Origin of the sequence: Thermophagus sp. OGC60D27 (assembly GCF_052400625.1) — a bacterium.
Lineage (GTDB): Bacteria > Bacteroidota > Bacteroidia > Bacteroidales > Marinilabiliaceae > Thermophagus.
The window spans coordinates 173,014-230,684 of the sequence record NZ_JBQTGH010000009.1; the positions used below are offsets into that span (position 1 = coordinate 173,014).

Annotated in this window: 42 protein-coding genes (1 of these 42 running past the window's edge); 23 read left to right on the forward strand and 19 right to left on the reverse strand. The window is 41.6% G+C overall.

Annotation, left to right across the window (positions count from 1 at the left end):
* Positions 1-328: 328 nt before the first annotated feature.
* From dapB to ACT29H_RS12545, 5 genes are all read left to right on the forward strand, one after another.
* A complete protein-coding gene (gene dapB / locus ACT29H_RS12525; protein WP_444821976.1) occupies positions 329-1,048 on the forward strand; it encodes a 4-hydroxy-tetrahydrodipicolinate reductase in 720 nt (239 codons plus the stop codon).
* 222 nt (positions 1,049-1,270) lie between these two features.
* Complete coding sequence (locus ACT29H_RS12530; RefSeq protein ID WP_444821977.1) at positions 1,271-2,701, forward strand: S26 family signal peptidase; 1,431 nt, start codon at positions 1,271-1,273, stop codon at positions 2,699-2,701.
* The gene (lepB, locus tag ACT29H_RS12535) at positions 2,701-3,882 is read left to right on the forward strand and encodes a signal peptidase I (protein WP_444821978.1); all 1,182 of its coding nucleotides are present in this window, start codon (positions 2,701-2,703) and stop codon (positions 3,880-3,882) included. The genes ACT29H_RS12530 and lepB overlap by 1 nt, the downstream gene beginning before the upstream one ends.
* A 48-nt stretch (positions 3,883-3,930) precedes the next feature.
* Complete coding sequence (locus ACT29H_RS12540; protein ID WP_444821979.1) at positions 3,931-4,230, forward strand: LapA family protein; 300 nt, start codon at positions 3,931-3,933, stop codon at positions 4,228-4,230.
* Positions 4,231-4,267: 37 nt separating this feature from the next.
* Positions 4,268-4,912, forward strand: coding sequence for a WbqC family protein (locus ACT29H_RS12545; protein ID WP_444821980.1), 645 nt, complete (start codon positions 4,268-4,270; stop codon positions 4,910-4,912).
* A gap of 184 nt (positions 4,913-5,096) precedes the next feature.
* Here ACT29H_RS12545 and ACT29H_RS12550 read toward each other — a convergent pair whose 3' ends face one another.
* Positions 5,097-5,543 (reverse strand): NUDIX domain-containing protein, encoded by a 447-nt coding sequence (locus ACT29H_RS12550; protein WP_444821981.1) that lies wholly within the window; start codon positions 5,541-5,543, stop codon positions 5,097-5,099.
* A 206-nt stretch (positions 5,544-5,749) separates the two neighbouring features.
* On the reverse strand, positions 5,750-6,520 hold the full coding sequence (locus tag ACT29H_RS12555; RefSeq protein ID WP_444821982.1) for an NlpC/P60 family protein: 771 nt from the start codon (positions 6,518-6,520) through the stop codon (positions 5,750-5,752).
* A gap of 321 nt (positions 6,521-6,841) precedes the next feature.
* On the opposite strand from ACT29H_RS12555, the gene ACT29H_RS12560 reads away from it, so the two are divergent.
* Positions 6,842-9,031, forward strand: a complete 2,190-nt coding sequence (locus tag ACT29H_RS12560) for an HD family phosphohydrolase (RefSeq protein WP_444821983.1) — start codon at positions 6,842-6,844, stop codon at positions 9,029-9,031.
* A gap of 102 nt (positions 9,032-9,133) precedes the next feature.
* Here ACT29H_RS12560 and ACT29H_RS12565 read toward each other — a convergent pair whose 3' ends face one another.
* A complete protein-coding gene (locus ACT29H_RS12565) occupies positions 9,134-11,098 on the reverse strand; it encodes a methyl-accepting chemotaxis protein (protein WP_444821984.1) in 1,965 nt (654 codons plus the stop codon).
* Between the two features lie 404 nt (positions 11,099-11,502).
* Between ACT29H_RS12565 and ACT29H_RS12570 the strand changes: the two genes are divergently transcribed.
* The gene (locus ACT29H_RS12570) at positions 11,503-12,513 is read left to right on the forward strand and encodes a substrate-binding domain-containing protein (RefSeq protein ID WP_444821985.1); all 1,011 of its coding nucleotides are present in this window, start codon (positions 11,503-11,505) and stop codon (positions 12,511-12,513) included.
* Positions 12,514-12,543: 30 nt separating this feature from the next.
* Here the strand turns inward: ACT29H_RS12570 and ACT29H_RS12575 are convergent, their stop codons facing one another.
* Positions 12,544-12,699, reverse strand: coding sequence for a hypothetical protein (locus ACT29H_RS12575; RefSeq protein WP_444821986.1), 156 nt, complete (start codon positions 12,697-12,699; stop codon positions 12,544-12,546).
* Positions 12,700-12,882: 183 nt separating this feature from the next.
* Between ACT29H_RS12575 and ACT29H_RS12580 the strand changes: the two genes are divergently transcribed.
* The 5 genes from ACT29H_RS12580 (at position 12,883) to ACT29H_RS12600 (ending at position 20,795) form a co-directional block, all read left to right on the forward strand.
* Positions 12,883-13,959 carry an efflux RND transporter periplasmic adaptor subunit gene (locus ACT29H_RS12580; RefSeq protein WP_444821987.1) on the forward strand — a complete coding sequence of 359 codons (1,077 nt, stop codon included), beginning with the start codon at positions 12,883-12,885 and terminating at the stop codon, positions 13,957-13,959.
* A 170-nt stretch (positions 13,960-14,129) separates the two neighbouring features.
* Positions 14,130-17,279: an efflux RND transporter permease subunit gene (locus ACT29H_RS12585; RefSeq protein ID WP_444821988.1), complete on the forward strand. Its 3,150-nt coding sequence runs from the start codon at positions 14,130-14,132 to the stop codon at positions 17,277-17,279.
* A 4-nt stretch (positions 17,280-17,283) separates the two neighbouring features.
* Complete coding sequence (locus ACT29H_RS12590) at positions 17,284-18,708, forward strand: TolC family protein (RefSeq protein WP_444821989.1); 1,425 nt, start codon at positions 17,284-17,286, stop codon at positions 18,706-18,708.
* A 194-nt stretch (positions 18,709-18,902) separates the two neighbouring features.
* The gene (locus ACT29H_RS12595; protein ID WP_444821990.1) at positions 18,903-20,015 is read left to right on the forward strand and encodes a sensor histidine kinase; all 1,113 of its coding nucleotides are present in this window, start codon (positions 18,903-18,905) and stop codon (positions 20,013-20,015) included.
* 12 nt (positions 20,016-20,027) lie between these two features.
* A complete protein-coding gene (locus ACT29H_RS12600) occupies positions 20,028-20,795 on the forward strand; it encodes a LytR/AlgR family response regulator transcription factor (protein ID WP_444821991.1) in 768 nt (255 codons plus the stop codon).
* Positions 20,796-20,871: 76 nt separating this feature from the next.
* Here ACT29H_RS12600 and ACT29H_RS12605 read toward each other — a convergent pair whose 3' ends face one another.
* The 9 genes from ACT29H_RS12605 to ACT29H_RS12645 form a co-directional block, all read right to left on the reverse strand.
* On the reverse strand, positions 20,872-22,587 hold the full coding sequence (locus ACT29H_RS12605) for an acyl-CoA dehydrogenase family protein (RefSeq protein ID WP_444821992.1): 1,716 nt from the start codon (positions 22,585-22,587) through the stop codon (positions 20,872-20,874).
* Between the two features lie 76 nt (positions 22,588-22,663).
* Positions 22,664-23,683: an electron transfer flavoprotein subunit alpha/FixB family protein gene (locus ACT29H_RS12610; RefSeq protein WP_444821993.1), complete on the reverse strand. Its 1,020-nt coding sequence runs from the start codon at positions 23,681-23,683 to the stop codon at positions 22,664-22,666.
* A gap of 34 nt (positions 23,684-23,717) precedes the next feature.
* The gene (locus ACT29H_RS12615; RefSeq protein WP_444821994.1) at positions 23,718-24,590 is read right to left on the reverse strand and encodes an electron transfer flavoprotein subunit beta/FixA family protein; all 873 of its coding nucleotides are present in this window, start codon (positions 24,588-24,590) and stop codon (positions 23,718-23,720) included.
* A gap of 525 nt (positions 24,591-25,115) precedes the next feature.
* Entirely contained in the window at positions 25,116-25,871 is a 756-nt protein-coding gene (locus ACT29H_RS12620) for an NYN domain-containing protein (protein WP_444821995.1), read from the reverse strand.
* A gap of 598 nt (positions 25,872-26,469) precedes the next feature.
* The gene (locus ACT29H_RS12625) at positions 26,470-27,336 is read right to left on the reverse strand and encodes a glycoside hydrolase family 16 protein (RefSeq protein WP_444821996.1); all 867 of its coding nucleotides are present in this window, start codon (positions 27,334-27,336) and stop codon (positions 26,470-26,472) included.
* Positions 27,337-27,522: 186 nt separating this feature from the next.
* The gene (locus ACT29H_RS12630) at positions 27,523-29,682 is read right to left on the reverse strand and encodes a family 43 glycosylhydrolase (protein WP_444821997.1); all 2,160 of its coding nucleotides are present in this window, start codon (positions 29,680-29,682) and stop codon (positions 27,523-27,525) included.
* Positions 29,683-30,084: 402 nt separating this feature from the next.
* On the reverse strand, positions 30,085-31,242 hold the full coding sequence (locus tag ACT29H_RS12635; RefSeq protein WP_444821998.1) for a glycoside hydrolase family 88/105 protein: 1,158 nt from the start codon (positions 31,240-31,242) through the stop codon (positions 30,085-30,087).
* A 262-nt stretch (positions 31,243-31,504) separates the two neighbouring features.
* A complete protein-coding gene (locus ACT29H_RS12640) occupies positions 31,505-33,298 on the reverse strand; it encodes a glycoside hydrolase family 2 protein (RefSeq protein WP_444821999.1) in 1,794 nt (597 codons plus the stop codon).
* A gap of 1,262 nt (positions 33,299-34,560) precedes the next feature.
* On the reverse strand, positions 34,561-35,277 hold the full coding sequence (locus ACT29H_RS12645) for a GntR family transcriptional regulator (RefSeq protein WP_444822000.1): 717 nt from the start codon (positions 35,275-35,277) through the stop codon (positions 34,561-34,563).
* Between the two features lie 379 nt (positions 35,278-35,656).
* Here ACT29H_RS12645 and ACT29H_RS12650 point away from each other — a divergent pair, with 379 nt between their 5' ends.
* The 6 genes from ACT29H_RS12650 to ACT29H_RS12675 all read left to right on the forward strand — a co-directional run bounded on the left by ACT29H_RS12650 (position 35,657) and on the right by ACT29H_RS12675 (position 44,210).
* On the forward strand, positions 35,657-36,964 hold the full coding sequence (locus ACT29H_RS12650; RefSeq protein WP_444822001.1) for a dihydrolipoamide acetyltransferase family protein: 1,308 nt from the start codon (positions 35,657-35,659) through the stop codon (positions 36,962-36,964).
* Between the two features lie 71 nt (positions 36,965-37,035).
* Positions 37,036-39,504, forward strand: coding sequence for an alpha-ketoacid dehydrogenase subunit alpha/beta (locus ACT29H_RS12655; protein WP_444822002.1), 2,469 nt, complete (start codon positions 37,036-37,038; stop codon positions 39,502-39,504).
* A 167-nt stretch (positions 39,505-39,671) separates the two neighbouring features.
* Positions 39,672-40,895 (forward strand): PHP domain-containing protein, encoded by a 1,224-nt coding sequence (locus ACT29H_RS12660; protein ID WP_444822003.1) that lies wholly within the window; start codon positions 39,672-39,674, stop codon positions 40,893-40,895.
* 72 nt (positions 40,896-40,967) lie between these two features.
* On the forward strand, positions 40,968-42,107 hold the full coding sequence (locus ACT29H_RS12665; RefSeq protein WP_444822004.1) for an SDR family NAD(P)-dependent oxidoreductase: 1,140 nt from the start codon (positions 40,968-40,970) through the stop codon (positions 42,105-42,107).
* A gap of 85 nt (positions 42,108-42,192) precedes the next feature.
* The gene (locus ACT29H_RS12670) at positions 42,193-43,470 is read left to right on the forward strand and encodes a zinc-binding dehydrogenase (protein WP_444822005.1); all 1,278 of its coding nucleotides are present in this window, start codon (positions 42,193-42,195) and stop codon (positions 43,468-43,470) included.
* A gap of 74 nt (positions 43,471-43,544) precedes the next feature.
* Positions 43,545-44,210 carry a transaldolase family protein gene (locus ACT29H_RS12675; protein WP_444822006.1) on the forward strand — a complete coding sequence of 222 codons (666 nt, stop codon included), beginning with the start codon at positions 43,545-43,547 and terminating at the stop codon, positions 44,208-44,210.
* Between the two features lie 148 nt (positions 44,211-44,358).
* Here ACT29H_RS12675 and ACT29H_RS12680 read toward each other — a convergent pair whose 3' ends face one another.
* The 3 genes from ACT29H_RS12680 to ACT29H_RS12690 form a co-directional block, all read right to left on the reverse strand.
* Complete coding sequence (locus ACT29H_RS12680; protein ID WP_444822007.1) at positions 44,359-45,705, reverse strand: pectate lyase family protein; 1,347 nt, start codon at positions 45,703-45,705, stop codon at positions 44,359-44,361.
* 769 nt (positions 45,706-46,474) lie between these two features.
* Positions 46,475-46,858: a DUF3127 domain-containing protein gene (locus ACT29H_RS12685; RefSeq protein ID WP_444822008.1), complete on the reverse strand. Its 384-nt coding sequence runs from the start codon at positions 46,856-46,858 to the stop codon at positions 46,475-46,477.
* Between the two features lie 18 nt (positions 46,859-46,876).
* Positions 46,877-47,329: a peptidylprolyl isomerase gene (locus ACT29H_RS12690; protein ID WP_444822009.1), complete on the reverse strand. Its 453-nt coding sequence runs from the start codon at positions 47,327-47,329 to the stop codon at positions 46,877-46,879.
* 616 nt (positions 47,330-47,945) lie between these two features.
* Between ACT29H_RS12690 and ACT29H_RS12695 the strand changes: the two genes are divergently transcribed.
* Positions 47,946-49,520 (forward strand): endonuclease/exonuclease/phosphatase family protein, encoded by a 1,575-nt coding sequence (locus ACT29H_RS12695; protein ID WP_444822010.1) that lies wholly within the window; start codon positions 47,946-47,948, stop codon positions 49,518-49,520.
* 91 nt (positions 49,521-49,611) lie between these two features.
* Here ACT29H_RS12695 and ACT29H_RS12700 read toward each other — a convergent pair whose 3' ends face one another.
* From ACT29H_RS12700 to ACT29H_RS12710, 3 genes are all read right to left on the reverse strand, one after another.
* Entirely contained in the window at positions 49,612-50,220 is a 609-nt protein-coding gene (locus ACT29H_RS12700; RefSeq protein ID WP_444822011.1) for a plasmid pRiA4b ORF-3 family protein, read from the reverse strand.
* A gap of 200 nt (positions 50,221-50,420) precedes the next feature.
* On the reverse strand, positions 50,421-50,618 hold the full coding sequence (locus ACT29H_RS12705) for a hypothetical protein (RefSeq protein ID WP_444822012.1): 198 nt from the start codon (positions 50,616-50,618) through the stop codon (positions 50,421-50,423).
* Positions 50,619-50,809: 191 nt separating this feature from the next.
* On the reverse strand, positions 50,810-52,036 hold the full coding sequence (locus ACT29H_RS12710) for a transaldolase family protein (RefSeq protein WP_444822013.1): 1,227 nt from the start codon (positions 52,034-52,036) through the stop codon (positions 50,810-50,812).
* 940 nt (positions 52,037-52,976) lie between these two features.
* Between ACT29H_RS12710 and ACT29H_RS12715 the strand changes: the two genes are divergently transcribed.
* The 4 genes from ACT29H_RS12715 to ACT29H_RS12730 all read left to right on the forward strand — a co-directional run.
* Entirely contained in the window at positions 52,977-53,822 is an 846-nt protein-coding gene (locus tag ACT29H_RS12715) for a hypothetical protein (protein ID WP_444822014.1), read from the forward strand.
* A 136-nt stretch (positions 53,823-53,958) separates the two neighbouring features.
* Positions 53,959-54,465, forward strand: a complete 507-nt coding sequence (locus ACT29H_RS12720; protein WP_444822015.1) for a UpxY family transcription antiterminator — start codon at positions 53,959-53,961, stop codon at positions 54,463-54,465.
* 1,314 nt (positions 54,466-55,779) lie between these two features.
* On the forward strand, positions 55,780-56,625 hold the full coding sequence (locus ACT29H_RS12725) for an ABC transporter permease (protein WP_444822016.1): 846 nt from the start codon (positions 55,780-55,782) through the stop codon (positions 56,623-56,625).
* A gap of 337 nt (positions 56,626-56,962) precedes the next feature.
* Positions 56,963-57,671 carry the 5' portion of an ABC transporter ATP-binding protein gene (locus ACT29H_RS12730; protein ID WP_444822017.1) on the forward strand. The gene runs 587 nt beyond the window's last position, so 709 of the gene's 1,296 nt are visible here — the first part of the coding sequence; the start codon lies at positions 56,963-56,965; its stop codon lies beyond the right edge, outside the window.

Below are 57,671 nucleotides of genomic sequence, written 5' to 3' on the forward strand. Positions count from 1 at the left end.
CCAAACACCCTTTTATCGATCATCACCATCTTCAATAATCCCAGAGGCAACCAACCTTGAATATTTTCCTCTCTAAAAACCAATGTTTTTTTATCTTTGCTACGGCAAAGCAAATTTTTATACACCAATAAAAACAATGTGAATCAGACAAATTTTTAAGTAGCTCCATTCTTTAGCAAACTAATATTTGCAACGACCTATTGGGAAAACCGGTCAAATCAGGGGGTACGCCTAAAACAATTGAAACAGATTGATTTCCACAAGGTCGTCGAACTTTTACATTAAATTTGTCGAAAATATTTTCAATAAGAATTAAACCTGAAACAACATGAAAATTGCACTGATTGGATATGGCAAGATGGGAAAAGAGATAGAAAGAATAGCCCAATCCAGAGGACATAACATCGTAGCCCGCATCGACCCGATGGCAACCGGCGAAAACTTTGATGATGGCGGCTTTGAAACAGCGGATGTAGCCATTGAATTTACCACCCCCAAAGTAGCTTATTCCAACTACCAAAAGTGTTTTAAATATGGAAAGCCGGTAGTTTCCGGGACGACCGGTTGGCTCGACAAACTTCCGGAAATAAAAAAAGCTTGTGAAGAAAAAGGCCAAACATTTTTCTATGCCTCCAATTTCAGCATTGGCGTTAACATCCTGTTTGAACTAAACCGGCATCTGGCTAAAATAATGAACAATCGGCCCGAATACGAGGTGGAAATGACCGAAGTACATCATACCCAAAAACTGGATGCACCAAGTGGTACCGCAATAACTTTGGCCGAAGACATCATTGAAAACATGGAGCGGAAAAATGAATGGAAACTCAACGCAACCGAAAAAGCGACCCAACTGAAGATTAATGCACTTCGAGAAGGTGATGTTCCCGGAATACATACCATAAAGTATGAATCTGATGTTGATGAGCTTACCATCCATCACAGTGCAAAATCAAGAAAAGGATTTGCCCTTGGCGCAGTTCTTGCTGCGGAATTTGCCGCCAAAAACAAAGGCTTCCTTGGCATGAAGGATATGTTGAAGTTTTAACTTATTCCGAAAACCGTTTTCAGTAGCACCGGCGGGGATTAAAGAGCGGCATTCATTGTCAATTTAGTTTTCCGGCATGGTTCACAGGAACAACAAACCATATTTGCCTTAATTCTTTTGTGAAACGTACGGTTTTTCCCCATTTGGAAAAACCAACAAGAAAATTCGAACAACCGCGATATTAATAGAAGAGTTTATTATACGAAAAATAACCTATAAGCAATGATTGACTTTCAAAACGTTAAAAAAGCAAACTGGATAAAATTCGGGATTGCTGCCCTGATATTTGTATTATGGGTGATATGGATCGGCAACTTATGGATATTGCTCGGTCTTCCGATCATCTTTGACATTTACATTTCGAAGATAATTCCTTGGGGTGCCTGGAAAAAAAACAAAGACGGAAGCAAACCAGCTGCCTGGAAAGAATGGCTTGATGCGCTTATTTTTGCACTAATAGCCGTCTATCTAATCAACATATTCTTCTTCCAAAATTACAAGATTCCCACCTCATCGCTGGAGAAAAGTCTTCTTGTGGGCGACCACCTTTTTGTCAGCAAAATGAGTTATGGCCCGCGGATGCCGAATACGCCACTTTCCTTCCCATTGGTTCAGAATACCTTTCCTGTTATCAATACAAAATCGTATTTGGAAAAGCCCTATTGGGATTACAAAAGGCTAAAAGGTTTTGGCCAGGTGAAAAGGGGAGACATTGTTGTTTTTAACTTTCCTGCCGGCGATACGGTGGCCTTTCTGCGGCCCAACCCGGCCTATTTCAACATCATCAGGGAGATCGGCCAGAGTCTGGCCATTCGCAACAACTATTCAACATTAGGTCTCGATGAATTCCAATTACGTTTGAAAGAGCGTGCCTTAGGCGCAGAGTATGTAAAAGAAAATCCCGCAGACTTTGGGAAAGTGGTTTACAGACCAGTAGATCGGCGTGACAACTATGTAAAACGATGCGTAGCACTGCCGGGCGACACCTTCGAAATTCGGCATAATCAATTGTTCATCAACGGTGATTTGTTTCAGGAACCGGAAGGCGTTCAGCATAACTACAATATACTCACCGATGGCACCACACTTAACCGGAACTTTTTTGAACGACTTGACATCAGTGATCCCGAACGATATTTGGGACAAACCGGCCCCTATTACTCGTTACCGCTCACTTCTTCCATGCTGGAAAAAGTGAGACAAATGCCTTTTATAAAAAATGTTACGATCAACGAAGAAATGATCGACACCACCAGATTGCAAGTATTTCCTTACAGTAAATATTTCCAATGGAGTCGAGACAATTTTGGCCCGGTCGTTATTCCCCAAAGAGGAAAGACCGTCCATATAACTTTAAAAAATATTCTTCTTTACGAACGTATCATCAAAAATTATGAAGGAAACACCTTGGAAATAAAAGATGGGGAAATTTTCATCAATGGTTCCGCCGCAGACACCTACACTTTTAAAATGGACTATTACTTTATGATGGGTGACAACCGGCACAATTCGGCGGATTCACGCTATTGGGGCTTTGTTCCCGAAGACCACATTGTAGGAAAACCCTTATTAGTCTGGCTTTCATTAGACAAAAACAAATCGTTTCCGAAAAATATCCGTTGGAACAGATTCTTTAAATATGCCGGAAAATAATGGCAAGCATTCTGAAAAACATTTCATTGTCACTTTTAGTAATAGCGGCAGGATGGTGGTTTCGTACACTTTTAACTCCCATCCTGCTATTATTACTAATTTGGGCCTTATGGATTTATCGCGACAAGACGAATTCATTTCGTCGAAAAATAAAAAATACTCATCACAGAATTTATCAGATATTATCGTTAATTCTTCTACTTTCGACAGGAATTATTGTTGGAATCGGGATATACAGATTTGTATTTGAATTTATTTCTGTGCCATCTCCTTCCATGGAGAAAGCCATTCATTCCGGCGATTATATTCTTGTCAACAAACTGATACCGGGACCTCGGAGATTCCCTGAATGGCCTGACAAATACTTCAGAATGGCGGGCACACAAAAACTAAAAAGAGGAGACATCATACTTTTTAACTTTCCTGAAGGAGATACCATTCTGGAAAACCGCCCCAATGAAAGTTACTACTATCTGAAAAGGCACTTTAATAATTTCGACCGGCTTCGGAAAATCCGCAATTGGGGCAATCTCATACCACTCAGTGTAAGAGAAAGGCCTCGATTTGTCAAACGCCTGGTGGCATTGCCGGGTGATACGCTGGAAATAAACAATGGCATTTTGCTAATCAACAATAAAACTTTTGATTTGGCACCAACCATCATTAAAAAATTCAGATGGACCGGGCCCAAAGACTCTTTTCAGGAACGAATTAAAAACAAAAACATTATCAATCACTATCAATATCGCAATAGCATTGTGGTTGAAATGACCACTGGCACCTTTAACCATCTTTCTCATGACTTAAAAGTCAATTTTAATCCTGCTCTTCTTGAGAAAAAATTACCCGATCCCTATACTTTTCCATTTAATATCTCCACAGGCTGGAACACAGACTTTATGGGACCGATAATAATACCCTCCAAAGGAGACACCATTTGGCTTACCCCAACCAACATCGACCTTTACAAAAGAGCCATAAGTGTTTATGAGGGAAATGATCTTCAGATTATGGACGGAAGAATATTCATCAATGGGAAAGCACAGAACCATTATCGTTTCAAATTAAATTATTACTGGGTCATGGGAGACAATCGCCCTCACTCCTTCGACAGTCGTTTCTGGGGATTGTTACCTGAGAACCATATTATTGGGAAAATCCCTGAAATGTTTGTAAATTGATGCTCTCCTTAAATAAAGGTAATTATAGAATTTAAAAACACATTTACCATGAGAGGAAAAACCACATTTTCGTTATGGGGATTCATAATAATCGCCCTATTATTGGTTTTGTTTTCTGTTCAAAACGCGCAGGAAGTAGGCTTCCAGTTTATGGTCTGGAAAACCCACTTATCACTTTCAATCTTGCTGATTGTTGCTTTTTTGTTGGGCTTAATAGCAGGCGTCTTTTTTTCATACCGAAGAAATCGGAAGCATCTTAAAATGGAAAAAGAAAAAGATAAATCTGCACTGAAAACAAATCAAACAACAAAAGCTCAACCTACCGTCGCCAACGACCAAGACCTTTAGGATCGTAATCATTCTCTTTAGAAACTTGTTCTTTGATATGATCAAACAGCTATTATTATCACAGGCCTGTTTCGGGCCTGTTCCTTATTTTGTGCTCATCAGCAAAGCAGAAAAAGCCATTATAGAAAAACATTCCAATTATCAGCGACAAACCTATCGAAACCGATATAAAATACTGGGCGCCAATGGGCCATTAACATTGTCTATTCCGATAGAAAAAGGAAAGAACATCAAAACAAAAGATAAAGATGTAAAAATTGCCTATCACACCAATTGGCAAGCCAATCATTGGAAGTCGATCGTATCGGCCTACAACTCGTCCCCATTTTTTCAATTTTACCGGGACGACTTTGAACCCCTATTCTTTGATAAGCACACGTATTTACTGGATCTTAATCTCAAGATTACTCATTTAATTTGCCAGATACTGGATATTGACACTCCCATTGAAACCACTTCTCAATATGAAAAAGAACCAGGAAACAATATTCGAGATCTAAGGGAGGCTATTCATCCCAAAAAGCCTGTGGAAAAAGCAGCCCTGTTCGTTCCAACGATTCCTTATAAACAGGTTTTTGATGACCGCTTCGGTTTTGTCCCCAACCTCAGCATTTTAGATTTGCTATTCAACAAAGGCCCTGAAGCCGCCTTATTATTGAATGAAACGAGCATGATCAACTAAGGTGGCACAACAAGAATATATAGTACACAGGCAGAAGCCAGAAGGGAATTTTATTAAAATTCATTTTTTTCAGCATGGATATGAGAGATTGTCACAAAAGAAGAGGTATAAATCATGATCATGCGAGTTCCATCCGGCCATTAACTCAACTAAACTTTATACGGATGGCACTGTTATGCAATCGTTATTGATTTTCCCACATTCTCAACCCATCTCCAATTATGGTTTCATGATCAAAGGCCAGCGGCGGCAAACCATCAATGGGAAACCATGAAGCATCCTGTGCATCATCATCCCCCTGAACAGCGGCAGGATGTTCCAAGGAGGCAAGATAAGCAACGGTAATGGTATGATGGCGTGGATCACGAAACGGTTTGCCAAAAGCTCCTATCTGCCTTAAATTTACCCCTTTGAGACCGGTCTCCTCTTCCAACTCGCGATGCGCGGCGACTTCCAGATCTTCATCCTTATCCACAAAACCACCCGGCAAGGCCCACATATCTTTAAAGGGAGGATATCGTCGTTTAATAAGCAAAATTTTCAGATTTTCTCTTCGAGCACCTGCCAGTACTACAACATCTGCCGTTACGGCAGGTCGTGGATATTCGTAGCAAAACTTACCGGTTGTCATGTTTTCTTTGATTATATAAATACACATCCCCCCAAAAAGGAAGTTCAACGTTGCTCAGTAAATTCTTAGCACATCTTACCAGAAAGAAATTCCACTATCTTAAAAAGTGGTTTTCCTTTCGGCAACACTTTCGGTTTGAATAATGAAGGACTCCGAAAGACGATTTTTCTTCACACAAACAGCTGAAAGTGTTCACATATCAAGTATTATAAAACACGTTTAATAACCCTCAGATGGTGGGTATATTTTCTTAACTCCTTATTGTATATTCCCTGATGATCCAGAACATCAATTCTGACAGATCCGCTGGCATGCAGCAGTCGGCCTTGGCCCAAACAAATGCCCACGTGAATAATATCGCCGTTTTCGTTGTCGAAAAAAGCCAAGTCACCGGATTTTGCTTCTTCCACGTAACTGACAACTTGTCCCTTTTCTATCTGCTGCGAAGCATTCCTCGGCATCAAAACACCGGCTGTTTTATAGACCACCTGCACCATACCACTGCAGTCAATGCCATAGAAAGTTTTGCCACCCCACAAATAAGGTGCATTCAGGAAGCCTCGAGCCACTTCTTCCACATCCACCTTTTCATTGGCAACAATTCCCTGCCAGTAAAACTCCTTCTGCCCGATTTTAATGACGTTCCTATCCTCACCATTAAATACCACTTTGCTTCCGGCCGAAAGAAACTGAACGGTAGAATCAGCCTCTCTAACCACTTTCACAAAAGGTCTTTTTACAATAAAACCATCGGATTTTTCCCACAAATCCACATCCCTATCATCCAGAAGATCAATTAGTTTTTCATCAATCCAACCGGTATATCCGTCATAATTTAATTTTACAAGTGCCCATTTATCACGGCGCTCCAAAATCTCAAAGCTTTCACCAAACAGAATCTGCGTCTCCATTTGGGATGATTCCGACGGTTCAGTGCGAACTGGGATAAATCCATAAGTACAAATTGATTGTGGCATATAATACAATTTACAACACTAATAAATTATGCCTATACTAATCAAAAAGCAAACCAAAATCAGAGATAAGATTAAATTTCCCTACAATTAACACCAATGGATTATTTCACAGGGTTTAAGAGATTATAAAAATGGGAAGCAAAATCAATGACAGAATTTTCACCCTTTTTAAACCGCAAAGTTCCCCAAACGTCCAAAATCATAAAACAGGGAATCAACCCATTAAACCCGATTCCGGATCCCATCATTAACTTAGAGAGAAAATATAACGTTCATAAGTAGTATATTAGTGCTTTGAATTCTATTAAAAATACGTCCAAAATGAGCAATATAATTTCCACATTAAAAGTACATTCAGTTTCCATATATCGGATCGTGATGTTTCTGGCGGCAATTGTTATTGTTGTCTATATTCTTCCTCGCGAGGGTAAATTCCCTTATGAGTATTCAAAAGGAAAACCTTGGAAACATGAAATGATGATTGCTCCTTTTGACTTTCCCATTTATAAAAGTCAGCAGGAGTTACAAAAAGAACGTGACAGCTTAATGGCCAATTTTCGCCCCTACTTTGTTTTCGACACCCTGAAGAAATCAGACCAAATAGACCGCACCCTATTGGATGTGGAAAACAGGAGAAGTCAGCTCACTCAAAATTATCCTTTTTTGAATGAGCAGGCCAAAAGGAGCGATTCAACGCTATGGTTTGTTTTAAAAAACACATTGAGAAGCCAACTGGAAACGGTCTATTCCCGTGGTCTGGTGCAACTGCCCGATGCTTATGAAGATGTGGAAGGATCATTTGAGTTTATGATAGTAAAAAACAATTTTGCCGAACCTTCCGGATTAAGTGAATTTCACAACTATTTGAGCGCCTATCAGCAAATTTCCACCCAATTGGTCCAACAATTAAGCGAATCCTCCAACGTGGAACAAAGTCGCTTGGATAATCTTATATCCGACCTTCAGATCAATAAATACCTGACACCCAATGTCATTTTCGACAAAGGAAGAACCAGTCGTGAACAAGAAGCCATCATCAAAAACATCAGTTTAACCAGCGGGGTGGTATTATCCGGTCAAAAAATTGTGGATACCGGAGAAATAATAAATGAGAAAACGGTCAAAATATTGGATTCTCTTAAGAAAGAATATGAAGTTGCACTTGGCGGAGGAAGCGGTCATTACTTTATTTTGCTGGGACAAGCCCTATTATCCTTCCTGTTTTTTACCATGATTTATCTGTTTCTTTCATTCTTTAGGAGAGATGTATTTAACAACCTATCCTCAGTTATTTTCATCCTTTTAATGGTTATAAGTATTTTACTATTGGCCAGTCTTTCACGCCTTTTTGAATTTTTCCCGCTTTATATTATTCCTTTTGCCATTCTCCCCATTATTATCCGAACATTTTTTGATTCCCGTCTGGCCTTTTTCATGCATGTAATCACCATTTTAATGGCTGCTTTTTTTACACGCAACAGTTTTGAATTTGTATATATGCAAGTACCAATAGGTCTGGTTGCCATCTTCAGTTTGTTCAGAATGGTACGACGCGAACAGTTGGTCCGATCTTCCATATTTATAGTCCTTGCCTATTCTGCTTTTTACAGTGCTCTAGCTATTTTGCAGGAAGGAGACCTTCGGAATATTAACCTTTCTCTGTATGGCCAGTTTTTAATCAATGGCGGATTGATACTACTGGTTTACCCGCTTATTTACATATTTGAAAAGGTATTTGGATTTGTTTCGGATGTCACATTGGTTGAATTATCAGACACGAATCATCCGTTGCTGCGAAAACTGGCGGAAAAAGCTCCGGGATCCTTTCAACATTCACTTCAAGTGGGAAATCTGGCACAGGAAGCAGTTTACATAATTGGAGGCAATCCTCTTCTGGTGCGGGCAGGTGCCATGTACCATGACATAGGGAAAATTGTTTCCCCCATATTCTTCACCGAGAATCAAAATTCGGGATTCAATCCGCATACCAATCTAGACTTTGAAAAAAGTGCTCAGGCCATAATTCAGCACATTGAAAATGGGGTAAAAATAGCCCGCAAACATAAACTGCCGGAGCAGATTATTGACTTTATCAGAACTCATCAAGGGACCACCAAGGCACGGTTTTTCTATAATTCATACAAAAACGAACATCCCGGTATGGAACCCGATGAGACCAAGTTCACCTATCCCGGGCCGACACCCTTTACCAAAGAAACTGCTATATTAATGATGGCAGATGCTGTCGAGGCTGCCTCCCGAAGCCTAAAAACCTACTCCGACGAAGAAATTGATAAAGTGGTTGAAAATATCATCAATAATCAGATCGATGAAAATCAATTTGTCAATGCGCCGATTACTTTCAGGGAAATCACTCAGGTAAAAGAAGTTTTCAAACAAAAATTGAAAAATATCTATCACGCCCGAATTGAATATCCTGAATTAAAGAAACAAAAACAACAGTCGGTAGCCCCCAAGAAACAAACACCACCGGAAAAATCTGAAGAATAAAAAAAATAAATCGGACAATCCATTAAATGCAAAAAAGATCCGAAAACCTAACTCCCGGTTTTCGGATCTTTTTTATACAATTGATTCGATCATTAATCCTTTCTAAAATCGCTCATAGTCACCGTCTTCATCAGAAAATTTATTTCGGTCAAACTTGCTGCTATCCCAATGATCCTGAGTTTGGTCGGACGAATTATCTTTCCCGGACCATTTACTACTGCTTGGTTCCCCTTCCGAATTACCGAAACTACCAGAAGGACGATTTGCTTTTTTATTTTCTTCGGAAACACCGACGCTGTCGGCATCTTCAAACCTAAAAACTGAAATGGCTTTTTCAAGTCGCTCAGACAATTTATCAATTCTTTGCGCAGCAGAACTGATTTCTTCCGAATTAGCAGCATTTCGTTGGGTAACCTGATTCAGTTGTTGCAAGGCATTATTGATTTGCTCAACACCTGTTAGCTGCTCAAGAGAAGCCACCGAAATTTCTTGAATCAGGCCTGCCGTTTTTTCAATTTCCGGGGTTAATTCCAATAACATTTCGCGGGCATCTCTCGAAGAAGAAATGGTTTTAGATGAGACATTGTTAATTTCATTGGCAGCTTGCTGACTCCTTTCTGCCAATTTTCTAACTTCTGCAGCCACAACGGCAAATCCACGACCTTCAACACCTGCTCTGGCGGCTTCTACCGCCGCATTCAACGCCAAGATATTTGTTTGAAACGCAATATCACCAATCACAGATATCTTAGAAGTGATTTCCTCCAGATACTCGGCCGCTTTTTCCGAGATATTATTGCTTACACTCATATCTTTTGCGGCTTTTTGGGCTATACCTTCTGTTTGTTTGGCATTATCACTGTTCTGTTGAATGTTGGCATACATCTCTTCCATTGAAGAAGAAACCTCCTCTGCGGCGGAAGCTTGTTCACTGGCACCCTCCGCCAATTCAGATGATTCTTTCATCAAACTGGAGCTCGCATCAACCATCTCCTTGGCTCCTGCCCGAATATCTGCAATAACGGTTCTTAAATTTTTAACCATATTGTCCAGTGCAATGCTTAATCGCCCGACTTCATCCTTTCGTTGGGTATCAAAACGGACAGAAAGATTTCCCGAAGATACTTTTTCTGCCAACCCAATTCCTTCTAATATGGGGTTAGCAATCGATGCAGGAAGATAAATGGCCAGTGCCAGACCTAACAACAACAAAATGATAAGCGCAAAAATTATTAACCGCTGCACCTTGTCCACAATCCGAGCACTTTGATTTCCCATTTCCAAGATATCCCCCTGTCCCATGTCGGTAATAGAACGAACCTCCCACATGATGTGTTTGGCTTTTTCAAAACGTTGTACTTCTGCAATACGGGCTTTCTGATAGCTCTCAATAAAGGATTTTGCCACAGAATAAAAAGACTCAAGTGACTCTTTCAAAGATTGCGGCAGATAAATGGACGAAATTTTATTGGCATGGACGTTCAAATCCTCCAGTTCACTGTTTAAAGCAGTCGCTTCACGCCCAAAATCTTTAGCCTGAATCCTTCCCCAGATTCCCAAGGCTGTTCTTATCAGCCTCTGATAAGATAAATTTCCTCCATAATCTTCACCTGCCAAAACTAATGCTTCACCCGCCGCCCGTAATTGACTTCGATATTCTGATGCTTTGGATTGATAAGCTTTGTATTCGCCATATTTGGATGAATAATCTTCCAATGCCTCTTTCAACATTCCTAAATCTTCAATTCTTCCGGAATCCTCTTCAATCTCAATTAAACCACTAAGGGCTAACTCTATCTGATCATAGTACCGTTCAAAAACAACATCAAAGTAGGGAATAGACGAAAAATCAAATGAGCGGTTCATTTCTGTCAATTTTCGCCAATTTTGATCAATTAAACTCGTCTCGTTCACGGTGGGAATATACTTTTCCGACAGATCCTTCACCCCCTTTCCGACACCAATTAAATTGTATAGAGTAAAACCACCCATCATCAATGTGAGCAATAATACAGCTGCTAGACTCCCTCTAATTTTCGTGCTAATTTGCAGGTCTTTCCAATTCATAATATGTTCTTATATATTATATTACTATCAACGTATCTCAAATTTTCTTCAAGCAGAAGTAATTTAAAATGCGTTTCAAAAGTTTAAAAAAATATCATTCATTTCAAAACAAAGCGCTAAAAAAAACGTAATGTAGCTATCTTTGAATTGTTTTCATTAGCATATGATTTACTTAAAACATTGGTCTAATGGAACTCACATAACAATAGTTTTATACATGCCCATGTGTGGTCATTTAAATTGACCATGCTCGTTTCATTCGATAAAAATAAAATATATCACTAACCGAATGAAGTTTGGATGACAGTTCTAAATTATATTTTTTAAATGATAAAGCATGTCATGTCCATTTCAATTAGTATATTTCACAGTTGGTAAATAAAAAGTCTAAACAAGTTAGAACGATGAAAAGAATTACAACAATTACTTTTTTTGTCTTTATACTTATTGTTATCCTTTCTGGTTGCGAAAAAAAGGAACAAATAAAAATTGGATTTCTGTATAGTTCTGATGTAACCATCCGATTTAATAAAGAGAGCAAATTTTTTAAAGAACGCGCAGAAGCACTTGGAGCAGGTGTAATCGTAGACCATGCCAATGACAATGATGCACTCCAGTATGACAATGCGATCAAGATGATGGATCAGGGCATCGATCTTCTTGCACTTATTGCCGTAAATGTCAATACGGCCGAGAATATCGTCAAAGAAGCCAAAGCAAGAGATATTCCTGTATTGGCCTACAATCGGTTAATTTTAAATTGTGATCTGGATGTTTATATTTCCGGCAATAATGAGCAATTGGGAAAAGACATGGCCGGTTATGTGGTAAAACAAAGGCCTAAGGGGAATTATGTCATTCTTGGGGGAGACCGATTTGACCGAAATGCAGTTGAATTAATGGCATCAATTGATAAAACCCTAAAACCGCACATCGAATCAGGGAATATTAATGTATTGTATAAAACTTATATTGAGAATTGGAATCCTGATCATGCAGCATTTGAACTGGATCAACTTTTATCTTCTTATCCCCAATCCATTGATGCTGTTATTTCTTGTTTTGACGGAATGTCTGTCAGTTGTATTAATGTATTGAAAAAATATGGCCTGGATGGGCAAGTCATCATTACCGGACAGGATGCTCAACTCGAATCATGCAGAAAAATCATTGAAGGAACCCAGCATATTACCCTTTATCACCCCTTAAAAGAAATCGCCTATAAAGCTGCTGAAGTTGCCATCGATATCGTTAACGAAGAGAACCTGAATGAGAAATATGACATTGCTTACGTGAATAATGGTTACAAAGATGTCCCGACTGTTCAAATCAGTTCTATTCCAGTTACCCGGGAAAATATCGATGAAGTTTTAATTGAAAGCGGATTTTACAAACGATCTGAGATATATCAATAACCCAAAGACAAATTAAAGAATTGCACAATTTCACAACCCCTTATAGAGCGATCGGTAGTCAAGCTTATAAGGGGTTGTTGCCGAAATAGACAACAGCCATTCCGGCTTATCCTTCCTCCTCTCCACCCCTGTGGCTTCAACAATAGTTCCACTACACTTCAGAAACCAATTATTGTGCTTCAGCAATTGTTTTTATATCTTCAATCTCTGCAACCATATCTTTACGAATTGAAATCATTTTAATCTTCGGTCTAACAGAAAGATAAACTCAAAACAACCAAAAAGGATTTCCACACATTTTCAAAAGAATATTTAACGAAAACCAGGAGCGATTGGTTGGCTCGTGCAACTTTTAATTAGAGCAGAACAATGAACAGAATTATCATTTCATCCAAATTTTTACTGTTTTTTGTAATTCTCACAGTAACTGCCTGTTCAGGGAAGAGTTTAGAACAGCGATCTTCGGTACCGGTTGCAAAAACAGATCGAGTAACACACCACCACAATTTTTTGACCAAAAGTTATCCGGCACGAATAAAAACGTCTTCCGATATAAGGCTATCCTTCAGAGTTGCTGGCCCCATTATTAAAGTATTGGTAGATGAAGGTGATTTCGTCAAAAAAGGTGATTTGATTGCTCAACTGGATCCACGAGATTATGAACTACAACTAAAAGGAACAGAAGCAAAATATCAGGAAGTTAAAGCTGAAGTGGAAAGAATTACTGCGCTCTACAAAAAGGGAAAAGTCTCCGATAATGACTATGACAAAGCAGTCTCAGGCCTTAAACAAATCACGGCATTATATAAATCCCACAAGAATTCTCTAACCGACACGAAATTAACAGCTCCTTTTTCCGGTACCATTACGAAAGTATTCTTTGAAGAAGGGGAGACGGTTGATGCAGGCATGCCTATCGTTTCCCTATCAGATACCAAAAAGCTTGAAATAATTGTTCATCTGCCGGCCGAGGACTACCTAAAAAAAGAAAGTTTTATAACCTTTACCTGCCAAAACATCCACCATCCGGAACAAGAATGGCCTTTAACGCTAAAAGGGATGGTGGCTCAAAGCAATGTAAACGGTTTATATCCTGCTTACTTTCAATTATCTGAATCTTCTGATAAGAATTTGCTTCCCGGAATGAGTGTCAGGGTGATCATCCACTACAAATCGGATCAGGGAGATTACTTTTCAGTTCCATCAACTGCTGTGTTTAGAAAAAATGGGAAAGCACATATTTGGAAAGTGGATACCACCAATTATACGATCAAAGCTGTCCCGGTTAACATCCATCGAATTGATAACAAAGGAAATGCAATCATTAACTCTCCGCTAATTCCAAACGATATAATAGTAAGCAAAGGAGTTCATTCTCTGCGTGAAGGGGATAAAATTAGAGAGTTAAAACCTCCGTCCAAAAGTAATATTGGAAATTTATTATAAATAGTATTCAAAATAACATGGTCTAAGTTTTCATTCCTACTGTCCATGTCGGGAAAAATCTTACAAAAACTTTGATATGCTGCTTCACCCTGACAGAACTTCTCAACCCTAGGATTTATATACCGCTCAAAATTGAACATTAAACAATTAAAATTAACCAGCAATCAACCATGACGGAATTTGCTTTTAGACATAAAACCTTGTTTTATTTTTTCCTCATTGTACTTGCCATAGGTGGAATACTCTCCTTTCAATCGATGAGCAAACTGGAAGATCCTGAAATAAAAGTAAAGCAAGCACTGGTTGTAACAGTGTACCCCGGCGCCTCAGCACATGAGGTAGAAATGGAAGTAACCGATGTTCTGGAAAAAGCAATTGATACAATGGGGGACATAAAACAAATTGAGTCCCGATCCGAATCAGACTATTCAGAGATTACGGTTGAATTGGATCCGACTGTAAACCCTGATGAAATTGAACAGAAATGGGACATCCTTAGAAGAAAGGTTACCAAAGCCGTTTCCGACCTTCCATCAGGGGCACAAACACCCATTGTTGTAGATGATTTTGGTGATGTCTACGGTTTGTTTTATGCCTTAACCTCTGACGGTTTCTCTTACGAAGAGATGCACCAGTATGCCATGCTGGTAAAAAAAGAATTGGAGAATTTACCTGACGTCAAACGCGTTGAAATCTATGGGGATCGCCCACCACGCATTAATATCAAAATAAAGCAAGACAGGATGGCTAATTTGGGGATCCACCCAGTCGAAGTATTGAAAACGCTTAATGATCAAAATAAAGTAGTTTATGCCGGCTATTTTAATGCCGGTGATGAACGCATCAGAATAGACGTAAGCGAAGATTTCCATGATTTGGACGATATCCGCAATCTCATTATTCAAGGTCACGAAAACGATCAGGTAAAGCTTGGAGACATCGCCGAGGTGGAAAAAACTCTTGCTGCCCCCTATCGAGAAGCCATGCGTTTTAATACCCATACCGCTTTAGGTATTTCCATTGCCATGCAATCGGGGAAAAACATCATCGCACTGGGAAAAACAGTTGACGAAAAACTATCATATTTAAAAAATCAACGTATTCCCCAAGGCATCGATTTCAAAAAAGTATTTTTTCAACCCGAAAAAGTTGAAGCTGCTATTTCCACCTTCATGTTTAATTTGGCACAATCGGTAGCAATTGTTGTAATCATCCTTATGATCGCCATGGGCTGGAGAAGCGGCTACATCATTGGCTGTGTTCTGCTGCTCACCATCCTCGGCTCATTCGTGGTACTCAAACTTTTTAACGGCACCCTCCAGCGAGTTTCACTGGCATCCCTGATTGTTGCCATGGGAATGTTGGTCGACAATGCCATCGTTATTATTGATGGAATACTCATTGACTTGCAAAACGGCATAGAAAAGAAAAAAGCGCTGGTCAATACTGCCCGGAAAACGGCATGGCCATTGCTTGGTGCCACACTAATTGCCATATTTGCCTTTCTACCCATATTCCTCTCTCCCGACACTTCAGGCGAATACGTTCGAGACCTATTTATTGTGCTTGCTGTATCTTTGTTGTTGAGTTGGATTCTGGCTTTGACGCAGGCACCTCTAATGGCCAACAAACAATTCAACCACATCCAAAAATCAAGAGAAAACGATAAAAAACCTTACAGCGGGAAAATATATCTCCTTCATAGGAAATCATTAAGCTACCTTCTTTATCACAAGGCTTTAGCCATCATCATTGTATCTATATTAATGCTTGCTAGTGCCTTGTTATTCCCGCTTATACCTCAAACCTTTTTCCCTGATCTAAGCTACAACCAACTATATATTGAATACCAAATGCCAGCCGGAACACGAATTGAAACAGTAGATAAGGATTTGTCAAAAATAGAAAAGTATCTTCTCTCACAGCCCGAAATAATCAATGTTACTACCAGCATTGGGGGCACCCCTTCCCGCTACAACCTTGTTCGTTCCATCGCCGAGCCATCCATGAGCTACGGGGAACTCATCGTTGATTTCTCCGACGAAAAAAAACTAAAAGAAAAAATACCGGAAATACAATCGTACCTCACCAATCATTATCCACAGGCTTATGCGCGGGTAAAACGGTACAATCTGATGTATAAGAAATTTCCCATTGAGGTAATGTTTACAGGTCCTGATCCGGCAGTATTAAAAGACCTTTCTCTACAGGCAAAAACTATTATGGAAGAGGAGCCGAGCGCCGTTTTGGTTACCCACAACTGGGAACCTGCATCTAAAGTTTTGGTGGCACAATACCATCAGGAGATGGCACGAAGGGCTGGACTCTCTCGTCCAGACATTGCGTTGTCACTGCTGACGGCCACCGAAGGCCTTCCCATCGGCACTTTTTATGAAGGAACGCGTGCCATTCCCATATATGTAAAAAGTATCGGTAATAATGGAAAACAAGTAGACAATCTGGAAACAGCTCCGGCCTTTAGTACTCTTCCTTCCATGAGTAGTCTGGATCCAAAATCTATGAATGAAGTGTTTATGGGAATCACCTCATACCGGGATATCTTGGAGTCAACCTTTGGTGCAATTCCAATGAATCAGGCAGTAAAAAGCATTGATGTGGCATGGGAAGAGCCTGTCGTACGTCGATTCAACGGTCAAAGGGCTATCAAAGCCCAATGTAACCCAGCACCGGGACTCACCGCCGATGATGTCAGGAGTCGTATCAAAGACAAAATCGAGTCCATTCAACTGCCGGAAGGGTATAAGCTGGAGTGGCAGGGTGAATTCCAGGCCAGTTCCGAATCGCAACAATACCTATTCATGTATCTTCCCCTTGCCATCGTGCTGATGATTGCTGTGCTATTAGCCCTCTTTAACGATTACAAGAAACCCCTGATCATCATTCTCAGCCTGCCACTGGCTTTTATCGGAATTGTCATGGGAATGCTTCTGACAGGCAAAGAGTTTGGATTCGTCGCTATTGTGGGGGCCCTGGGACTTATGGGAATGATGATAAAAAACGGAGTGGTACTGCTGGACGAAGTAATGCTACAGCTCAATCAAAAAAAAGCACCTTTTATTGCTTTGATGGATGCTTCCACCTCCCGATTGCGACCTGTAATGATGGCTTCACTCACTACCATCATGGGGATGATACCTCTCATCAACGATGATATGTTTGGTTCAATGGCGGTCACCATGATGTCAGGGTTGTTAATTGGAAGCCTTATAACCCTCATGATGGTACCTGTTTTATACGCCATATTTTTCCATGTTATCCATCCTTTAAGTAAACAAGCAAGCAAACAAAAAAAAGGTTAAAACAATGAAGCAGGTCATACTATACTTTATACTATTTTCCGCCATTGTATCTGCCGGGGCACAGGTAACACTGAATCGTCAACAATGTCGTGAAATGGCTCTGGATTATTCAAAAACGATCCAATTATCCCAGAATCAATACAATCAAGCCAAATTGGTTCAAAAAATAGCAAAATCCGGTTTCTTCCCTAAAATTGAAGCATCGGGATCCTATTTTTACAAACCTGATGCCTTGGAATACTCATTGGATGGAGGTTACTTACCCACCTATCTGCCCGATTCCAATGGCGATGGAATACCTGATCCCAATATCGCGACCAATGTAGATGGGACCCCAATTATAGGGGTGGACAACAATCCCATATTTAATATGTATGCTTTCTTGCCCGATATAAATATCAATTTGGATATGAAAGGTATCTCAATGGCAGGGATTGAATTGCAGCAACCCATATATGCTGGGGGAAAAATTAGGGCTGCAAATAGAATGGCTAAAACAGGCATCAAAATAGCTGATTTACAAATTGAAAAAAACAGAGCAGAAGTTCTGGCACAGACCGATCAGGCATTCTTTCAACTGGTATCAATAAAAGCCAAAAAAAAATCAGCAATACGTTATAAAATACTGCTCGACTCTCTAGTTTCAGACCTTCAAGATGCAATGGATGAAGGCATGGCAACGAAAAACGATCTTCTTAAAGTGCTGGTAAAAAGAAATGAGGCTATTCTCATGGTTCAAAAAGCGCAAAACGGAGAGACCCTTGCCAAAATGAATCTTTGCAGAATCATTGGACTTCCTTTGAAAGCAGACATTGCGATTCCGAGAATCCAAACAGATTCACTTTCCAACTTGTTTTTACCCGACAAGGAAAATTTCGATCCCCATGAACGACCGGAACTTAAAATGCTTCATAAAACTATTGAGGTTAAAGAATTTGAAGCGAAAATGGCCCGAGCAGGGATGTTACCCCAACTAGGTATCTCTGCAGGTTATCACTATTTTTCAGGTCTTGAGTTTAATGGACAGGCCACTGATGAAATGTCATTCATTGCATTGGCATCTGTTAAAATACCCGTTTTCAAATGGTTTGAAGAAAGAAACAAACTATCAAAGGCAAAACTGGAACAGAAGGCTGTCCAACTGCAACTGGAAGAGGTCGAAAAACTTCTTCAATTAGAAATAGCACAAGCAAAGTTCAACCTAGAAGACGCCATTAAACGATGGGAACTAACCTCTTCTGCCTTAAAACAAGCTACAGAAAACTGGGAAACCAGTCATCAGCAATTTGAAGCAGGACTGGAACCCCTTGTCAATTTACTTGAAGCTCAAGCACAATGGCAGCAGGCACAAAGTGATCATATTGATGCCCAAACCGCTGTAAAACTGATGGAGACAGAATATTTAAAGGCGGTAGGGAAACTAAATTAACACGAATATGAAAACTAAAGACAATCATATGACAACCAACTCACCATCAAGATTAACCACTTAAACAGACCCTATTTCTATAATTTTTGCAAGTTGCCACCATCAAAACAGATTTTTACCTATTTTGAAGCCACAATTCACTTTTTCATTGAAGCCATCGAATTCATAAGATAACACCATTAAACCAAAGAATATTGACCTCACACGAACAACCAATAACCAAAAATGAACGGGAGCCCATTCCTGAAGAATTTAAAAAACCGGAAAAATCGATTATTGACAAAGGTTTCCGGCCTGCTCTATGGCGGTTCTTAATCATCTCCCTCATAGGATTCTTAGTTATCGCATTTGTATTTTTAATGTTTGGAGATAAAAAGCAGGATCCATTAAGGACCCCATTCCCATTCTTCTTATCGATTTTGGTATTTAATTTAGCCAGCGAAGGCAATATCGTTATCAATCGTTATCTGGATAAAAAAGCGCCATGGTTTTTCAGCATCTCGCGCCGGGCCAAAAGGCAATTAATTTTGAGCTTTATATGGACTTTCTGTCTGGTGATTTTCTCTTTTATAGTGCTACCCAATCATATCTATGAAGAACCTTTTTTCCGGCAATCTGCCCTTTTGACTATCATTTTTGGCTTTTTGTTTGTGTTGATTTTCAACAGTTCACTCTTCATTAAAAGTTTTCTCTTAAACTGGCGAAAATCTATTCTTGAAGTGGAAGCACTCAAACAATCTAAATTAAAATCGGATTACCGAGTTTTGCAAAACCAACTCAACCCGCACTTTCTTTTCAATAGTTTTAGCACCCTTATATCTGAGATACATTACAATCCAGCGCAAGCCATTGAATTCACACAAAAATTGGCCGAAGTATACCGTTATGTCCTGCAAAAAAGAAACGACATCACTGTACCGCTTCAGGAAGAGTTGCAGTTTTTATACGATTTTATATTCCTGCATAAAAAACGAATGGGTAATACACTTGTAGTTCGTACTGACATTCCCGAACATTATTTGGACTTCCATATTCCGCCACTCTCTCTTCAACTACTTTTGGAAAATGCGATAAAGCATAACCGAGCTTCAGAAAAAAGCCCTTTGACTATCCATATAGAAATCTCAAATGGCAAATGGTTAAAAACATGTAACAATCTTCAACCCAAAAGGTCGGTCTCGTCTACCGGAACAGGCTTAGACAATATTGCACAACGCTATAAATTGCTCACAGGAGAAGATATAATAGTCGAAAAAACGGAAAATCACTATTGCATTAAGCTGCCTCTGCTTTTTGATGCAGAATAAAAACCTACAATCATGAACATATTAATTGTTGAAGATGAAATACCCACCCGACGATTGCTGACGGATATGATTCGGGAATTACGGCCTCAGTGGAAACTGGCAGGAACGGCCGGAAGCATTGACGAAACCCTTGAATTCTTCAGCTTAAATCCGCAGCCCGACTTGGTTTTTATGGACATCCAACTTTCGGATGGTATTTGTTTCGATATTTTTAAACAGATTGATATAAAAAGTTTTGTCATTTTCACCACCGCATATGATGAATATGCCATACAGGCATTTAAAGTCAACAGCATTGATTATTTATTAAAGCCGGTGAATCTAAATAAACTGAAAGAAGCCATAAACAAATTTGAACGCATCCTAACTCAAGCACCCGCTCCCCCCATGCTAACCGATTATCAGACCATTGCCCGGCTCATCACCTCGGGCGGCAACAATTACCGGTCACGGTTAGTGGTTAATATTCGCGACGGATTTCAAAAAATTGATATTGACCAGGTGGCTTGGTTCAACAGCGCCAACAAAATCACTACAGCGTATACTTTTGATCGTCATAATCACATTGTTGACTTCACATTAGACAGGTTGGATAAGGAACTTAACCCCCGGTTCTTTTTCAGGGTTAACCGACAGTATATCCTAAACATTGAAGCCATTCATAAGGTGGAAAAATGGTTTAACGGAAAACTGGTAGTAAAAACCAAACCGGCCAGTCCGGAAAAGATCGTAGTAAGCCGCGAAAAAGCAAAAAGGTTTAAAGAATGGATTAACCAATAATAATCAACCCTACTCCAAAAAAAATGCAGACCATCCGTAAAGATGGCCTGCATTTCTATATATTTCCAATAACCTATTATGCTTCCTGAATTTGCTTGAAGTATCCAAGGTCATTGAGCGATGAATTGGCTATAAACTCAGCTCTGGCTTTATTTTCAGCCCTTCCCAAACGAATAAATATTTCTGTGGAATTTCTGAATTTCTCGTCCCTTTCAGTATCAAGCAGCAACAAATATCCCATAATGATATGTCCCGCCATTTCAACCAGACGGCGGGCATGAAAATCAAGATATTCATTATCCTTAACCTCCACAACACTTCTCACCGCGCGCTCATACTCTTCGGTCATTCCTATCAAGGTGCGACGGAATCCATGAAGTTCGGGACGTAATGGCATGGCCTCATATTCCCTGATTCGTTTCAAATAACCATCGGTGGTCACGCCTCGAATAGCGGCCACGACCTGCAGCTGTGTGGTTCCCTCATAGATGGTGGTAATCCGTGCATCGCGATAGATTCGTTCAATAGGATAGTCTTTCATAAACCCACTACCACCATGAATTTGCAATGCATCATAAGCCAGCTGATTACAATACTCACTGCTCATCCCTTTCAGTAAAGGTGTAAAGAAATCAGCCAAACGCTGATAATACTTCATATCTTGCCGTTCTTCTTTTGTCAAAGAACGTTTTTCTGACAGATGCATATAAGCTTTATACACATCAACAAAACGGCTGGTTTCATACAGCAGCGTCCTGGATGCATCCAATTTGGCCTTCATCGTAGCCAACATTTCGTAAACCGCAGGAAATTTGATAATGGGCTTACTAAACTGCTGACGGTCCATGGCATATGCCAATGCTTCCCGATAGGCTGCTTCACTGATACCCACCGACTGAGCACCAATGCCAAGTCGGGCACCATTCATCAGTGCCATCACATATTTGATAAGCCCCATTTTACGATTTCCAACCAGTTCGGCCGGGGCATTCTGGAACACCAATTCGCAGGTAGGAGAACCTTTAATGCCCATTTTATTTTCGATACGACGAATTTTTACAGCTTTATGGTTACGGTCGTAAATAAACATGGACAACCCTCTCCCATCCGAGGTTCCTGGTTCTGAGCGGGCTAGCACCAGGGAAATATTTCCATCTCCGTTGGTGATAAAACGTTTCACACCATTAAGATACCATTTGCCATCCTTTTCATTAAAGGAGGCTTTTAGTTGTACGGCTTGAAGGTCTGAACCTGCATCAGGTTCGGTAAGATCCATCGCAGCAGTCTCACCTCGAGATATGCGGGGTAGATACCGCATTTTCTGATCCTCGTCGGCAAATTCGTTAATGGTTTCGGCACAATCCTGTAACCCCCAAATATTAACAAAACCGGCATCGGCACGAGAGACCAAATCAGCGGCCATGATATAGGGCACAATGGGGAAGTTAAGACCTTCATATTTTCTGGGTAGAGTAATACCCATAAGGCCCGCTTTCACCAAAGCATCCAGATTTTTTTGCGTGCCACTGGCATAAACCACTTCATTATTCACAATTTTAGGTCCTTCCGCGTCCACCCCTTCGGCATTGGGTGCCACAATATCTCCACATATTTCGCCCACTATTTCGAGGACTTTCTCGTAACTGTCCATGGCATCCTCAAAGTCGATGGGTGCATAGTCAAATTTGTCCTTATCCTCAAAATTATTCTCTTTAAGGGCAACGATCTTTTTCATCAACGGGTGTGTCAGATGAAATTTAAGATCCGGATTATCTGTAAAAAAATTAGCCATTTTTTCTCTTTTATTGGTCAAACACTTATCCAAAACTGATAAGGTAAAAATCCTATCTAAGGAATTTACCTTAAAACTATTTGGTATTTTTCTTATAAGCTTTTATAAGCCTGGGTATAATTTCCATCACATCACCTGTTATCACATAGTCTGCAATTTTATTTATCGGTGCCGTAGGATCGTTATTGATGGCCACCACCATTGAAGACTCTTCCATTCCGGCCGTATGCTGAATCTGTCCGGAAATACCACAGGCAATATATAATTTAGGACGAACCGTAACGCCCGTCTGACCAATCTGACGGTCGTGCTCGGCAAATCCGGCATCCACAGCAGCTCGAGAAGCACCCACTTCGCCTCCCAACACATCTGCCAGCTCATACAATAATGAAAAATTCTCTTTTGAGCCCATACCGTATCCTCCGGATATAATGATCGACGAGTTCTTGATATTAATCCGATTTTTCTCTATATGACGTTCTACTACTTTTACAACGGTATCCTCCGGCTTCAGATACTTTTCAACATCAATAACTTTCACCTCACCTTTATGCTCTTTCGAGTAAATCTCCTTTTTCATGACCCCTTCACGTACGGTAGCCATCTGAGGCCTACATTCCGGGTTGATGATAGTGGCCACAATATTTCCTCCAAAGGCAGGACGAATTTGATATAACAAGTTTTTATAATCCTTTTTGGCTTTTTTATCTTCATGGTCACCTATTTCCAGTGCTGTACAATCGGCCGTAAGTCCACTATGAAGAGCCGACGAAACACGTGGTCCCAGATCGCGTCCCAGAGTAGTGGCACCCAAAAGAGCGATTTGGGGTTTTTCCTTTTTAAAAAGCTCCACAATAATGGAAGTATAAGGAAGGGTGGTGAAGGGTTCCAAACGTGAATCATCCCCGATGTGAACCACATCAGCGCCATAGGGAAAAATCTGTTTCTCAACTTCTTTCAGTTGATGCCCTAAAACCACAGCTTCCAGCTGACAATTCAATTGATTGGCCAGAGAACGTCCTTTGGTAAGTAACTCCAAACTAACATCAGCTACTTTGCCGTCCTCTGTTTCACAAATAACAAATATATTGTCCATTTTTTATTCCGTTTTATATGAAATTGCCATCCTATTAACCGATGGTATGGTTGGCAATCAATTCTTTTACCAGTTCTTCAATATCATCCTCATTGGCCTGAATATGCCTTGACTCCTTAGCCTGAAAAACGACATTTTCAATTTTTTTGACTTTTGTGGGAGAACCGGACAATCCTAGACTTTCCATTTCACACTCTATGTCATTAACACTCCATTCAGGAATGTTCAGGTAAGGCCGGTCATTGGTTAAATCGATATAATCTTCAGATTGGTTTTGACGCTCGGTAACCGTTCGGGCATGTTTATATTTCATTACCAGCTTGGCATTACGGGGTCTGCAGGGGGCTGCCGACCCATTAATGGTTACCACTGCCGGCATCGGACATTCAACCGTTTCCACGCCTCGTTCCAGACGTCGCTTAACAGCTATTTGACCATTATCGGCACTAAAAATCTCTTCCACATAAGTAACCTGAGGAAGATTCAATTTTTCGGCCACCTGTGGTCCTACTTGAGCCGTATCTCCGTCAATAGCTTGACGTCCGGCAAGAATCAAGTCGTAATCCTTAATTTTTCGGATTGCACAAGACAAAGCATACGACGTGGCCAGGGTATCGGATCCGGCAAAAGCACGATCGGTGAGCAAGATACCATCGTCGGCACCACGGAACAATCCCTCACGAATAATGTCTGCGGCACGACCGGGCCCCATTGTTAACAATGTAACCTTTGTTCCCGGATATCTTTCTTTCAGCTGTAAAGCCTGTTCCAGTGCGTTGAGATCTTCCGGATTGAATATGGCCGGCAAGGCAGCACGATTCACCGTGCCGTCGGCTTTCATGGCATCCTTGCCCACATTACGGGTGTCGGGCACCTGTTTGGCAAGAACAATAATGTTTAATCCCATTTTTTATAATCTGTTTAAATTTGATAATATTCTTTTCGAGGAACCACAAATATAACAAAAGTGACTAATCACCAAACAGCAACTTAATTGCTCTGCTTTGCTCAGCTAAATCCATTATTGCCAGCGCTTAACACTCACCCACAAAAACACATTAGCAATCACCAATGCATCAGCCAATTACAACACTTCTTTACATTTTCAATAATTCGAACAAGAAGTCTTAAACATGATCCAACAATCATTTAATTTTTATCTGATCTTAATAATTTCATGAATTTTAAGGACAAAGAGAAGGGGTCCTTAAAAAGGCAGACAGAAAAATTAGGAATGAACCAGAATGAGGCTGCACATGAATATGGAAAGACACTATTCTCCTGATCATTATCAAGAAAAGGACATAATCCGGTTTAAAATTGAATAGGGATCAAACTCTAAACATTATACATTCAGAATTCCCCCCAAAAAAAAGAAATGTCATTAGCAAAATAAAAACAGCTACAATTAAAAAACTCACACATTCTTCAGCTATTTATGATTATTGGGAAGTCTTGATTCTTTATTTCGCACGAAAATTAATTTATTGCTACTTTTAGGGTTGTCGCGTTGCTCAATTTCAAATTGTCTGGTAGATTTGATCAAGGGAGTTAATTTCTGAAATCCATAATTCCGTGGATCAAAGTTAGGTTGCTTTTTCTGTAACAAGCTACCCACATCCCCCAGAAAGGCCCAACCTTCATCATCCGACAAATCGTTGATGGTGGTAGCGATTAACTTAATTTCACGGGCAGTAATTTTTTCAAAAGTCTCCTTCTCGTATTCCTTCTCCCCATCTAAGGATCTTCCCTTTGATTTCCCTTTTAACACTTCAATGTAAATAAACTTATCACACGCAACGATGAAGGGATTTGGCGTCTTTTTTTCTCCTATTCCAATCACCTGCATCCCGGCCTCCCTTAACCGAGTAGCCAATCTTGTGAAATCACTATCACTGGACACAATACAAAACCCGTCAACTTTCCCGGAATAAAGAATATCCATGGCATCAATAATCATGGCCGAATCAGTCGCATTTTTCCCGGTGGTATATCCATATTGCTGAATGGGGGTAATGGCATGCTCTAAGAGCATATTTTTCCATTTAGAAAGGTTTGGTTTTGTCCAATCACCATAGATTCTTTTAATGGTAGGATTTCCATATTTGGCAATCTCTTCCATCATCTCTTTTACATAAGCAGAAGGTATATTATCCCCATCAATCAGTACGGCTAAATTCACATTCATAAGTTTTTAATATTATAATCAAGTCTATTCAATTTCCTCCACCTAAATCAAACCTCATCGGTCCGATAGAATTCTCACACCTTAATCGATTTAAAATTAGGAAAATTTTATTTATATAAAATTCATCCAAGCCAATAGTTTTGGAATTTTTCAGAATAAAGAATCTAAAAAGAACATTAGGACATGGCAAAAACTTAGTTCATTCACGTTTACGAATGGCTCTTTTGCCAAGCACGATCCATTCCTATCAATCTTATTTTAGCCTTTAGCCGAATGAAACTTCCATGAACATCGTTTATAAATGGGCCATTTTTATCACCTTAATAGACCGTGATTATTTCATCCGTATAAATTAATGTTAAGTTTTTGGTTGGATGGAACTCGCATGACCATTAGTTTATACATATTCTTGTTGTGACCATCTCACATTGTCATGCTCGTATCATTAGGAATAACACCAACCAACACAATCGATATTCAAAAAAAGCCGGAAAAGGGACAGAATGCCTCCCTTTTCCGGCTATCACTACACTAAAACAATTATTATTCACCTTTCATTTCCATCTTAAGCCTATGACATTAGGGAACAAAAAATGGTTTACTCTTTTTGAAACACTCTCACATAATCAACTTCATAATAAATAGGAAAAGAACTCTTGGAAGGGTCACCACCATTACTCCCAATTGCCAAATTAATTAAAATATAATGAGGTTGGCGAAAAGGGTTAAACCCGCTTTCATAAGTGATTTTATTGATATCAATTTCGTTCAGTAATTCATCATCCAAAAAAAGTTTGATATCATCATGAGTCCAAACCATTTTCCATATATGGAATTTTTCCGGCCATAAAGCATCTTTTTCCAAGAAATAGTTCAAGGACCGACGTTTACTATTCCAATTCGCATTCCAAGAATGTTTGTCTTTTCCCCAGGCGGCATTAGCAAGAATACTTTGGATATTGTTTATTAAATAAAACTCCATAATATCCACTTCACCATTAGAGGGCCATCTCCGGTCTACCCCCAGGGTCCATATCGCCGGCCATGATCCACAACTCGTATCAATACGAGCTTTTACTTCCATAATACCATATTGGAAAGAAAATTTATTTCGCGAATGGATACAAGCTGAAGAATAATCAGCATACTTTCTGTTCTTTCTCCAGTCCTTGCTTTCTGCCTCATAACTGTCATTTTTTATCCGTTCGCGTTTTCCCTCAATAACTAGCATACCGTCTTTCACAATGGCATTTTGGGGTTGATACCATTGAAGCTCTTTGTTTCTCACAAAACCAATTTCATAAGACCAATAGGCATCTTGAGGAACACCATTTTGATCAAATTCGTCGCTCCAAACCAATTTGTATCCTTCGGGGATGATTACTGCCGGACCATCTGCTTTGGTCTCAAGAATGCATCCGAAAAACAAAATCGTTCCCAACAGTGTAAATCCCAAAAACCTCATGCAAAACACCTATAATTCTATTGTAAGCTTACAGAACCGCAAAAAAGAATTTTTCATCAGCATAAAATCAGGTTAAATCATTAGTCTGATGGAACCTCGCATAACCTTTCGTTTAAACATGTTCTTATTGTGGCAAACTTTCTTGGTCATGCTCGTTTCATTACTTTTTTGTTACTAGCCTCAACATCACAAAGGATTAATTCCCTTCAAAGTTGGTTCTACCGGCAAAATAGCACCTTCTTCGTCAAATTCCAACCGATCGATGCATACCTCCCGATGAAATCCGGCTCTATGTCCCATTTTAATTCCACGAGGCCGGTTAAATCTATGATAAACAATATACCATTCATCCTTTCCCGGAATTTGAATCACTGAATTATGACCGGTTCCATAAATCCCTTTTGAAGCATCTTTTGCCAGAATTAAATTATTTTCAGGGATGTTAAGGGGGCCTGTAGGAGAATCAGAGGTTGCATAACGAACCCTATAATTGGGGCTCCGAGTAACATCTTCCGACCAAAGAAAATAATATTTTCCATTTCTAAAAAAAACTTCCGTCCCCTCACGAAAAGTACGATCCGGAGTAATCACCTTTAAAGAAGAGCGATCCACGGATACCATGTCGCCATTCAATTTAACAACGGCCATATAGCCATTTCCCCAATAGAGGTAGTCATCACCGGATATGGGATCATGAAAAACATCGGGATCAATTTCCTGACCACCGGAAATCCCTTTGGGCTTCCAATCAATAAGCGGTTTACCACTATCCACAAAGGGACCTTCAGGTTCATCACTCACTGCCACCCCTATTTTCTGTGCTGCTGTAAAATAATAATAGTATTTATACCCCTCCTCTGTTTTCTTTTCAATACAAGCTGGGGCCCAGGCATTGCGTGGTCCCCAAGGCACGTCTTTAGGCAAATCGAGAATTACCCCTTCATTCTTCCAATCCACAAGATTGAAAGATGAAAAAACTTCAAAATATTTTCCGGACCAGCTGTCATGGCCATCACTCGTGGGATACAAATAATACTTCCCCTCTTTATGGGAATAGATAATTTCCGGATCCGCATAATATCCATCCAACACCGGATTGTTGTCAATAGCGGCAATCACTTTATATTGTTTCTCTCCCACGCCTTCAACACGCAGGGTATAATTCACAGGTCCATTCGAAAAGTCCTGCGCTCCTTTGGGTGAAAAATCAGCACCCAAAAAAGAAGTAAATTGTGGATCAAGACTAGCCAAGTTGGCTCCATTTTTCACCGGCAAATAGATTTCTCCGGCTTCATGATTAAATACCACATTCAATGATTTTACAGCTTTAGAGTTAGATCCTGTAAATCCCAATGCTTCCATTGTACCCCATTTAGCAATAAGGCGTTCTAACTCTTTACCGGTAATAGGAATGACGCAACCATGACGAGGATGAAAATTCATGGTAATTTTTTCATCTACCACTTTAAAATTTTCTAAATCTGTTGATTCAGTAAACTGATAACGTCCCTTCATATAAACATCATACATCAGAATGTACTTATCTTGCCCGATGAGTTTGAAGGTTCCGGCCCCCTCAACAGCCTCTTTAGTCTGCTGGAGATATTTATCCTGCATCAGGTAACCTTCGGTAAGGTTATCTGAAACAGCCTTTTTAATTCCATTTCCATGCCCTTCGGTTTTGAAAAAAAGATGAAACTTCCCATCCTTTTTCACTATATCCCCATCAATACAAGATTTTCCTTCCGGATGAAAAAATAATTGTTCAGGCTCTGTAGCAAGACCTGTAAAATCCTCATTTGCATAGGAATAATAAATAATATCAGCACCACCCGGCTGGAGCATGGAAAAATAAACCATGTATTTTCCATTTTTTTCATCGAAAATGGTTTGTGGCGCCCATACTCGCGTAACATCACTAAACTTCTCAGGAAAAGCCTCAGGAATATTCACTATAGAATGTGTCCAATGGATAAGATCCTTTGATTTGAGCATTACCATTGCCACATTGGTCCAACCATCATTGGGAACATACAAATCCGTAAGTACCATATAAAAATTACCGTCTTCACCTCTAAGGATATGAGGATCACGAACACCGCCCCGGGAGCTGATGGTATCTGCAGAAATTACCGGCTGATTGTTGTTTAAAGCCCGATAATTAAACCCATCCTCACTAATTGCAAAATGAACCGCTTCTTGTCCCGGTCCGTTTCCCACAAAATAGGCAAATAAATAGGCTTCATAATCAAAATTTTTCTGACATGCCGTCAGAAATGATGTCATTAACACCATCATAAAAAATCCCCAATGGATAATCCGAAAAGTAGTAGTGCTATTTCTCATCCGTATAAATTAATTTAAGTTATTGGTCTGATAAAACTCGCATGATCTTAAGTTTTAAACATTCTCTATTGGAAGCCACTTCATTGCTCATGCTCGTATCATTGGTAAAAAATTTTGTAATTGTTTGGTATATTCAAGTTAGTATTATTGATTTTTAGAAAACTTCCTCAATTCAACTCTGTCTATTTGATAACATTTAACATCAATCCGCTGATCCACCCCAATCATTCGCATGGACCAAAAACCATTTGCCAGATAAATTTCTGTTGCCAACCGGACAAAAAACAAAAGAATGTAAAGCAACAAATATATTTACCCGCTTAGAGTTATCCAATAAATTTTAAATCATTTTTTCGACGAACCATACCAACAGAAAAAGTAAATATTCATTCTTGAATATCATCAGTCAATAGTTCCTTGTAACTGGAAAACATACTTATACATTTCAGACGCTGCCAGAAGAAAAGCTCCTGTTCCAAAATTTGAAGTGGAATTCCTATCTACCACCTGGCCGGGAATTGCTCTTTCTCCTATTGGCTGAACATAACCGACGCTGCCGTCCTTTTGAAGGGCAACCGTTGTAAGATAGTTCCATGCTTTTAATACCGTAGGTAGGAAATCTTTCTGATCCAGAATCCGGTTATTAATTCCCCATAGAAATCCATAGGTAAAAAAGGCCGTTCCGCTGGTCTCAGGCCCTGGGGCATGATCTGGATCCAGCATACTCCTGGTCCAGTAGCCTTCCTCTTGCTGAATGTTTTTAAGAGATTGAGCCATTCGTTTATAATCCTCTAAAAAAACATTATAATAGGTATAATCCTTAGGTAAATCACTCAAAACTTTTGCAAGTCCGGCAAAAACCCAACCATCGCCCCGCGCCCAAAAGTCTTTTTTCTTATTCAGAGATTTATGCTTTGGGTAAACATATTTGGCATCTCGAAAAAATAGGCCTGTTTCATCATCATACATTATGCTTTTAGCGTAACTGTAATATTCATAAAGTTTTTCCAGATACTTCTCCTCGCCCGTTAACTGATATAGTTTAGTCATAACAGGCATCACCATATACAAACCATCTGCCCACCACCAGTAATCTGAAGAATCAGTACGCATCTGATACGCCATAACCTCTTTGGCCCGGGCTATCATTTTTTCACTCGGGTCATCAACGAGTTGAAACAAATCAATATAAGTTTGGAAACAGATCTGCCAATCGCCAAAAAGCACATGGTCATCAGTTTCTCCATAATTATATTTCCACTCTGCGGGGTTGTTGGATTTGGCGCCCATCCATTGATTATATTCAGCCCAACCTCTCGAATAATCCAAAAAACGCTTGATTCCGGTTACTTTATACACTTCAATATTGCCGGTATGATAGGCAGCATTGTCCCAAAAAGCTCGTCCATGGTTAGGATGCGTTTGCTGCCAATGATCATTCACTGTTATCATTAACGATTTAACTTCCTGAGGCTTGGGTAAACGATCATTTTTACTTTCATGGCACGAGGAAAGCAAAACCACAAAGGAACCCATCAAGCAAATTAAAAGAGATCTCATAAATTTCGTTTCTTTCTTAATAATCATTCGTTATACAATGTCGATAAACTTCTTTCAGTCATTTTTTTTGACAGACTGGATCTAGCCTATGAGCAATATCAATTCCGAGATCAACCTTCCATAAGAAGGCAGTAACCGGAATCAAACTTTTACCCATTAGGAACCTATACCCTGCTTACAAATAATACCAGGCAACAAAAGATGCCCATTTCCAAAGTAATATTTATTGGGAAGCGATACCCAGATGGTTGGATAAAAGGTTTTATTGTTTCTTTTCATACCATTGCTTCATAATGAAGAACGCCTTTTTTTTAATCCCATCGTTCGAGACCAAACCTTTTCTATTCCATCCATCCTGAATATTAGGCAACAATCTTCGAGGTGATTTAAAATCCATAAGGATCCATGGACAAGTACCTGCCAAATTCATTTTGTCAAACATTGCTACACTCTGCACATAAAGATCTTCCTGGAACTCTTCGGTCCAACGCTGATTCCTTTCACCATGGAATCCTTGCTTTGCCCCACCACCAAACTCACTAATAATAATCGGCTTATTATCGGGGAGTTGCCAATTCATTTTAGCACATTTATCAGGTAATCCATCGTACCAACCGATATAAGAATTAAAACTTATTACGTCCACAACATCCATTAGTGGATCTTTGATGGACGGCGTAAAAGGGTCATGGTAATCCTTTTCCATAGCCATGCTGATCAGTCGCGAATCATCAATGCCTCGAGCATGTTTCACCAATTGGTTTAAAAACTGATTTCTTTCTTCACTCACCGGTGTTTCATTGGCCAGTGACCATATCATGATGGCCCCGCGATTCTTATCCCGCATAATCATCTCTTCCAGCTGATTTTTGGCATTTTGAAGCGTTTCTTCATTCGTAAAATGAATGGTCCAGTAAACAGGGATTTCACTCCAAACAAGAAGTCCCATTTTCTCGGCTTCGCGCACCATATATTCGTTATGAGGATAGTGTGCCAATCGTACAAAATTGGCGTTCATCTCCTTCGCCCAGGAAAGAAGGGTGCGAGCTTCTGCCGCATTACTGAATCGGCCAGCCCTGAAAGGGGCTTCTTCATGGATCGAAATTCCTCGTAAAAAAATCGGTTTCCCATTCAAATAGATTTGATTTCCCACTGCTTTGATGTGCCGAAACGCGATCTTCTCTTTCAAAATTTTTCCATCTGCCGAAAAGGTTATCTCATACTGTCTGGGATTTTCGGGAGACCACAATTTAGGTTTGGCTTTAAGGGCAAAAGATCCCCTCCCGTTTTCATCAGGGACCACTGTAGCCTCTTTCCCTAATTCAGAAATAGTTATGGTTACCGAGGCGTTCCGGTTGGGACCCTCCAACTGCACCCATCCTGAAATTTCGTTATATTTCCCCTCTGACAAGGAAATATTATAATCACGAATAAAGGTATTAGGTTCTTTAACAATCATAACGTCGCGCGTAATCCCACCATAATTCCACCAGTCCGTGTTCACTGTAGGAACGCCGTCTGCATGTCGAGTATTATCCACCTTAACAACAATAAAATTATGCCCTGTCTTTAATTTTCCGGTAACTTCAAAATTAAATGGGGTGAACCCGCCTTTGTGTGAACCGAGGTATTCTCCATTTAAATACACCAAAGCTTCATAATTGACAGCGCCAAAATAAAGGAAATAACGTTCGTTTTCGACCGGACTAAAATCAAAAGTTTTACGAAACCAAACTGTTCCTTCATAGTATTTCAATTCTCTATCGGAGGAATTCCAATCACGCGGTATAAACATCTTGGGGGACGCCTCAAAACTATATTCAACCATATCAGACTGGTTACGTGGCTTTTGGTCATTAAAAAATCCCCATCGACTAGGCTTTAGCCGATAATCATAATAACCGGTTTCATAACGATCTACAATATAATCCCAATCACCGTTTAGAGAAATTGTTTCACGATTAGGAATATTTGTGATGAGCGGAAACAAATTCTCGTTGGCCATACTGGCCACCGATATCCATATCCCAATTAAAAAAATCAAACACCGTTTCATATTCATAAAATAAATATTAATATTTAAAGATAACCCAACAATTATTCTAATAATACTTATTCTTCCATTTATTAAAACATCCATTCATTATATCCATCGAATGACATTTCCCTCCAACAGTTTTCTTCAGCGCCTTATATTAGACCCGGAAATGAGATGACCTCGCATCCATCCAAACCCCAAAAACAAAAAAAAACAAAATTACCTTCTCGGGTTGCACGTTTTTCTCATCCTAGGTTAATCTCTTACTTCGAGCGCATATTCGTCATTTCCATTGTTCCCCGGTAAAGAACTATAAACTCAAAGCTAACAAAAGACAACCAACACAATTTTCAGAAAACCAACATTTGCTATTGCTTTTTTCACTTATTATGTCATTTTTTTAAAAAGCAATAAAACTTTTTCACATCAAAACCTATAAATACAAACCCTTCACCCTGATCTCATGCATCTTATATTTTTTTTCAAGTAAAGCGTCATCTCGAATGGAAGGATCGTGACTATACCTCTTCAATAATTACCTTATTCCTGCAATTTCACCAATCATCAAATAATGGCGAATACCCATCCATTTTTCCGACTTATAGCTTACGGTAAAACTGATTATGTGTTGCACCTCATATTCTCTCCGTTTGAATGGAAAGATCTGCCCCCCGTTTATGGATGTTCGTATCATGGAGCAGACAAGCAACAAACCTTGCATGGTTGTAAGGCATCAATCAAAGAAGGGCAAGATGAACCGGTTCTAAAGAGTCGTATCAAAATCACCTCAAACAAATTGAAGATTTTAATTATCCGCAGAAAAGAGGAGGCTGATCTACACAAGAGACCAAAATAAGCATATATTCAACCCACATTCGGATTGCAGAAAGTCATGACAATATTTTTTTTGCTTTCGATGGCCATACAAAATGTGATCTCTGTATGCAGTCCAAGAGGGGAAAGTGAACAAGATTACCTGTTATTAACAGGTATCATAACCCAACGGAATCCCAGAGGAGGCCCATTACATATGATAACTTTGACAATAGATTTTTGGGAGGCGACACCTGGCTTATCATTGATTAAAATTAAAGCCTCTGGAAAAATGGCTCAAAAATGTTTTACCCGTTTTTTATTCCTTCTTTCTGCAGTATTTACTTCTAAAACTAAATCATAAGTATCTTCTGCCCATCAGATGGGACTCTTCCTTTAATGCAGTTCTAACATTTCCTTTCTATTAAGATGACGTTTCAATGGCTTTATAAACAGAGAACATCATCTTAAAAAATCCCATACAGAGAATAGTCATTGGTATTGCAATACATAAAGGAATAGAAAGAGAAATTCAACCGGTTGGTTTCCAACTTTCTTGACAAATAAAGGACCGGTTGTCCGGGATGCAAATCCAAATATTCACAAACCTTGGGATCCCCTGCTTCCGTGGCTTTAAAATATTGTTCTCCACCTTTGATTTCCAAATGATAATTTTGCCGCAGGAGATCAAATAAGGACTTATTATCCAGGTTTCTGGAAGTAAAACGCGGTAGATTAATGTTAGGGAGGTATGTTTGCTCGAAAAAAATCGGTCGCTCATTCACCGATCGAACACGTTCAAAATAAATACATCCAACGGTTTTCAAATCTTCATTCAAAGGAAAAAAGAAATCTTCGGGCCATGGCTGAACTTTAGGACGAACTACCGTCTTGGTTTTTAAGTTTTTATTTCCAATGGCGGTGGTAGTCCCTGCTATAGAAAGGATACCAATACCTTTTGGCAATTTATGAACGACACTTCCAAGTCCTTGTTGCTTTTTAATAAAACCTTCATGTGCGAGTAAATCCAATGCTTTACGAACCGTTGGACGAGTAAGATTGTGAAGCCCACAAAGTTCATTTTCTGATGGTAATAAATCACCCTCTTTATAAATCCCATCCACAATTCCTTTTCTAAGCTGTTCATACAATCTTCTGTAATGCGCAATTGACTTTTCTGCCATAATGTTTGATTAGGAATAATCCACAAATTTAGAATTAATTTAAAAAAAGAAAAAAATAACCCCTCAATCCAAAACACTTGTATTGACAAATCTAAATATAAATCATTATCAATTTCACCACAAAGAAATCTGGCATAGGATCTTACCACCCTCCTCTTCCCTTTCGGAAAAAAATCATTTTACAGGAATTCAGGCGGACTGCACAAAAATAAGTTACACCTTCAGGAACATCAAAAGACAGCCATACACCTATCAATATCAACAGAGAAAAGTATTTTAGCTTTTTATAACAACGATTTCCCTGCCCGGTTTTTTTCTAAAAAATTGCATTTTCACAAAACATCTTTATATTTGCACTTGTATTTACAAGTTAACAGATATGGCAATACCGATCATTATGCCCAGACAAGGGCAATCAGTAGAGACATGTATCCTCACAGCTTTACACAAAGAAACGGGAGAATCCGTTTCCAAAGGCGATATCCTCTTTGAATATGAAACGGATAAAGCGTCCTTTGAAGAAGAAGCTCCTCAGGATGGGATCTTTCTTGGCGCATTTTTCGAAGAGGGAGAAGAAATCCCGGTGCTACAAACAGTATGTGTTATTGGAAACCAGGGAGAAGACATCTCTGAATTCGACCCTAGGCACTCCTCCCAAGGCCATCCCGAAACAATTCCTCCGGCCGAAAAAGAAACGGAAGAAACAGTGAGTGCTTCAAGTGGAGTTAGTAAAGAAAACGACGCCACTCATAACAGGATCAAGATATCTCCCAGAGCCAGAAAAAAAGCAGCGCTCGAGAAGGTTCCTGTTCACGAACTTTCGGGAACCGGACCCAACGGACGAATTCTCGATCGGGATGTGGAACGGTGGTTACAACAACATTCCGATCCGATAAAAATAGAAACAACAATATCGGCACCTGAAACTGTTGCAACTGCATCACCTCAGAAGTCGGCTACCCCTCCCAAAACTTCCGTTGAAGTGAGTTCCGACGGGGAATATGAAATCCGCCCATTGACCAATGTCAGAAAAATTATTGCCAAAGCGATGCATCAATCGCTTCAATCTTCAGCTCAGCTCACCCACCATCTCAGTGCCGATGCACGGAGGCTATTAGCATGCAGAAAAAAAGCCAAAGAAATGGGCCTAGACCTTACGCTCAACGACTTTATCTGTTTTGCAGTTGTTAAAGCGCTACAAATATATCCGCAGGTAAATGCACACCTCGCAGACGACAAACTTAAATTGTTTAAGAACGTTCATCTGGGATTAGCTGTTGATACGGAAAGAGGACTAATGGTTCCGGTGGTTAAAAACGCCGATGATTATAACATAAAAGGTCTTTCCAAACAAATGCACGACCTGGCCTCTGCCAGCAGAAAAGGAAGTATAGATCCGGATCTTATTTCTCCGCAAGCAGCTTCTTTTACGGTTTCGAATCTGGGGAACTATGGCGTAGAAATGTTTACTCCGGTCATTAATTTACCGCAAGTTGCCATTCTTGGTGTCAACACCATTATTTATCGACCAAAACCATTGGAAGATGGCACGCTGGCTATTGTACCACAAATTGGGTTAAGTCTTACCTACGACCATCGAGCCCTGGATGGCGGAGAAGCCACAAGATTTGTAAAAGAAATTGCCAACCAAATTGAAGCATTGGATCCGGAGCGGATGTTAGCCTAAAGAATGATTCCAATCAATCATCTCCGAGATTAGCTTCTGATCAAAATATTCAATCTTAAAAACATCCGATTATGCCTAAATGTCAATTTATAGATCCAAAAGAAGTCCGGAAAAGTACAACCATTAAGTTTAAAGACATTCCGGTCAATAAATATAATCGTACGCTGAGTGAGGAACGTAAAAATTTCAGCGATGAAGATCTTTTACGCATCTATCATGATATGCGTCTCATCCGGGAGTTTGAAGAGATGCTTAATCTCATTAAAACAACCGGAGAATATCATGGCATTAAATACCACCATCCCGGGCCGGCCCACCTTTCCATCGGTCAGGAAGCAGCGGCTGTAGGGATGGCCTACACATTAACCATCGATGATTTTATTTTTGGTTCTCATCGAAGCCATGGCGAAATTTTAGCCAAAGGGTTAAGTGCCATCCATCAACTGGGGGAAAAAGATCTCATGGAAGTTATGGAACAATTTTTTGATGGGGCCATCCTGCGAATTGTTCAAAAAAATCAAAAGGGGGATGTAAAATCGCTGGCTCGTCGTTTTCTGGTTTATGGCACCTTGGCGGAGATCTTTGCACGCGAAACCGGCTTTAACCGAGGCCTGGGAGGCAGCATGCATGCCTTTTTCACCCCTTTTGGCGTTTATCCCAACAATGCCATTGTAGGTGGCAGTGCCGATATTTCTGTGGGAGCCGCCCTCTTTAAGAAGGTCAACAAAAAACCGGGAATTGTAGTGGCCAACATCGGTGATGCGGCCATGGCCTGTGGCCCCGTGTGGGAAGCCCTTTCGTTTGCCACCATGGACCAATACGCACAGCTCTGGGAAGGAGAAATGAAAGGTGGACTCCCGCTCATCATTAACATCATGAACAATCAGTATGGGATGGGCGGCCAAACAAGCGGTGAAACTATGGGATATGGCGTTGCAGCAAGAATCGGTGCAGGATTAAATGCCGACCAAATGCATGCTGAACGGGTGGACGGATACAATCCACTGGCCGTGATTGAGGCTTATCAACGAAAAAGAAAAATACTGGAAGAGAAAAAAGGACCGGTACTCCTTGATGTTTTAACCTACCGATTTAGCGGTCACAGTCCTTCCGATGCATCCTCCTATCGCAGTAAAGAAGAGGTTGAAGCCTGGCAAAAGCAAGATTGTGTATTTACTTACGCCGACAACCTTATCAAGGAGAAAGTTTGCACCAGCGAGCAGGTTGATGCAACCAATGCCTCAATCCAATCCTTGATTCAAGAGATGCTTCAACTCAGCATTGATGACACCATTTCTCCCAGAATGAATATGGAAGCCGATCCCGACAGAATTGGCACCATGATATTCTCCAATGGTTCGGAAGAAAAAATGGAAGATCGCAAGCCCGATGTTTTGATGCCCATGGAAGATAATCCTCGCGTCAAACAACTGGCACGAAAAGAGCGTTATGCCTTCGACAAGAAGGGCCAACCCTTCTCCAAAATGAAACAATACCAGTTGCGGGATGCCCTATTCGAAGCCATTATAGATCGTTTTTACAAAGACCCGACACTTATCGCCTTTGGTGAAGAAAACCGTGACTGGGGTGGCGCATTTGCGGTATACAGAGGATTAACAGAAGCGCTGCCTTATCATCGTCTCTTTAACTCACCCATTGCTGAAGGCGCCATAGTAGGTGTTGCCATTGGTTATGCCATGTGTGGCGGAAGGGTCATTCCGGAAATCATGTATTGTGATTTCCTCGGACGAAGTGGTGATGAAGTCTTTAATCAGTTACCTAAATGGCAGGCGATGAGTGGCAACCTCATCAAAATGCCCGTTGTCCTACGTGTTTCGGTAGGTAGTAAATATGGCGCACAGCATTCACAAGACTGGACATCGCTGGTTGCTCACATCCCCGGACTGAAAGTGGTCTTTCCTGCCACACCATACGATGCCAAAGGTTTAATGAACAGCGCCCTTCAAGGTACCGACCCGGTAATATTTTTCGAAAGTCAACGAATCTATGACATCGGTGAACAATTCCACAAAGAAGGAGTTCCCAAAGATTACTATGAAATTCCTTTAGGAGAACCGGACATCAAAAAAGAAGGTAGCGACATTACCATTCTTACTGTTGGAGCAACCCTTTACCGCGCCTTGGAAGCCGCAAAAATTCTGGAAGAAAAATATAACTTCTCAGCCGAAATAATAGATGCCAGATCATTGGTCCCCTTTAACTATGAACCCGTCATTCAATCGATAAAAAAGACCGGCCGGGTTATTATTACCGGCGATGCCAACAGCAGGGGATCCTTCCTCAACGACTTGGCGCGTAACATTACCGATCTGGCATTCGATTATCTGGACGCTCCGCCTGTAGTGGTTGGATCAAGAAACTGGATTACGCCGGCACACGAACTGGAAGAAAGCTTCTTCCCGCAACCTCACTGGATCATTGATGCCATACACCAAAAAATCATCCCTCTAAATGGCCATAATCCCAAAGAGAAATTTGATGAAGGCACGTTGATTCTGAGACATAAAGAGGGCGTTTAGCGCCCCCGCAAATAATTACTGACAAAAAACGTAAAAGGAAGAAGTCATAAATTGCTTCTCCCTTTTGCTTTTAAGGAATAATCAGAACAAGAGATAACTTTTCTGAAACCTTATTTTCTTTGTCATCAAATTAAATCGATATACATTTCAGTAAGAAATAATCACTTATGGAATTCTGGAAAAAATTTCCCAACCCCGATCAATTGGATGTAAACGCCAATGATCTAAAGACAAATCATTTACCCTTAATCAACGGGCATTTGCACACACCCTATTCTTTTAGCGCTTTTAAATCAATAGATCAGGCCATTTCTCTGGCTTCACAAGAAGGTATCAGAATGGCCGGAATCAATGACTTTAATACGGTAAAGGGCTTTAAAGACTGGGGTGACGCCTGTTGGTCACACGGCATTGCACCGCTCTTTAATATTGAAATGATTGGGCTCAACACCGATGATCAGGCCAACCATATAAAAGTTAATGACCCTTCTAATCCGGGAAGAACCTACATAAGCGGGAAAGGCCTCGCCTACGGAAATCTACCCCAGGAAGTTAACGAGTGGCTTGAAACGGCAGTAACTAAAAACAACGCCCATTCCCAACAAATGACCCTGCTGGCCAACCGGCATTTGAAAGCAAATGGTGCACCTTTCACGCTGGATTACCGGGAAATTTACGAACAGCTCACTCTCGGTCAGGTCAGAGAGCGACATCTGGCAAGAGCCATTCGTTTAAAAACAGAAAACGCTTTTCCCGAAACCTCCAAACAACAACAATTTTATAAAAAAATAACCGGGAAAGAGATCGCTGTTACCGATCCGGCAACAGTGGAAAACACACTCCGAGGTGCGTTGCTCAAGGCCGGAGGACCGGCTTATATTCCCGAAAGTTCCGAATCATTTGCCGGGATTGAGACCATTCGGGAACTGATTTTAAAAGCCAAAGGTATTCCAACCTACCCGTTTTTAGGCGATGCACTCAATCAGACATGTACCGATTTTGAAAAAGATCTGGACACAACCATTCGCCTACTGCGCGAAAGAGGTTTCTACGCTGCAGAATTCATAACCACCAGGAACTCTCTAAAATATCTGGAAGATACGGCTCAAAAACTTTGGGATAGCGGATTACTGGTAACGTTTGGAACCGAACACAATACGCCAGCCATGGAACCCATAGTGCCTATGGCGAAAGGAGCTACCAAATTATCTGAAACATTGCAAAGCATTAATTATCAAAGTGCATGTATTATACTGGCACACCAATACCTGAATGCCAAAACCGGAGAAGGATGGCTGGATCCCGTGTCAGGAACGCCCAAGCTGGAGCAAAAAGATAAGTTTATCAAAATAGGACAGGCCATTCTAAACCTCGGATTATCTAATTTATAACGAAACACGCCACATGTTGGCCCCCATTGAGCATAGATATTGCCGAGACCAACGATTTAAACAATGTATATAATGAATCAATTAACAAATCTCATTGCAGCAATTCGAATGAAGTCTAGTGGTGAGAGGCTCGCCTCTGCCCGTTTTTTCTCTGACCCGAAATGGTCAACAAAAGAAGAAGCCATTGAAGCCGGATGGCCCGCCAACAAAATCACGGAAATAAGCCCTGACACTTCCATTGATGACCTAAAACCAATAACTCTTTCCACTGAGGGTAATATAATCATCCTCAGAGACAATGGTTATATCCTCACTGCACCTTCGGCCAAAGCGATCGAACGCATTAATAAGAAAAGATCCTTTGACGAACCTTTACAGCAGCCCACAGGTCGCATGAGCGGGAAAAGTGTTGTGGTAACCGGGGCAGCCCAAGGTTTTGGTCAGGGTATTGCAGAATCGTTTTTTGCAGAGGGCGCCAATGTGGTAATTGCCGACCTTAATGACCAAAAAGGGCCTCAATTGGCGGACTCTTTGAATAACTCAGATGGTGCCAACAGCGCCCTATTTGTTAAGTGTGATGTATCGAAAGCCCAATCTGTTGAGCAGATGGTGCAAACCGCCACTTTTCATTTTGGCGGCATTGATACCTTCATCAGCAATGCGGGGATTCTGAGAGCCGGAGGACTGGACGAAATGGATCCGGAAATTTTTGAACTCATGACCAAAGTCAATTATAGCGGATTTTTTCACTGCGCCAAGGCTGCCTCTGCCATCATGAAAATACAGACAGAGGTCAAGCCGGACTATTTTGCAGATATCCTCCAAATCAATTCCAAATCGGGCTTGAAAGGAAGCAATAAAAATTTCGCCTATGCAGGTGCCAAATTTGGGGGAATAGGCCTCACTCAATCCTTTGCCTTGGAACTTATGCCGGCACGCATTAAAGTCAACGCCATATGCCCCGGAAATTTCTTCGAAGGTCCGCTCTGGAGCGATCCCCAAAAAGGATTATTTGTCCAGTATCTTCTGGCAGGGAAAGTCCCCGGCGCAAAAACCACAGAAGATGTAAAGAGGCATTATGAAGCGCAAGTTCCCGCCGGAAGAGGATGCCGGGTGAAAGATGTGGTTAAAGCAATATTTTATGCCATAGAACAGGAATATGAGACCGGACAGGCCATTCCGGTAACGGGCGGACAAAATATGCTTTCCTAAACAACTGACAGGGAACAGACCACCTGAACCCGTCCATTATACCTTTCCTTTTCAACCCATTTCATTTCCAATAAACTGAATAACCATGAAAACAACCGCTGTTAGATTATACGGAAAAAAGGACTTAAGACTGGAAACCTTCGATTTACCACCGATTAAGGAAGATGAAATATTGGCAAAAGTGGTATCGGACAGCATTTGCATGTCATCCTATAAAGCTGCAACCCAAGGAACCGACCACAAACGAATTCCGAAGGATGTGGCCCAAAAGCCGATCATTATAGGCCATGAATTTGCCGGAGAGATTGTAGAGGTTGGCGACAAATGGAAAGACAAATTTAAACCCGGTCAAAAGTACTCTATCCAACCCGCCATTTATTACGAAAACGGACCCGTGGGCGTATTGAGTGCGCCGGGATATTCATACCAATATGTGGGAGGGGATGCCACCTATGTCATCATTCCCAGAGACGTGCTGGAACAAGATTGTTTGCTGACCTACGACGGCCCCGGCTATTACCCTGCCTCTCTGGCCGAACCGCTGAGTTGCGTTATCGGGGCCATGCACGCCAATTACCATACCGTACCGGGATCCTACCAACACAAAATGGAGATTGTGGATGGCGGTAAGATGGCCATTCTGGCCGGCGTAGGCCCCATGGGACTGGCAGCCATCAACTATGCAATAAACAGGAAAGACAGAAAACCCTCCCTCCTGGTGGTTACAGACATCGATCAATCGCGTCTCGATCGTGCGGCTGAAATTTACCCGGTCGAAAAGGCCAAAGCCAATGGGATTGAACTTGTTTACCTCAACACAGGAAATGTTGAAGATCCCATAAAAGCCCTTCAAGCCAAAGTCGATGGAAAAGGGTATGATGATGTTTTCGTTTTTGCTCCGGTTCCGCAGGTCATTGAACAAGCCGATGCCATTTTGGGATTTGACGGTTGCCTCAATTTCTTTGCCGGCCCCTCCAACCCCAACCTCCGGGCTAAAATGAACTTTTACAATGTCCATTACGCCTACACACATGTTGTTGGCACTTCGGGAGGGAATATGAACGACATGAAGGAAGCACTGAAAATCATGAGTGAAGGACTGGATCCTGCAGGATTAATAACCCACATCGGGGGCCTTAATGCCGTATCGGAAACCACCCTTAACTTACCCGACATCCCCGGTGGTAAAAAGCTAATTTATACCCATATTGACATGCCGCTTACGCCCATTTCCGAATTCGCAAATAAGGGAGAAAAAGACCCCTTCTTCGCCAAACTGGCCGAGTTGGTCAATAAGAATAATGGACTTTGGTCCATCGAGGCGGAAGATTTTCTTCTCAAAAATGCCCCTAAAAAAATATAATTTGCGGCCATCCACTCATTATTGCCACAAATTTATTTCATCTTTGTACCTCAAAAAATCAAAATATATTTTTCATGTATTATTTAGCAGATACTGCAAATATCGAAGAAATCAAAAAACTTCTTCATTACTTCCCGTTAGAGGGAATCACCACCAATCCAACCATTTTGGCCGCCGAACAAAAGAAGCTCTCTGTCATACTTCCGGAGCTGGTGAATCTGGTTAAAGGGAAGATGCTTCATGTCCAGATGATTAGCGAAAAGGCAGAAAGAATGGTTGACGAAGCCAAGAAATATAAAGAACTGGTGGGCAACAATTGTGATTTTTATGCCAAAATCCCGATTACCGAGGAAGGTTTCAGAGCGATACCCATGCTGAAAAAGGAAGGCATCAAAGTTACGGCAACGGCCATCTTTACTCATCTTCAGGCATTAGTGGCGGCGCGCGCAGGAGCCGATTTTGTTGCGCCTTATGTCAATCGATTGGATAATATTTCCTCTCATGGGATCGAAGTCGTGGGACACATCGTAAAAAGTTTCAACGACTTTAAATTGCCGACCAAAGTTCTGGCAGCAAGTTTCAAAACCGTTGACCAGGTTCATCGGGTCACCCTCACCGGCTGTTACTCTGCAACGATTAGTTACGAACTATTGGAACGTCTCAGAAGCCATCCGATGACCGATACCAGTGTCGACACCTTCACCAATGACGGCAAAGATCTTTACGACATTCCTTTTTAATTGATCGGATTCCAATCCCAATCATTATGACGCAATAAACCATCTGTAAAAACCCCCTAAACAACAATTTAAATTGTTTGCTTAGGGGGTTTTTTAACAAATCCGAAACAGCTCCAATGACTACGGAAAAGTGTCAGATTGCTTTAAGTTAGTCCTCTAACAACTCATTCATCCAAACTTCAATATTGGTATAATAAACCGATACCGAATAGCGGGACGCATCCGACGGATTTGTTTTATCCAATCCGTGAGCCTCTTCCCACTCGTCCGGTATGCCGTCCGAATCCTGATCGTCGGGTACAGCATTCCGGTCCAGGGTAGGCCATCCGCCCACCTCATCCTGAGAGTCAATGATCCCTTTGTCGCCATAGGAGGCGCTACCGTTTTCAACATCCTCAATGATTCTCCGATCCACCTCGTCACGTTCCAGTGATGCTCCTGCATGGTTCAACACCTGAGAATAGGCGCCACTTGCTGATAACGGTTCATAGTCGGAGATCTGATAAGGAACATCTGACAATATAGATTCGATCACACTGCCATCCGCATCTATGCCTTGAGAATTTTCGGTGGTTATTAACTCATTGTTATGAAAAACATTTCCGTACAAGAAAAATTTCCCATAAGGTTTATAGGGTTCCAGAATCTCCCCATTGGCACCTTCTTCGGTGGCAGGTCCCGGTTTGAAATAGTTGTTCACAATATTGTAATAACCGGCCTCTCCTCCATATATAGTTTTGGATTGCCAGTTATAAACCACGTTATTAACAAACTCAGCCCGTTCCTTGTCCGGTTGGTTATGATACCTGCTTCCCTGCAATCGGGGATTTCGGCTGGTATGATGCGCCAACAAGTTGCCGATGAAGGAGGCTGTTTTTCCACCCCAGATTCCGCCAAAGCCATGATCCCCTTTGTGATGAATAGAATGGTTCAAGCTCTCACTAATAATGCACCACTGAAGCGTAACATTTTCATTATCATAGATTGAGCATACCTCATCACTGCCCCAGCTAAAACTGCAGTGATCAATGATCACATTCCGATTATTCAGACAGGTGAAAGCGTCCATTTCCTCTTCTTCCACATCGCCCGGACGAAACCTCAAATAACGCACGATGACATTATCGGCCCGAATCCTCATGGGATATCGGCGAAGGCAGATCCCTTCACCCGGGGCGGTATGCCCGGCAATGGTAATATCTCCATTTTCAATGTCAATGGAGGACTTTAAATCAATATTTCCGGATACTTTGAAAACCACAATTCGTGGTCCTTTCATCCGAACGGCCTCCCGAAGGCTTCCGGCTCCGGAATTATTCAAATTGGTGACCAGTACTACCTCACCGCCTCTACCGCCGGTAGTTGCTTTCCCGGCTCCCAGTGCTCCCGGAAAAGCAGGCGCCGGTAGAATTTCGTCGTTGTCTTCACTGACCGAACAAGAATAAAACAATATTCCCAGCAACGAAACAAATGTGATCAGAAATAATTTTTTCATGATGTTTTTCTGTTTTAAATTTCGGCATCACATATAGGATGCCTTCCCTAAAAGGAATTTTCTTCCTTCTCTCTCACTCTCTCAAAAAATTCTCTTTGCCGGGTTTGCAGCCATTCTCTCCCCCCGGTTTGCAAGACATTGTTATTTAACGATCTGTCAAGCAAAGTTCAACAAGGTAATCTATTTTAACTCCGTTAACAAGAGCTTTAAAAAACGACTAAATAGATAAAACCTTTAACAAAGGAACGGGCATAACCTCCTGACAGGATCACCCCTTGTCCCGACCTTTCGGGATACAAGCGCATACAAGACTGCTTCATGCGAGTTCCATCAGACCAACAGTTTAGATGATTTTAATACTAACGAGCATGCTTCATTTATATTGCCACATCAAGATCAACTTTAAACCCGAAAAATGCATTAAAAAATCTATTACGAAGTTCTAATGCTTTATTCGGGTAAAAAAATTAGGACCACACAAGTTCCATCCGGCCAATAAATTCGACCCATCCCGGACGGATGAATGACGACTCCGGCAAAAGAGCGTCGCCTGACACGAAGATAAAGAGGAGAATGACTGAAAAAGAAAGGAGACATTTATTTCTGTCGTGGCAATAAAGAAGGGCTGTTAACAGACCACGCGGCAGCAGGAATGTGGATTGGGCAATTTGTGCGCCTCAAAAATTACCTGGAAATAAACCCTAGTAATAAAAAAAAAGATTGACCCGTTAACATTGGATCAACCTTTTCTATAAATAATGAGACCTGTCTAAAAAGGAAAATCATCATTTCCCTCTTCGGGCGGTAATTCTTCAAGCTGGTCGGGGAAAGGTGCCGAAGGCACAGGACTTTCCGCACCGGAAGCATTAACACTTTCAACTCTCCAGGCATCCAGATTGGTAAAATAATTCACCTTTCCGTCTCTCTCCCACCGATTGCCTTTAATATTAAAGCTGACTTTAATTTCATCGCCAACATTAAATGGTTCAATAATATCCACCCGATCCCGAACCGATTGAAACTTAACAAAATCGTTCCATTCCGGATTTTTTTCGTTGGTCACCTCAATCACAAATTCACGTTTCTGAAATTTCTCGGATATTTTCACCACATCTTCTTTGACAATCAGCTTGCCGGTCAGTTCAAAACTCATAAATACAATTTTGGGGTATTATTCAATAACAATTTTCTCAATCAAATCACCTTGTTCGATTTTATCGATCACCTCCAATCCTTCATAAACTTTTCCAAAACAGGTGTGCTGTCGATCCAGATGTTGCGTATTTTCTCGGTTCAGACAGATAAAAAACTGCGACCCACCGGTATCTCTTCCGGCATGGGCCATGCTCAACACGCCACGATCATGATACTGATGCTCGCCTTCCAACTCACATTTGATGGTATAGCCGGGTCCGCCTGTTCCCACACGGTGATCACTCATATCTGCCGAATAGGGGCATCCGCCCTGAACCACAAACTCAGGAATCACTCGGTGAAAGGCTAATCCATCGTAAAAACCACTTTGAGCAAGTTTTATAAAATTATCAACGGTACCGGGGGCATCGTCGTGATAAAACTCTACTTTCATTTCTCCTTTCGGAGTGTAAATAATTGCTTTTGACATAATTTCTTTCGTAAAATTTTTAATTAAGCTCAAATAATTTGTGCATAACTAACCCCTATGGATTATTAGTATATAATTTAAATAAATTATTGGCCTAATTGAACTCGCACCGCTTAATTCATTGCCGGTTGTGACAACGTTTCCGGCCATGCTTCTTCCATACTTCCAGAGTCCTGTAGACAAAGGTTGAAACGCTTCGTCATGCTCATTTTATTCTTCCGGCCACAAATGTACGCTTTTTAAAAACAACAACCATAGAATGATTAAAAGCATAATGACAGATGGGTTGAAGGGGTCCAGGGATAGAACCGGAACAATATGGAACAATGGACGCAAGACAAATGGTTTCGGTTACCCCCAAACAATCAAAATCATACCTCCTATCCACAGGGGCATACACTATGATGGCTTTAATATTAACCTTGGCCATCCTTTTGAATAAGGCCTTCCGCCCGCAACCCAAAGATATTCCCTATTTTTTTTTATCTTGTCCATTCCAAAAACTTGGAGATAAAAGCGATATAATAATGTTTGTCACGCTCACCTGAGTGTTGACATAAAGGGACAAGAATAGCTGCCCAAAAAAACAAAAAAAATTTCGAAATAAACAGAGCATATGAAACCATTACATTTTGTTCTTATATTTTTCATCGTTTTGATGGGATGTCAGGAAAAAGAGTCTCATCGTCCGGGCCCTTCCCTGATCTACCTGGACTTTAACAAACAAATAGTCAATTCAGGCATCTTGCCGGTTCAATTTCAAGGTGAAAAATATGTGTCGTATGCCCAGGGAATCGCCGACACCTGTCTCAACCTCACCAAAACGGCCTTCTACCGCAAGCCCGTCATCCTCGACAAAGGATTTAACAACCGCTTCAGCGAATATAAAGGCTTTACCCTCCTGCTATGGGTCAAAGCCGACCCCGACGATCCTTATGAATATGTGATTGCAGGCCAAAAAATTCCCAGCAATGACTTTCAAAACTATCTGGGATGGCATATTTCCAAAACAACCACCGGTGGATGGAGATGGGAAGCCGGTGATGGCAACACCTACCTGCACTACCAACCGTTGGCCAAGCATCAACCCCTCAACGACGGACGATGGCATCAGATCGGTTTTTCGCTGAACAAAAAGCTGCGGGAAGCCCGATTCTATTTCGACGGTAACCTGAAGGCGGTCTTCAGCACCGAAAAAATGGAAAATATTTTTCCGGGATCTTCGCTCTATGTCGGCACCGACCCCCTGGCTAAAAACCTTCGTATCGAAACCTTCAACGGCTTGATCGATGAGATGGGAATATGGTCTCAGCCACTGTCGGATGCTCAGATTGCCAACCATTACAAACAGATCTCCGGAAAAAAAATTAAACCCATACCCGAATTCAAAGACTCGGTAACCATCATGACCTGGAACATCTGGAATGGCGGAACCAGTCAGGGGCGTTTCGTTGGCATACAGCGGCTGACAGACATTATTAAAGAGACCAAAGCGGATATCATTGCCCTCCAGGAAACGTTGGATGCCGGCGAAATAATTGCCGGCGAACTGGGTTATTATTACTATAAACGCAGCAACAACCTCAGTGTGATCTCCCGTTTTCCGCCCATCAGAAGCTATAATGTCTTTCACCCTACCCATTTCGGGGCCGTCATGCTTAACCTTGGAAAGGACAAGACATTACTCGTGGGCCCCATCTGGCTGAGTCGCTATCCTAACCTTCCGGCCTATTTTATGAAAGAAAACGCCAGAGCCGACACCATTGAGGTACGAGAAATGGAAACCAGAGGGCGCGAAACCAGATTTATGCTCAGTGAAATAAGTCCGCTCATCCGCAACAACGCCAAACATGCCACCATCATTGCAGGCGATTTCAACAGCGGATCTCATCTCGACTGGACCGAGCGCAACAAGAAAAGACACAACAACCTGGTTGTCAACTTTCCTTCCAGCCGCTTCATGTATGACGCCGGTTTTTTGGATGCCTATCGCATCCTCTACCCGGACGAAACAGCAGCACCGGGCTTTACATGGTCGCCCATATACAAAGAAGGCCTACAAACACGAATGGATTTTATTTATTACAAAGGAGAAGAGATCGAGCCGGTTTCGGCAAAAGTCATCGACACCTGGCCTTATGGGTTCCCTTCCGACCATGCCGCGGTGGTGGTTTCTTTTCGTATGGATTGAATCGATTAGGCGGGTAGCCGGTTAGGTGGTAATACAGGAAGCCGGCGGGTAAAAACCCGAAAGCAGAAACCGGCAACCGGAAAACATCAACTCACTCATCCTCATCTTCCTGCTCGTTGTAGGGGAGCAAGCAACCATAGTCTTCTTCCAACAGGATATCATTAATCTGTTCAAGGTCAAAATATTCAGGATCGAGACCATCGGGAAACAACTCCTTAAAAAAACGATGTTGAGGATTGGATGGATCTTTCACGGCAGAAATCATCGCCTGATACCCCACCGGTCCTCCGCAATCTTCCGGCGGACACTCACGGGCGCCATCTATACATAAAGGATAATAGATCATAGGATCGGGAGCCAGCGACTTTTCCAGTATAATCCGGTGACACCAGTCATCACCAAAATCGTAATGGTAGATTATCTCATCGTCCGGCTTACGAAGAAGATCATTGACACGAACAATGGTATAATCCTGGAATAAAGTGTTATGTCCCCACTCCACATCTCCCTGTCCAAACATTCGTTTTCCCTTCTTAAACACGTGCATGTGTTGATTCTCCCACCCCATTGTGGTTTGAAGAACCTTATGAAAATCATGTAAAAAAAGATCGGCCGGTATTTGCAACCGTCGCCAGATGAGCGGGTCTATGCCTAAAAGTTCCACTCTTACCTGATAAACAGAAGGGGTTATTTTTTTCATATCCAACGCAATACCTAATATTTGACTCCAGAAGACGGTTTCATCAATTTCGTTCCAAAGCTATAAAATTTTATCTATTTCCGGCTGCTTTTCAAACAGATTAAAATCAGGAGAGATTAATGGAAGGGTTGGAGGGTTGAAAGGTAGAAGGGCTGGAGGGGGGAAGGGCTGAAGGGCTAAAGGGTAGAAAGGTGGAAAGGCTAAAGGGTTGGATTTAGGCCGTTAGGTCGATAGGCCGATAGGTCGATAGGCCGATAGGCCATTAGGCTGATAGGTCGATAGGTCGATAGGCTGATAGGCCGATAGGTCGATAGGCTGATAGGCTGATAGGTCGATAGGCTGATAGGCTGATAGGTCGATAGGCTGATAGATAAAAAAACACCACTATAATTTTTCATCTTACATCTACCAATCTTATATCTATTAATCTTATATCTATTAATCTTATATCCATTAATCTTATATCCATCAATCCAACCATCTGTCTTTTCTTTTGCCAGGGCCATGGGTTATGCCGTCAGCCACCTTCTACCCTTCCACCTTCTACCCTTCCACCTTTATACCCTTCCACCTTTATACCATTATATTATTATATCAATTTCGCAATCCTGTCATCCAGTGCTTTTTGATCTTTGGCAAAGGCTGCCAGTCCGGCAAGATTCAACAAAGTATCGATGGCAATCTCTCCCCTGGAGATGGCACGCGCCCATCGTTGATGTTTCGGTATTTTTCCGTCTTCCGAGATATAGAGTTCTTCAACAGGCGTTAGATCGGGAAACAGATCGGGGATGCCGGCAGCACGAAGATGATCTTCCAGTTCCCAGGCATCATTGGGCATCTCCTGCGACAGTTGGGTAAAGACCTTCTTCTCATGATCGGACACCTCCCAAAGCTTATTAATCCGTATCTCAGAGGTAGCCACGCCCGGACGATAGATCACATTAAAGTCGTGATCATTCATCGGATGACAAGGGCCTTCAATCTTTTCGAAAGCATCAGCAACCACTTTGGGCGGAATGGTTAACACATCCACGCCACACAACAGGGGCAACTGCTTATAGTCCCGAATACTGGCAGCAATGAGGTGGGTGGGTGTTCCGGCATCTTCACGCAGCGATCTCAGATAATGCTGAGTATGATGCACCGTTTTCTCGCCCGGACCTTCGGCATCGCCCAGATAGTTTTGTTTCATATAACCACCAATCCTTCCCAAAAAAACATTGGAATAGGAAGGACGTGCCAACAATGCGGCCATCACATTTTGGCGGGCACTAAACATCAGCGTAAAATTCACCGGGATACCCAGATCATGGAGTTTTCTGGCACCCAACAAGCCGGAAGGCGTTAGCGGCACTTTTACAATAAAATGGTCTGGATCGATGGCATGGAAGCGCTGACCGTAAAAGACAATCCCGTCCATGTCGTCCGCGAAATCGGTATGAAGCTCCACGCTCACCTTACCCCCATAACGTTTCACCAGACGAAGACCATGCAACGCATTCAGCAGAAAGGCGATCTCTATGATTCGTCGTTCCAGAGGCAACGCCTTAAAACGGGGTGACACTTCCTTTATAATCCCGTCGTAGATCCCCTTCTGCACTTCCATATTCAGCAACGTGTTGTTGGTGGTCACGGCACTCACCTCCGGGGTGATCAGTCGATCTATTGCCTCCATATCGCCGGTGTCGAGCCAAATCTCGCTTCCGCTCTTTTTGCATGTTTGCAGGCATGGCTGCGAAGCATTCGTCACTATTTCATCCTTAAACCGTTCTAATAGTTGTGGCAATAGTTGCTCGGGAATATTGGGTGTTGTCATAATGGTTAGATTTTAAATTAACATGTACCAAATTAAGCAACTATTTGTAGAATAACAAGTTTAGTATGGAGTTTAAGGTAGAAGGGTAGAAGGGTTGAAAGGTTGGATGGTGGAAGGGTTGGATGGTGGGACGATAGCCGCGGAGGTGCAACAGAACGGTAAGCCGGGAAAATCTCTCCCACCCTCACCCCCCTGCCCCCTGAGGCCAGTGACCGGACGCCTGAAACTATTGCCTAACAGCCTAATAGCCTATTGACCTATTGACCTATTGACCTATTGACCTATTGGCCTATTGACCTATTGGCCTATTGGCCTATTAGCCTATCGACCTAATGACCTATTAGCCTAATAGCCTATTGACCTATTGACCTATTGACCTATTGACCTATCGACCTATTAGCCTATCGACCTATTGGCCTATTCCACAGAGGGGTAAAGACATGGAGCATAGAGCATGGTGGTCGGGGTGGATGATAGAAAGGTAGAAAGGTAAATTTTGGCCAATCGTTAATTTGGTCGATAGGCGGGTGGATTGAGGAGATTGATGTGCTAATTTGCTGATATGCTAATTTTGAAAGAATATTTCTATAATATTTCATCTTAAATCTTATATCTAAAAATCTAATAATCTAGTATTTGATGTGCTAATATGCTAATGAAAAAATATTTCTGTAAAATGTTCATCTTAAATCTTGTATCTAATAATCTAATAATCTAGTATTTGATGTGATAAAATAAAAAGATTGTGACTGCATCCATATCTCTTAAATCTTATATCTTAAATCTTATATCTCTCAATCTTCCATCTCTCAATCTTTCATCTCCCAATCCGGCTCTATTCGTCACCCGGAGCAGAAATAGGTAAACCATTATAGAGATAAGTAGAAATAATTTCAATAAATTTGTTGACCCTAAACCGGGTAACCAAATGCCACAAATTATGAATATCCGTAATGTCGCTCTATTTCTGATGATTGGCTTAATAAGCTGCGGTCCCTCCCGTAAAAAGATCGTTTCAGAAAAACTGGATGAAGTCATTTTATTGCGTGATAATGGTCGATTCAACCTAGCCAAGCTTAAGTTGGACACCATCATCAACGATTTTAACGATCTGACCGAAGAAGTGGCCTTCGCCATGCGCATGCTCGATGAAATTAAGCTCATGGAGCAACATCGCAACCTGGAATATCTCGACAGCATGATTGTGGAAAAAGAAAAGGAACTAGAACCCCTTCTCAAAAATTTTATCCGATCCGAAGATTATGGCACCCAGCCCATCCTCATCCATAAACGTCAGAAACCCGAAAACAGCTACAATCGCACCTTCTTAAGGGCACACCTCGACACCAACGGAGAATTTTACATCTCCAGTCGCTATTACGGTTCTTCATGGATCATGCATAACCAAATAAAAGTGTACAATGCCGGTGAATCGGTCACCTCTGAATTGGTTCCGGAAGACGGATATCTCAACCGCCGTTTCGAAGACGGACCGAGCAAGTGGGAAATCGTCAGCTACAAAGACGGTGCCGACAACGGAATCATCAACTTCATCGCCTCCAATGTGGATAAACCGCTCAAAGTGCAGTTTATAGGCAAAAAATACTACTACATAGTTCTCGAAAAATACGACAAAGAAGCCATCCGCGACGGCTATGAGACCTCCTTCGTCCTCCGCGAACTGACAGGACTCCGTAACGAACGCCAACAGGTATTACAGCAAATCGATCGCCTCAAAAAAATCACCAAAGCACAACAGAAAGAAAATAGGCCATTAGGTCATTAGGCCAATAGGCCATTAGGCGGGTAGGCTGTTAGGCCAATAGGCCAATAGGCGGTTAGGTCAATAGGCGGTTAGGTCGATAGGCGGTTAGGCCGAAAACAGCTATCTTCGTCCACGAAACAATAAATAACCTGGCATTGTGGAAAATGATAATCAACCCCGATGGTATGCTCTATACACCCGATCAAGGGCCGAAAAAAAAGTATATACTCAATTAAAAGAAATAGGGATCAACGCCTATCTCCCTCTCAAAAGGGAACAGAGACAATGGAGCGACCGGAAGAAATGGGTCGAAGTACCCGTCATCAGCTCCTACATCTTTGTTCGCATCACCCCCGCCCAATACCGCGAGGTTTTTAAGGCCAAGGGAGTGGTGGCCTACGTTGCCCATAAAGGACAGGCCGTGCCCATACCCGACCATGAGATGGAAGCCATGCAGCGGACCGTAGATAACCAATTCTCCTTCTCGGTCGAAGCCGATTCACTCCTAAAAGGGGAAAAAGTGACCATCACCTGCGGACCCCTCAAAGGCATTCAAGGCGAAGTGGCTGATATTAAGGGAACCAAAAAACTTTACCTGCGCATCAGTCACATCGGCTACATGCTTGTCCTCAACATGGACGAAGTTAAAAAAGTAGGCCATTAGGCAGCTAGGCTAATAGGCGGTTAGATACGGAGTCCGAAGGACTCCCATATTTATAGCTTAGATGCAACAAACCAGAAGCCAGACATAAGATTTAAATTGATAAAATGGTGAAACGGTGGAAGGGCGGAAGGGTAGGCCAACTTGACAGCCGAACGTTAAATCAGAATTTATTAAAGGATATATAAATAAATGGAAATAAAATAGAAATAAATAGCAAGGGGCATCGGTCTATTAGCCTAATGGCCTAATATCCAGCCCCGAAGGGCGACAGAGTGGGTAATAGGGAAAAACGGGCTTACAAATCCCGGTAACGAGAACGTTGTGGATTAAGGAAATCCACAACGACGGCATGGATGACCCGTCCTGATTTTTGTTTACTTTTTCCGTAAACCTTTTTCAGGACAAAACAATCATCATTCGTTCATCTCACATGACCAGTCTTAAATCTTAAATCCACCAATCTTATATCTATCCATTTTCCATTCCACCACACCCTTTTATACTTAATTTATGCAATTTCATCCCTCCTTTTATTCCTTTCACCAAAACTTAGTTATTTTTGCACTGTTGTAAATCGACATTTTAATCCTAATTAAGTGATCCGCATGGGAGTCACCATGCCGAAGGCGTGGAGAAAATCAGGCCGATAGGCCGATAGGTCAATAGGCTGTTAGGCCAATAGGTCATTAGGTCGTTAGGCAATTAGGCGGGTAGGTCAGAAGCCAGAGGTCAGAGGCTAGAAGTCAGAAATTACAAGAGGGTATACATTGATATAATTGGAAATATAGTAGATATAATTTGATATAGATAGAAATAAAGTAGATATAAATAGTCTATCAGCCTATTAACCTATTGGCCTATTGACCTATCAGCCTATTAACCTATTGGCCTATTGACCTATCAGCCTATTAACCTATTGGCCTATTGACCTAATTGCCTATTGACCTAGTGGCCTATTGACCTAATTGCCTATTGACCTAGTGGCCTATTAGCCTATCGGCCTATTGACCTAATTGCCTATTGACCTAGTGGCCTATTAGCCTCGATTGCCAGCCGCGGAGCGGCGACAGAGCGGTAAGACAGACGCAAGCCCCTCGCTCACCCCCCAACCCCCTGAAGGGGGTGCCCCGGCCCGCTGAAGACAGAAGCCGGAAGCCAGGGGCCAGAAATTACAAGAGGATATAAGTGGATATAAATTGAAATAAAGTAGATATAAATAGTCTATTGGCCTATTAGCCTATTGGCCTATTGGCCTATTGACCTAATAATGGCCTATTGGCCTAACCACTAATCACAAAAAACCAAATTAACTTCATGGAAAACTACGACCTTATTATTCGTCCCAAGCGACATGCGTTTGATATTAATTTTAGGGAACTGTGGCAATACCGCGATTTGCTCTATATGTTCGTGAAGCGGGACGTAATTACCGTATATAAACAAACCATCCTGGGTCCCATCTGGTTTGTGGTGCAACCCATCCTCACCACCGCCATCTACATATTGGTGTTCGGAAACATCGCCAAGATCAGCACCGACGGCGTGCCCGGAACACTCTTCTACCTGGCTGGCATCGTCCTGTGGAACTACTTTGCCGAAAGTTTCAATACCACCTCAAAAACTTTCAAAGACAACGCCGACATCTTTGGCAAGGTCTATTTCCCGCGGCTTATCATGCCATTGGCCAAAGTGACTGCAGGTCTGATTAAATTTGGCATTCAGTTTGCTTTTTTTATGGCCGTCTATGCCTATTACCTTATATCGGGCGAAGCAACCATACAACCCAACATCTACATCCTGTTGCTGCCTTTGCTCATCCTTCTCATGGCCATGTTCGGACTGGGGGCCGGCCTCATCTTCACTTCCCTCACCACCAAATACCGCGACCTCACCTTCCTGCTTCAGTTCGGGGTACAGCTGCTCATGTATGCCACCCCCGTCATCTACCCCTTAAGCACCATCCCCGACGGGAAAATGAAAACACTCATCATGGCCAACCCCATAACACCACTGATGGAGTCCTTTAAATATGCCTTCCTGGGGGCCGGGCAGTTTAGCTGGACCAGCCTGGCATACAGCGTGGCCTTCGCAGTCGTATTGCTCACAGCAGGTATGGTCGTGTTCCATAAAACCGAACGCAACTTTATCGATACCGTATAGACGATCAAAGGCCGATAGGTTATTAGGCCAATAGGCCGTTAGACGGTTAGGCCGATAGGTTAATAGGTTAATAGGTTAATAGGTCAATAGGCCGATAGGCAATTAGGTTGTTAGGTAATGATATTGAGGAAATTAAAGAAATTGATGTGTTAACCAGACTAATCACTAATCACTATTGACTAATCACTAACGACTATCCACTAATCACTAAAATAATTCCTGCATCAACAAAAATATTATTAATTTTCGCCGCTTTACGGGTTAGGATTTGTTATTTCAATAACCTAAACTGCCGGCAATCGTCGCCGGATGTTAACATGCAATCCCAATTATTATCATGAGTAAAACCGTTATTAAGATAGAAAACCTCTCAAAAATATATCGTCTGGGAGAGATAGGTACCGGAACCCTCTCCCACGACCTCAACCGCTGGTGGCAGATGAACGTCCTGGGCAAGGATGACCCTTACGCCCTCGTTGGGGGCGTTAACGACCGTACCCAGAAAGCCCAAAAAGGCGAACACGTAGCTGCCATCAAAGACATCAACCTGGAAGTGAAAGAGGGTGAAGTGCTCGGCATCATCGGAAAAAACGGTGCCGGAAAAAGTACCCTGCTCAAAGTACTCAGCCGCGTCACCTCCCCAACCACCGGGATCATTAAAGTGAAAGGACGATTAGCATCCCTCCTCGAAGTGGGGACCGGTTTCCACCCCGAAATGACAGGCCGCGAAAACATCTATATGAACGGCACCATCATGGGCATGCGTAAGTGGGAAATAACCCGCAAGCTCGACGAAATAGTGGAGTTCGCCGGGGTGGCCAAATACCTCGACACGCCCGTAAAACGCTATTCCAGCGGCATGAAGGTAAGACTGGGATTTGCCGTGGCTGCTCACCTCGAACCCGAAATACTCGTCGTGGACGAAGTCCTTGCCGTAGGCGACGCCGAATTCCAGAAAAAAGCCATCGGTAAAATGCAGGATGTCAGCTCCAACCAGGGACGTACAGTGCTTTTCGTGAGTCATAATATGGCGAGTGTGCAAGCCC

Excerpts from the sequence above, each read along its gene's own strand:
- ACT29H_RS12655 (WP_444822002.1), top strand. The coding sequence starts at position 37,036 with ATGCCTAAATGTCAATTTATAGATCCAAAAGAAGTCCGGAAAAGTACA.
- ACT29H_RS12665 (WP_444822004.1), top strand. The coding sequence starts at position 40,968 with ATGAATCAATTAACAAATCTCATTGCAGCAATTCGAATGAAGTCTAGT.
- ACT29H_RS12695 (WP_444822010.1), top strand. The coding sequence starts at position 47,946 with ATGAAACCATTACATTTTGTTCTTATATTTTTCATCGTTTTGATGGGA.
- ACT29H_RS12620 (WP_444821995.1), bottom strand. The coding sequence starts at position 25,871 with ATGAATGTGAATTTAGCCGTACTGATTGATGGGGATAATATACCTTCT.
- ACT29H_RS12555 (WP_444821982.1), bottom strand. The coding sequence starts at position 6,520 with ATGCCACAATCAATTTGTACTTATGGATTTATCCCAGTTCGCACTGAA.
- ACT29H_RS12550 (WP_444821981.1), bottom strand. The coding sequence starts at position 5,543 with ATGACAACCGGTAAGTTTTGCTACGAATATCCACGACCTGCCGTAACG.
- ACT29H_RS12725 (WP_444822016.1), top strand. The coding sequence starts at position 55,780 with ATGGAAAACTACGACCTTATTATTCGTCCCAAGCGACATGCGTTTGAT.
- ACT29H_RS12705 (WP_444822012.1), bottom strand. The coding sequence starts at position 50,618 with ATGAAAAATTATAGTGGTGTTTTTTTATCTATCAGCCTATCGACCTAT.
- ACT29H_RS12540 (WP_444821979.1), top strand. The coding sequence starts at position 3,931 with ATGAGAGGAAAAACCACATTTTCGTTATGGGGATTCATAATAATCGCC.
- ACT29H_RS12630 (WP_444821997.1), bottom strand. The coding sequence starts at position 29,682 with ATGAGAAATAGCACTACTACTTTTCGGATTATCCATTGGGGATTTTTT.
- ACT29H_RS12545 (WP_444821980.1), top strand. The coding sequence starts at position 4,268 with ATGATCAAACAGCTATTATTATCACAGGCCTGTTTCGGGCCTGTTCCT.
- ACT29H_RS12645 (WP_444822000.1), bottom strand. The coding sequence starts at position 35,277 with ATGGCAGAAAAGTCAATTGCGCATTACAGAAGATTGTATGAACAGCTT.
- lepB (WP_444821978.1), top strand. The coding sequence starts at position 2,701 with ATGGCAAGCATTCTGAAAAACATTTCATTGTCACTTTTAGTAATAGCG.
- ACT29H_RS12640 (WP_444821999.1), bottom strand. The coding sequence starts at position 33,298 with ATGAAACGGTGTTTGATTTTTTTAATTGGGATATGGATATCGGTGGCC.
- ACT29H_RS12685 (WP_444822008.1), bottom strand. The coding sequence starts at position 46,858 with ATGAGTTTTGAACTGACCGGCAAGCTGATTGTCAAAGAAGATGTGGTG.
- ACT29H_RS12650 (WP_444822001.1), top strand. The coding sequence starts at position 35,657 with ATGGCAATACCGATCATTATGCCCAGACAAGGGCAATCAGTAGAGACA.
- ACT29H_RS12565 (WP_444821984.1), bottom strand. The coding sequence starts at position 11,098 with ATGAATTGGAAAGACCTGCAAATTAGCACGAAAATTAGAGGGAGTCTA.
- ACT29H_RS12580 (WP_444821987.1), top strand. The coding sequence starts at position 12,883 with ATGAACAGAATTATCATTTCATCCAAATTTTTACTGTTTTTTGTAATT.
- ACT29H_RS12615 (WP_444821994.1), bottom strand. The coding sequence starts at position 24,590 with ATGGGATTAAACATTATTGTTCTTGCCAAACAGGTGCCCGACACCCGT.
- ACT29H_RS12585 (WP_444821988.1), top strand. The coding sequence starts at position 14,130 with ATGACGGAATTTGCTTTTAGACATAAAACCTTGTTTTATTTTTTCCTC.
- ACT29H_RS12560 (WP_444821983.1), top strand. The coding sequence starts at position 6,842 with ATGAGCAATATAATTTCCACATTAAAAGTACATTCAGTTTCCATATAT.
- ACT29H_RS12635 (WP_444821998.1), bottom strand. The coding sequence starts at position 31,242 with ATGAGATCTCTTTTAATTTGCTTGATGGGTTCCTTTGTGGTTTTGCTT.
- ACT29H_RS12625 (WP_444821996.1), bottom strand. The coding sequence starts at position 27,336 with ATGAGGTTTTTGGGATTTACACTGTTGGGAACGATTTTGTTTTTCGGA.
- ACT29H_RS12590 (WP_444821989.1), top strand. The coding sequence starts at position 17,284 with ATGAAGCAGGTCATACTATACTTTATACTATTTTCCGCCATTGTATCT.
- ACT29H_RS12700 (WP_444822011.1), bottom strand. The coding sequence starts at position 50,220 with ATGAAAAAAATAACCCCTTCTGTTTATCAGGTAAGAGTGGAACTTTTA.
- ACT29H_RS12715 (WP_444822014.1), top strand. The coding sequence starts at position 52,977 with ATGAATATCCGTAATGTCGCTCTATTTCTGATGATTGGCTTAATAAGC.
- ACT29H_RS12530 (WP_444821977.1), top strand. The coding sequence starts at position 1,271 with ATGATTGACTTTCAAAACGTTAAAAAAGCAAACTGGATAAAATTCGGG.
- ACT29H_RS12710 (WP_444822013.1), bottom strand. The coding sequence starts at position 52,036 with ATGACAACACCCAATATTCCCGAGCAACTATTGCCACAACTATTAGAA.
- ACT29H_RS12670 (WP_444822005.1), top strand. The coding sequence starts at position 42,193 with ATGAAAACAACCGCTGTTAGATTATACGGAAAAAAGGACTTAAGACTG.
- ACT29H_RS12605 (WP_444821992.1), bottom strand. The coding sequence starts at position 22,587 with ATGGCTAATTTTTTTACAGATAATCCGGATCTTAAATTTCATCTGACA.
- ACT29H_RS12690 (WP_444822009.1), bottom strand. The coding sequence starts at position 47,329 with ATGTCAAAAGCAATTATTTACACTCCGAAAGGAGAAATGAAAGTAGAG.
- ACT29H_RS12660 (WP_444822003.1), top strand. The coding sequence starts at position 39,672 with ATGGAATTCTGGAAAAAATTTCCCAACCCCGATCAATTGGATGTAAAC.
- ACT29H_RS12610 (WP_444821993.1), bottom strand. The coding sequence starts at position 23,683 with ATGGACAATATATTTGTTATTTGTGAAACAGAGGACGGCAAAGTAGCT.
- ACT29H_RS12600 (WP_444821991.1), top strand. The coding sequence starts at position 20,028 with ATGAACATATTAATTGTTGAAGATGAAATACCCACCCGACGATTGCTG.
- ACT29H_RS12570 (WP_444821985.1), top strand. The coding sequence starts at position 11,503 with ATGAAAAGAATTACAACAATTACTTTTTTTGTCTTTATACTTATTGTT.
- dapB (WP_444821976.1), top strand. The coding sequence starts at position 329 with ATGAAAATTGCACTGATTGGATATGGCAAGATGGGAAAAGAGATAGAA.
- ACT29H_RS12675 (WP_444822006.1), top strand. The coding sequence starts at position 43,545 with ATGTATTATTTAGCAGATACTGCAAATATCGAAGAAATCAAAAAACTT.
- ACT29H_RS12680 (WP_444822007.1), bottom strand. The coding sequence starts at position 45,705 with ATGAAAAAATTATTTCTGATCACATTTGTTTCGTTGCTGGGAATATTG.